Genomic DNA, 57,671 nt, shown 5'->3' on the forward strand with positions numbered 1-57,671 from the left:
ACTTTATGGGGTCACTTCAAATTTATAAAAAAATTTTGTTGGGTGTTTTTTTTGAGTATGAAAGAAAGTCTATTTTCTTATATACTGCTTAATAGTCTTCTAATATCTCGCTGATCGTTAGCAACAGACAGTGGTAAATAAATAAACCTGTAAGTAAGGTAGGGAAGCAGATTCGGTCTCCTTCGTCAGTTGGAACTAGCTTCCTTGTAAGTTCATAGTTAATAAATACATCAGCTAGTTCTGATAAACGATCTTCACCGTTTATAGAGGTAGAGACAATCACTAATCCAATATTTGATTCCGCTAATTTATTTGCAAGGAGAATGGCTTCTTGGTCATCAGTTTGTCTTGTGAATAACAGTACTCGATCTACTGGAGTTAGAGATTGAATTTCGCCGTTTTCAAATAAAGGTTTAAATGCTTCATTTTGCTCAGCACCATCAGTAACCTCTGAAACGATGCCGTAGAATTCTTTTGTGCCGTGGACATAAACATTTCCTTCACCAATAACGGCCTGTGCTAGAAAGCGTGAAGCATCTTCAAAAACTTCCTCTTGTTTAACTACTTTTTGAAAAACTCCATTCAATTGTGTCGAAAAAATTTTTAACATTAAATAATACTCCCTCTTATAAAAGTATGTTCTAACCATTATACTGTAATTTAGGTATATACAAAAAAATTATGAAAAGTAATTTTTTGTAAAGTTTATGAACAAAATGCAGGAAAATGGATTTTTAGGTAGAATGTAAAAATCTAGGGAAGTTTGTATTTTTTTAAGCACGTTATCTGGTTTAGAAAGGTGGTACTATTTTTGGGAAGTAAGTTACTTATTGTAGACGATCAGTACGGAATACGTTTACTTTTACATGAAATTTTCAAAAAAGAAGGCTATGAGGTTTTTCAGGCAGCTAATGGTTTTCAAGCGATTGATATTGTAGTGAAGGATTGTCCCGACTTAGTTATTCTTGATATGAAAATACCAGGTATGGACGGAGTAGAGATTTTAAAACGTATTAAAGAAATAAATAAAGATATTAAAGTCATTTTGATGACGGCTTATGGTGAGCTAGATATTATTGAAGAAGCTAAAAAATTAGGGGCACTACAATATTTTCCAAAACCATTTGATATTGATGAAATTAAGAAGGTTGTTCGAGAGTATACTTCACAACCACAATCTCAGCAGTAAAAAAGCAGATGGGTAGCGGACCATCTGCTTTTATTTTACATTCGCACTTTGAAAGCGTTTTCGGAAATTGGGGATAAAATAGGTAGAAATGTCATTTAATTGTCCAATATGTTACGATAATACGAACATTAGATGATATTTGTTGTGTTTTCATTTCATTTTTTGTATTCTTATGTTGTGATATAAATACCTATTAATTTACATAATAAAGATCGATTTGTAGCATTATATTCTTGTTAGTACAATTATAGGTGCAGATTAATTTTCATAAATGAGTATAAGGAGGGCTTAAAATGCCTTTAGTATCTATGACTGAAATGCTTAATAAAGCAAAAGAAGGTAAGTATGCAGTTGGTCAATACAATATTAATAACTTAGAGTGGACTTTTGCTATTCTTACTGCAGCTGAAAGAGAACAATCACCTGTAATCCTTGGTGTCTCTGAAGGTGCAGCTAAATACATGGGTGGATTTAACACTGTTGTAAAAATGGTTGAAGGTTTACTAATTGATTTAAAAGTGACTGTTCCTGTTGCAATTCATCTTGATCATGGTTCAAGCTATGAAGCTTGTAAAGCTGCAATTGATGCTGGATTTACTTCAGTTATGATTGACGCTTCTCATGATCCGTTTGAGCAAAATGTTGAAACAACTAAAAAAGTTGTAGACTATGCTCATTCTCATGGTGTGTCTGTTGAAGCTGAATTAGGAACTGTTGGTGGACAAGAAGATCACGTTGTTGGTGACATTATCTATGCTGACCCAGCAGAGTGTAAAGAACTTGTAGAGCGTACAGGCATTGACTGCTTAGCTCCAGCTTTAGGTTCTGTTCATGGACCATACAAAGGTGAACCTAAATTAGGTTTCGACGAAATGGAACAAGTTGGTAAAGAGACTAATGTACCATTAGTTTTACACGGTGGAACAGGAATCCCAACTGAACAAATTCAAAAAGCAATCGCTCGTGGAACTGCAAAAATCAACGTAAACACTGAGAACCAAATTGCTTTCAACAAAGCTGTTCGTGATTTCGTTGCAAATGATGCAAACCAATATGATCCACGTAAAGTACTTGGACCAGGTCGCGAAGCAATTATTGCAACAGTGGCTGGTAAAATCCGTGAGTTCGGTACTAGCAACAAAGCGTAATATTTTAAGTTTTTTAGCTTGAAATATGATATATTATAATAAATTAAGCCGTCTAAATTATGTTTAGACGGTTTTCTTGTTTAACCATGCTGTTAAACAAGAAATTTATATGTTTTTTCATTTACACTTGAAGATATTGGACAATAATGATTAGAATTAGTAGAGGACTAATTGATTTTTTTAAAAAATATCTTTACTAAATATCTATTTCTACTTATTCTACCAATTAAATTTTATTTAAAGGGATTGCTTAATATTTATGGAATTTGAAGATATTGTACTAAAAAACGTGCGAGATTTTCCTAAGCAAATGTCTTTACAATAGACTGTTCCTCTCGTATAAACTAAGATTAGGGAAGTAGAAATTTGGAGAAAATAGGTAGAAACTATTTAACAGTTGAGAAGCTGAAAGTTTTACTTCTCTACTATTTTCTTCTGCTCATTTTAGAAGGGAGTATACTATGGAAAAGCTTGTATTAGAAGGCGGTATACCTTTAAAAGGTACTATTCGTGTTAGCGGTGCCAAAAATAGTGCGGTTGCATTAATCCCAGCAACTATACTAGCTAGCTCACCGGTAACACTAGAAGGTGTTCCTAATATTTCAGATGTTCAAACGCTTTGTGACCTACTAGAAGAAATTGGAGGTCAAGTAGAAGTTTCTGATGAAAAAATAATGATTGATCCAACAAATATGGTTGCAATGCCACTTCCAAGTGGAAAAGTAAAAAAATTGCGCGCTTCTTATTATTTAATGGGTGCAATGTTAGGTAGATTTAAGCAAGCGGTTATAGGATTACCGGGTGGATGTTATCTTGGACCAAGACCTATTGATCAACATATAAAAGGTTTTGAAGCATTAGGTGCAAAAGTAACGAATGAGCAAGGTGCAATTTATTTAAGAGCAGAAGAATTAAAAGGTGCACGTATATACCTAGATGTAGTAAGTGTTGGGGCAACGATTAATATCATGTTAGCGGCAGTTTTAGCAAATGGTAGAACCGTTATTGAAAACGCTGCAAAAGAGCCTGAGATTGTTGATGTTGCGACTTTATTAACTAGTATGGGTGCTAAAATTAAAGGTGCTGGTACTGATGTCATTCGAATTGATGGTGTAGAATCTTTATCGGGCTGCACACATACAATTATTCCGGATCGCATTGAAGCAGGGACTTATACAATATTAGCAGCTGCAACTGTGCAAGAAGGGGACAAGGTTATTGTAGATAACGTTATTCCTCATCACTTAGAATCACTTATTGCGAAAATGAGAGAAATGAATATAGATATTGATACGAATGACGATCAAATAATCGTTACAGGATCGAATAGAGAACTGAAATCAGTTGATATTAAAACATTGGTTTATCCAGGTTTTCCGACGGATTTACAGCAGCCGTTTTCTGTATTGCTAACGAAAGCAAATGGGACAGCCGTTATAACTGACACTATTTATGGTGCAAGGTTTAAACATATTGATGAACTTAGAAGAATGAGTGCAACCATTAAAGTAGAGGGAAGTACGGCTATTATTTCTGGTCCATCTGAGTTACAAGGTGGTCGCGTAAAAGCAAGTGATTTACGTGCTGGCGCTGCACTTGTTATAGCAGGTCTAATTGCAGAAGGCAAAACAGAGCTAACTGGATTGGAGCATGTTGATCGAGGATACGAGGATTTAGTTGAAAAGCTTTTAGGCTTAGGAGCAAATGTTTGGCGTGTTCAGTTAACTAAACAAGAAGTTGAACAATTAAAAAATGCGTAAATTTGGATGTCTATATACTCCAGTTTAACATAAATAAGATAGTTTTCATTTACATCAAAGGGGGAGTTTTGAATGGAAAGAAGTTTATCAATGGAGTTAGTGCGTGTTACTGAGGCGGCAGCACTTGCATCAGCAAAATGGATGGGTTTAGGCAAAAAAGATGAAGCAGATGATGCTGCTACAACAGCAATGCGTGATGTGTTTGACACGATTCCTATGAAAGGGACAGTTGTAATTGGCGAAGGGGAAATGGATGAGGCTCCAATGCTTTATATCGGTGAGAAACTTGGAAATGGTTATGGTCCAAGAGTAGATGTAGCAGTTGATCCACTTGAGGGAACAAATATCGTAGCATCTGGTGGCTGGAATGCTTTAGCCGTTATTGCTATAGCTGACCATGGAAATTTATTACATGCGCCTGATATGTATATGGAGAAAATCGCAGTAGGACCTGAAGCTGTAGGTAAAGTTGATATAAATGCATCTGTTCTTGAAAACTTAACGGCTGTAGCAGAAGCAAAAGGGAAAAATATAAATGAAGTCGTTGCAACAGTGTTAAATAGAGAGCGTCACGCGAAATTAATTGAAGAAATTCGTTCTGCAGGTGCTCGAATTAAATTAATCAATGATGGTGATGTAGCTGGTGCAATTAACACAGCTTTTGATCACACAGGTGTTGATATTTTATTCGGTAGCGGTGGAGCACCAGAAGGAGTAATCGCTGCAGTAGCTTTAAAATGCTTAGGTGGCGAACTTCAAGGAAAGTTATTACCTCAAAACGAAGAAGAGATCGAACGTTGCAAACATATGGGCATCGAAGATCCAAACCGTGTATTATACATGGACGATTTAGTTAAAGGTGATGACGCAATTTTTGCTGCTACTGGAGTAACTGATGGAGAATTATTAAAAGGTGTTCAATACAAAGGCAATGTAGGAACTACACATTCATTAGTTATGCGTGCTAAATCAGGAACTGTTCGTTTTGTTGATGGACGTCACAGTTTAAACAAAAAACCTAACCTAGTAATTAAATAATAGAGCAAAAAAGTAGAAGATTCTTATGGTTAATGTTGCATTAACCGATCATCAGAAATCTTCGTCTACAGTCTAAAAAATTTAAATAATAGTGTATTAAAATAATGGCTCTTTCCTTTATTTCCCAAAGGGAAGAGTCATTAAATAGTTCAGTCGAAAAATAGTTGGCATAAAAAACTCTTTCGAATTATAATCTCAATAGATAGTAATCCTATTAATTCTAATTACTTAGAATATTTTTAGGGGAAAAGGTTACACTAAAGAGTAATACTTTATGTAAGTTTCCTTCTTAAAACCTTCTAAATAACCTTCCGAATTAAGAAAAACCCTAATTTGAACGAAAAAAAGTAAAGAGTGGTGTTATATGAGTTTAACAATCTCTGCATTAGAAAGCATGAAATTAAAAGATTTGTATGAACATGCAAAAGTAATGAAAATTTCGTACTACAGCAAATTAACGAAAAAAGAACTTATTTTTGCAATCTTAAAAGCGCAAGCTGAAAAAGATGGATTAATGTTCATGGAAGGTGTATTAGAAATTATCCCTTCAGAAGGATATGGATTCTTACGTCCAATCAATTATTCACCAAGCTCAGAGGATATTTACATTTCTGCATCTCAAATTCGTCGTTTTGATATGCGAAACGGAGATAAAGTTTCCGGTAAAGTACGTCCTCCAAAAGAGAATGAAAGATACTTTGGTCTACTTCAAGTAGAAGCAGTAAATGGAGATGACCCTGAGAATGCGAAAGAACGCGTTCACTTCCCAGGACTTACTGCATTGTATCCTAATCGACAAATGAAGCTTGAAACATCACCTGCTAAGTTTTCAACAAGAATCATCGATATGATTGCCCCAGTAGGATTTGGTCAACGTGGTTTAATTGTAGCCCCTCCAAAAGCAGGTAAAACAGAATTATTAAAAGAAGTTGCAAACAGCATAACAACAAATCACCCAGAAGCAGAACTAATTGTATTACTAATCGATGAGCGACCAGAAGAGGTAACGGATATCGAACGTTCTGTAAAAGGAGATGTTGTTAGTTCAACTTTCGATGAGACGCCAGATAGTCATATTAAAGTTGCTGAATTAGTATTAGAGCGCGCTATGAGACTAGTAGAGCATAAGAAAGATGTCATTATTTTAATGGATAGTATAACTAGACTTGCTCGTGCATACAATTTAGTTATTCCGCCGAGCGGTCGTACATTATCAGGTGGTATTGACCCTGCTGCGTTCCATAGACCAAAACGATTCTTTGGTGCTGCGCGAAACATTGAAGAAGGCGGAAGCTTAACGATTTTAGCTACAGCTTTAATCGATACAGGTTCTCGTATGGACGATGTTATTTATGAAGAATTCAAAGGAACTGGAAATATGGAGCTTCATCTTGATCGTTCGTTAGCTGAACGTCGTATTTTCCCTGCGATTGACATTCGTCGTTCTGGAACACGTAAGGAAGATTTATTAATACCAAAAGATCATCTGGACAAGCTATGGTTAATGAGAAAAACAATGTCAGATATTCCAGACTTTGTTGAACGTTATTTCAGAATGCTTCGTCAAACGAAAACAAATGAAGAATTCTTCAATACGATGACCGAAGAAAGTAGAAAGACACCTGTCTCTCATAAATAGTTGGAAGATATAAGCAACCTGTAAGAGAAAATAGTGGGTTGCAATCTCCCGGGTTAGTTGCTATAATTTCATTTGTATGTGAAATGTAAATTATGTGGTATACACATAGTTTCTTATAACTCTGATTTCAAGGATTTCAGGGCGGAAGGAGATGAAAAACATGAAAGCGAATATTCATCCTAATTACAAGAAAGTAGTGTTTATGGATATTAACACTGGTTTCAAATTCTTAAGCGGATCAACAAAATATTCTAACGAAACAATCGAGTGGGAAGATGGCGAAACTTACCCTTTAATCAAAGTTGAGGTTTCTTCTGATTCACACCCATTCTACACTGGTCGTCAGAAATTTGCTAACGCTGCAGGACGTGTTGAACGTTTCAACAAAAAATACGGCCTTAAGTAATATTGATGAAAAGCAGGCGAGTTATTGCTACTTTGCCTGCTTTTTTTACGCATTTATAGTCAAATATCATAGAAGTATAATTCAATATAATGAATTTTTATATAGATAGAAAAGATACTTACACAAACAATAATGCTGAATTTTCTAGCGTTTTATAATAGCTTAAAATAAATAAAATAGTCTTTGTACTGATATAGAAAGGTGAGACACATAATGTTCTTTATGATGAAAAAAAATGGTTGGATTGAAATGATTTGCGGAAGTATGTTTTCTGGAAAATCAGAGGAACTAATTCGCCGCGTTCGTCGTACACAATTTGCAAGGCAGAGTTGTGTTACATTCAAACCATCAATTGATAATCGATACAGTGAAGTAGAAGTGGTGTCTCACACGGGTATGAAAGTACCTGCTTACGCAGTAACACACTCATCACACATCCTAAAATACGTAACCGAAGAAGTTGAAGTAGTTGCAATAGACGAGATTCAATTCTTTGATGACGAAATCGTAAATATAGTTCAACAACTTGCGAACTCAGGAAAAAGAGTCATTTGCGCGGGATTAGATCAAGACTTCAGAGGATTACCTTTCGGAAGGGTACCTGAAATATTATCGATTGCCGAACATGTAACAAAACTAAACGCGGTTTGTGCTACGTGCGGCTCTCCAGCAAGTAGAACTCAAAGATTAATAAATGGTAAACCAGCTTTATTTGAAGACCCTATCATTTTAGTAGGTGCGTCTGAATCATACGAACCAAGATGTCGCCATTGCCACGAGGTACCAACTAAAACAATTCAACCAGCTCTTCAAAATCAAAATGATTAATTGACAGTAGGTTGAAAATTAGCAATTAAGACCATATACTAAGAGTTGTGGATAGACGGCGCAATAACGCATTTATCAGGCAATTAGAATTAAAGAAGCGATTTTGTATCGCTTCTTTCGATATATATTTAGTAAAAATTTAAGACGAAAATGTCGAGGTGAAAATTATGTTTGATCGATTACAAGCCGTAGAGGATCGCTATGATAGATTAAACGATTTACTTAGTGACCCTGAAATTTTAAATGACTCAAAAAAATTACGTGAATACTCAAAAGAACAATCTGATATTCAAGAAACGGTTGATGCTTACCGTCAATACAAATCAGTTAAAGAGCAAATCCAAGATGCAAAAGCTATGCTTGAAGAGAAGCTTGATGCTGATATGAAAGAAATGGTAAAAGAAGAATTAAACGAATTAGAAAACGAATCTAAAGAGCTAGAAGAGCAATTAAAAATTCTTTTAATTCCAAAGGATCCTAATGATGATAAAAACGTTATCGTTGAGATTCGTGGTGCAGCAGGAGGAGACGAGGCTGCATTATTCGCTTCTACACTTTACCGTATGTACAGCCGTTATGCTGAGGTAAATGGATGGAAAACAGAAATCATTGAAGGTAACTATACAGAGCTAGGTGGCTTTAAAGAGGTTATCTTTATGATAAACGGTAAAGGTGCTTACTCAAAATTAAAATTTGAAAATGGTGCTCACCGTGTTCAACGTGTTCCCGAAACAGAATCAGGTGGTAGAATTCATACTTCAACTGCAACAGTAGCTGTTTTACCAGAAGCTGAAGAAGTTGAAATTGAAATACATGACAAAGATATTCGTGTTGATACATTTGCTTCAAGTGGACCTGGTGGACAATCGGTAAATACAACGATGTCTGCTGTTCGTTTAACACATATTCCTACGAATACAGTTGTATCATGTCAGGACGAAAAATCACAGATTAAGAATAAAGAAAAAGCGATGAAGGTTCTTCGCGCTAGGGTTTATGATAAATTCCAAAGAGAAGTTCAAGCTGAATATGATCAAAACCGTAAGCAGGCTGTAGGGACGGGTGACCGCTCTGAACGTATCCGTACTTATAACTTCCCACAAAACCGTGTAACTGACCATCGAATTGGATTAACAATTCAAAAGCTTGATCAAATCGTTGAAGGTAAAATCGACGAAATTATTAATGCATTAATTATGGATGACCAAGCGAAACGAATGGAACAAAGTCAATAATGACGACAAAGATATATGAAGCCCTAAAATGGGCTTCTTCTTTTTTACAAGAACACGGTCGCGATGAAAATGTGGGTGAAATTGCATTAAAACATATATTAGACTGCAATCGAACGGAATTGCTGTTGAATATGAGAGAAGATTTAGAAGACAGTCAGTGGACACAATTTCAGGATTTTATTAATAAGCATATTGAAGGTCAGCCAATACAATATTTGATTGGATATGAGTATTTTTATGGTCGTAAATTCTTCGTTAATGAGGAAGTCCTAATTCCTCGACCGGAAACAGAAGAATTAGTAGAAGGGGTTCTACAACGTATTCAAAAACATTGGAACAATACAGATCGACTTGAACTAGTTGATGTAGGTACAGGTAGTGGAGCAATTGCAATCTCACTTGAGCTTGAAAGTAATCAACTTACAGTTCATACAGTCGATATAGCAGAAGAATCAATCCAAGTTGCTAAACGAAATGCACAAGAGCTACATGCGAAAGTTCATTTTATTCATAATGATTTACTTAATTACTTTATTGAAGAAAATAAGAAGGTTGATATTGTTGTATCAAATCCACCTTATATTCCTCATGAGGATTGGTTAGGATTAGATGATGTTGTTAAAAATCATGAGCCATACCGTGCTTTAGTGGGCGGTGAAGACGGTCTAGATTTTTACCGCCGTTTTGCAAATGACTTACCTAAAGTATTAAAAGAAAAGTCACTTGTTGCATTTGAGGTTGGTGTAAACCAAGGTGAGCCAGTTGCTGACATCTTAAGAAAAGCTTTTCCGGGTGCAGCTGTTGAAGTTGTTTTCGATATAAATGGAAAAGACCGAATGGTATATATGTTAAATAGCTAATAGTGAATCGTAGTACATTGAACTGTAAAAAATCAATGTATTGCGATTCTTTTTTAATATGATAAAGTTGAAAAAGATAAGGAATTTTAATCAAAAAAACTTAATGAAAGAAGATAGTAGAATGAAAAAGTTTAATGGTTGGATTGTGTTTAATGGTCATATTACAGCTACAAAATTTACCGAACTTTTCGAATGGTTACGAGATACTGCAACTGCTAAAGGCATTGATGTCACGTTAGTTAAACATTATGAACTCGTTCCAGTAATCGAAAAAGGTCAAGCAATTTTAAAAGGGAAATACGCGAACCAAAAGCCTGATTTTGTTATCTTTTGGGACAAGGATGTTCATTTAGCTAGGCATTTAGAAAATATGGGACTTAAATTATATAATTCCGCTAAGACCATCGAAGTCTGCGATGATAAAGCTTTAACTTTTCAGGAATTATCAAACTTCGATATCCCGATGCCAAAAACGATTACTGCACCACTCTTATTTCCGAATTGTGATTTAACAAATTTTGATTTTTATGAAGAAGTAATCAAGGAACTAGGTTTCCCATTAATAATAAAAGAATCATTTGGTTCATTTGGTAGACAAGTTTATTTAGTTGAGAACAGAGAAGATTTTTTCATAAAGGTAGAAGAGCTTAAACATGTACCTCATATTTACCAAGAATTCATAGAGTCAAGTAGAGGGACTGACATTCGTATTCAAGTAGTAGGAAATCAAGTAGTAACGTCTGTGCTAAGAAAATCAGAATCAGATTTCCGTGCGAACGTTACTAACGGTGGAAAAATGTACAAATATGAGCCGACAGAGGAGCAAATTAACCTAGCACTAAAATGCTCTGAAATTTTAAAAGCTGATTTTGCTGGAATTGACTTATTATTTGGCGAAGACGGAAAAACATATTTATGTGAAGTGAACTCAAATGCGCATTTTAAAAATATTTATTTATGTACAGATGTGGATACGACCAAATATATAATCGATTATATTATTGAAGACTTGGAGAAAAGTATATGATTGGCTGGTTAATCTATTCAGAAGCGGATGCAGATCGAAATAAATCGTATATCGACTGGTTAATAAGTGGAGCAATGGAAAATGGATTTGAACTAAAGTTACTTTATACGGAAGATCTTGTAATTGGTATTCGAAATGGTGTGAATGTACTTTTCTACCAAGGTAAAGAAATAAGTAAGCCGGCTTTTATTATAATGAGAGCAATATCACAAATACTATCCTCCCACTTTGAAGAAATGGGAATTAGAGTTTTTAATAACCATGCCATTTCATCAATGGCCAATCACAAGTTTTTAACTCATCAGAAGCTTGCTAACTTAGGAATTCCTATGCTAGACACTCTTTATTGTAAAAAAAGTACAATTGCAAAGGCAATCGACACAATTCAGTTCCCTTGTGTACTTAAAAATTGCACAGGAAGAGGCGGTAGTGAAGTATTTCTTATCAATGACCAAGAAGAACTTTTGGAGACAGTACAGAACTCAAATTTCGATGAATTATTAATTCAAAGTGTTGCAGAGCAATTAGGCAAGGATTTAAGAGTTTTTATTATCGGCAAAGAGATTATAGCAGCTGTTTTAAGATATTCAGAAAAGGACTTTCGAGCTAATTATTCATTAGGTGGAGGTGCGATACTATATGAACTTTCCCAAACTGAAAAAGAACTCATTCAAAAAATAGTAGACCACTTTGATTTCGACTTCGTTGGAATTGACTTCATGTTCGATGCAGATAATCAACTAATCTTAAATGAAATTGAAGATGTAGTAGGCAGTAGAACATTATATACAGTATCTGATATTGATATTGTTTCGCTCTATATGGATTATATAAAGAAAGCACTTGCTTAAAATACAATGACCGTAGCCATTCAAAGTCTTCTATTTTACGAAATGAGAGAGTTCTAGAAAAGACTTTCTTTAACAATCGAGTATAGTTCGACTCCTAAGAGAGATGCGCGAATGCTTAGTCCCATGGGAAGTGGCCATGCTGTAATGGAAATCGTCGGTATACTTATCAACAGAAAAAATAGAATACTAGTGTTTAAGAAACTTATAATTTGTCTACACTGTTCCTAGAGGGATGGTGGAGAGAATGAAAACTAAAAATAAAACAAAACTAACATATAGAATTATTTCTTTATTTATCATATTATTGATCAGCTCATCGGTATTAATGCCACTTCGAGATACAAATGCGAAAGGCAATGAAATGGTGGTAATTCCGAAGAAAGCTGTAAGATTAAGAATACTAGCAAATAGTGATTCTAGTGAAGACCAAGCTCTTAAGCGTAAAGTAAGAGACGAAGTTAATGCTCAAATTAGCACTTGGGTAAAAGATTTAACAAGCTTCGAAGAGGGACAAAAGGTTATTAAAAGCCATATTCCAGACTTACAAAAAACAGTTGCACGCGTTATTAAAGAAGAAGGCTCTAATCAATCATTTACAATTACTTTCTCTAAAAAAGTTAAATTCCCTACAAAATTATATGGAAGTTTCTTATATCCTGCTGGAGATTACGAAGCTGTACTAATTAAACTTGGTGCAGGTCAAGGAGCGAACTGGTGGTGCGTATTGTTCCCGCCTTTATGCTTTCTAGATTTTTCAAATGGTGATGCAACATTAAACAAAGATGCACTTCAAGCTCAACAAAAAGTTGATAAAGAAACGAAAATAGAAGATGAGCCTAAAAACGAACCTACAAAGAATGATGATATAACTCGTTTAGGTAATGATGATGGTTCGTTTAAACATAGCAATGATTTACAAATTGAAGATGATGCTGAATCTAATAGCAGTGAAGCAGTTGCAGCATCTACGCTACCTACTGATGAGCCAAACAGCGATATAAAAGTTGAAAGCTTCTTCGTACAAATGTTTAAAAACTTATTTTAGTTCTAGCAATCTCCCTATGTGCATAAAGTATTACAAGCATATTAGGGAGGTTTTTTTATGAAAATAAGATCAGCTATTCAAGAAGATTTCGAAACAATTTTTTCATTTCTAGGACAAGCAGGATTATCTACAAACGGGCTAGAGGAACAACAAGAATCTTTTTTCATAATGGAAGATGACTTCGGGAAAGCAGAAGCAGTTATTGGGTATGAACAAGATGGAGAAGAAGCATTATTAAGATCACTAGTAGTTGCGCCTACCATTTATTCACATCATATGGTACTCTTTTTACAAAGTGTTCTTGATAAACTAAAAGAGGAAATGATTAATAAAGTATATTTATTAACAAGGCAGCATGTTGTTCAAGACTTATTCCTTTTACTTGGTTTCGGGCAGGTGGACAGGGATGATGTGTCGGACAGTATTAAAGAAATGAATCATTATCAAACTACTATTACAAATGAAGAAGTGTTAGTTTACCAAAAAGAACTATACACAAAGTTATCCACAAATTAGCAAGTTTTGTCCACAATTTGTGGATAAAACTTGCTTTTCATTCTTTGGATCATGTCTAAATTTGTAAAATATACACTATTATTCACTCTAAAGAGAGGTGCTACGGATGGAAACTAAAATATGGTATGTGGATAATCCTGTGAATAAAGTAGAAGTTTACCCACAGATTGTGGATGCAGCTAAAAATTTACAGTTAGGTCAAGTTGTCGCATTTCCGACAGAAACAGTTTATGGACTAGGAGCGAATGCTCTATCAGATGAGGCAGTCCAACGAATTTTCGAGGCTAAAGGTAGACCAAGTGATAATCCACTTATTGTACACATTGCTAACGAAGAGCAATTAGACAGTCTAGTAGAAGAAATTCCAGCAGATGCAAAAAAATTAATGGATGCCTTTTGGCCAGGACCATTAACTTTAATATTAAAAAGCAAAAAAAATGTCTCAAAATATGTAACGGCAGGTTTATCCACAGTTGGTGTAAGAATGCCAGATCACCCAGTCGCTTTAGCGTTAATTGAATCATGTAATTTACCAATAGCTGCACCAAGTGCAAATACATCAGGAAAACCTAGTCCTACTTCTGCAAAACATGTATTTGAAGATTTAAACGGACGAATAGTAGGGATCGTCGATGGTGGTAGCACAGGAGTAGGGGTAGAATCAACTGTGATCGACTGCTCTCAAGAGATATTTACGATATTAAGACCAGGCAGCGTTACGCCAGAAATGATTAAAGAAATCATATCAACAGTAGAAGTAGATCCATCAACTATGAAAGAAAACGAAGCGCCAAAATCTCCTGGAATGAAATATAAGCACTATGCCCCAGACGCTCAAATGCATCTTGTAAATGGAAGCATTGAGTTTATGCACAAACTTATACACAATTCCAAAAAAGAAGGAAAAAGAGTCGGGATCTTAACAACGGAAGAAAACATAACACAATATGAAGCCGACGTTGTACTCGCGTGCGGAAAGCGTAATGATCTATCAACCGTAGCAGCATCACTATACGATTGCATTCGTAAATTTAACGATGAACATGTAGATATTATTTACTGTGAAACCTTCCCGTACGAAGGAATCGGAATTGCAATCATGAATCGATTGTGGAAAGCTTGTGGACACTCGGTAGTGCAGGAAAAATAATAGAAGCTCCTTGGGGCTTCTATTATTTTTTTTTGCTGTCAGAGGAAGTGCAAATAAAAAAGTCAAAACTGCAATGAAAATCAAGAAAACTACAAATAAGAGCAAGAATCATGAAGAAATTGAGTGAAAGAATAAAAGAATAGAAGAAAAACCAATAAAATTGATTGAAAAACAACCGAATGCCAAAATATAGTCTAGTAAAACCATAAATAACGCAAAAAAACCATCAGTGTTAAGTTCAGAGAAGGATTTCAACACTATATCAAAGGAGTTCGCTACGATATCAACGAGATTCAACAATATATCAACGAAGTTCGCTACGATATCAATGAGATTCAACAATATATCAATAAAGTTCGCTACGATATCAACGAGATTCATCAATATATCAATAAATTTAGTTACGATATCAACGAAATTTACCATTATATCAACAAAGTTCACAACTATATCAACAAAGTCCACATTTTGTTCGCCTTTTACGAAATTGAACCCCACTCTCCTATTATTAAAATTTATTAATTTCCCTCATATGAATTGTAGGACGTGCATATCTTTTAATAGCAAGTCCTAGGGGGGAAAGCATGAGTAGCTCATTAATCGATGAAATGATTACATTAACAATTATGGGATCTGCGCTAGGTTTAGATGCATTCTCAGTTGGATTAGGGATGGGTGTCATACAACTTAAATTTAAACAAATCATAAATATTGGTATTGTAATCGGGCTGTTTCATGTAATAATGCCCTTATTAGGAATGATCATAGGTTATGAGCTATCAGATAAATTTGGGCGGTACGCTGTATTACTCGGTGGAGTGTTATTACTAGGAATAGGCTTCCATATGATATATTCTACATTGTTTGGAAAAGAGGAAAATAAGTACTCACCTAGTGGATTCGGTTTATTAATTTTTGCGTTTAGTGTGAGTGTAGACAGTTTTTCAGTCGGAATTAGTTTAGGTACATTTGGTGCAAAAACTTGGCTAACGATTATTTTATTTGGTATTATTAGTACAATTTTAACTTGGGCTGGTTTATTTTTAGGACGAAGAGTAGAGCAAGAACTTGGTAAATTTGGGGAACTATTAGGTGGTTCATTCTTGCTAATTTTCGGTATTAAGCTACTATTTTTTTCTTAATAGATACATAAGTTATAAAACGTTAAGGATGGAGACAATTGCCCCATCCTTTTATTTTTTAGTAAAATGAATTAAATAAAACGTTCCGATCAATGAAGGTGAGGTATAGAAATGAAAAATATATTATTTGTTTGTACTGGAAACACATGTAGAAGCCCAATGGCAGAAGCGCTGCTAAGGCACCATGGTAATGAGTTGTTTCAAGTTAAATCTGCAGGTGTATTTGCAATGCCAGGTATTCCTGCGTCTCAAAATGCAATATTGGCGTTAAAGAATAAAGGGATTGATGCGAATCATTCGTCCCAGCAGGTAAATGAAGAACTATTAGAATGGTCTTCGAATGTCCTATCAATGACATCGAGCCATAAACAAATGCTAATTACTAACTTCCCTCAGTATAAGGATAAAATATTTACATTTTATGAATTTATAAATGGTCAGAGTATAGATATTTCTGATCCATACGGAGGATCATTACCAATTTATGAACATACATTGAACGAATTAGAAGAATTAGTAAAACAAATCGTTCAAAATGCAAACTAATCATAATTTATTTGATGAAAGGTTGTTAATTAGATTCCCTCAATATGAACATAATAGTGTAAGATAGAAAATGGAAGACAAGTCATACATAAAAAAATACACTATGATGTCAATATGGGGGTTATCTAATGAAAGTAGCAATAGCATCTGATCACGGTGGAGTAAACATACGTCAAGAAATTATGAATTTAATGGATGAAATGGGCATTCAATACGAAGATTATGGTTGCGAATGTGGTACATCTGTAGACTACCCAGATTACGCATTTCCAGTAGCTCAAAAAGTAGCAAGTGGAGAAGTGGATCGAGGAATTTTAATTTGTGGAACAGGCATTGGAATGTCAATTGCTGCGAATAAAGTAGAGGGAATTCGTTGCGCATTGGCACACGATACGTTTAGTGCAAAAGCAACTCGTCAGCATAACAATACAAATATTCTTGCAATGGGAGAACGAGTAATTGGACCTGGCCTAGCAAGAGACATTGCGAAAATTTGGTTATTGACTGAATTTGAAGGCGGACGTCATGAAAACCGAGTAAATAAAATTACAGAATACGAAAAAACTCATAAATTATAAAAAACAAAAAAAAGCCGTTAATCCAAAACCGATTGTGAAGATTATCGGTTTTTTTATAATTAAGTACTTATCAGATCTTGATATAAATGAAAGGAGGAAAAGAAATGAATGAAGAGCAAAATTTAGTAGCTAGGCAAATAAAGTCATTATTAAATGAACTGAATGATGAAGTAAATTTTACAAGTGAACATGTAATAGTAATTGGTTGTAGTACTAGTGAAGTAAGCGGACAAAGAATTGGCACTTCGGGGACAATTGAAGTAGCAGAGGTTTTATTTAGTGAAATTAAAGCTTTTCAAGATGAAACAGGCGTACAATTAGCATTTCAATGTTGTGAACATTTAAATAGAGCGCTAGTTGTTCAGAAAAAGACAGCAAAAAGCTTACATCTAGATGAGGTAACAGTTGTACCAGTCCGTACTGCAGGAGGTGCCCTTGCTTCGTACGCATTTAGACATTTAGAGAATGCTGTTATTGTTGAGCATATTAAAGCTGATGCAGGAATTGATATTGGAGACACATTGATCGGAATGCATTTAAAACATGTGGCTGTTCCTTTAAGAACGAGTATTAAACAAGTTGGACAAGCTCATATTACAGCGGCAAAAACACGTCCAAAGTTAATCGGTGGAGCACGTGCAGTTTATTCAATAGATGAAGACTTGAAATAATATTTTTTAATAGAATAGAATAGCTAAATGTTAGTAAATTGAAAGATATGTCTTTTATTTTTAATACAAAACATGGTAAAATAGAAAGGAATTCGTTCGTTTTATCGAATAATATAGTAAATTTATACTAATAATGTTCGTGTTTTACAATAAGGGGGATATAGCCGTGGAAAATTTAAAAAAGCAAGATCCATCATTGTATGAAGCAATGCAGTTAGAACTAGGTAGACAACGTACTAAAATCGAATTAATTGCTTCTGAAAACTTTGTAAGCGAAGCAGTAATGGAAGCCCAAGGTTCAGTATTAACAAATAAATATGCTGAAGGTTACCCAAGTAAACGATACTATGGTGGTTGTGAATATGTAGACATCGTAGAAAACATTGCAAGAGACCGTGCAAAAGAAATTTTCGGAGCGGAACATGTTAACGTTCAACCTCATTCAGGTGCTCAAGCGAATATGGCAGTTTATTTCACTATTTTAAAACATGGTGATACAGTATTAGGAATGAATTTATCACATGGTGGTCATTTAACTCACGGAAGTCCAGTAAACTTCAGTGGGGTTCAATATAACTTTGTTGAGTATGGTGTAGATCCAGAATCTCAAGTAATCAATTATGAGGATGTATTAGAAAAAGCTAAATTACACAAGCCAAAATTAATTGTAGCTGGTGCTAGTGCTTATCCAAGAGCAATTGACTTTAAAAAATTCAGAGAGATTGCAGATGAAGTTGGAGCATACTTAATGGTTGATATGGCTCATATTGCTGGTTTAGTAGCAACAGGTCATCACCAAAATCCAGTTCCATTCGCTGATTTCGTGACAACAACGACTCATAAAACTTTACGCGGCCCACGTGGTGGTATGATTTTATGTAAAGAAGAATACGCAAAAGCGATTGATAAATCAATCTTCCCTGGAATTCAAGGTGGACCATTAATGCACGTAATTGCAGCAAAAGCAGTTGCATTTGGTGAAGCTTTACAAGATGATTTTAAAAATTATGCTCAAGCAATCATTGATAACGCTGCGCGTTTAGCAGAAGGATTAAAATCTAACGGGTTAAATTTAGTATCTGGTGGTACGGACAATCATTTAATTCTAATTGACGTTCGTTCATTAGAGTTAACTGGTAAAGTTGCTGAACATGTGTTAGATGAAGTTGGAATTACATGTAACAAAAATACAATTCCATTCGATCCAGCAAGCCCATTTGTAACAAGTGGTATTCGTATCGGTACAGCGGCTGTAACTTCAAGAGGCTTTACTTTAGAAGATATGGAAGAAATCGCATCAATTATTGCTGATACTTTAAAAGATCACGAAAATGAAGAAGTATTAGAAACATCTCGCAAACGAGTTAATGCTTTATCTAGCAAATACGAATTATATCCTACATTTTAATTAATAAAGTAGCTATCTTTAGAACTGCTTATGAGCAGTACACTAAAGATAGCTTTATTTTTGAAAAGTTATGTGAAGGAGTTCATATAAAGTTCATTAAAATATGTGAAATAGCTCACAATAATTGGTTGGAATAGAGTACAATAACTCATGTAAACAACAAAAAATAAATTATACGGAGGCAAAAAAATTATGTTTATTAATTTTTTAAGAACTAATAAAATTGCATCTGGTTTCTTAGCTATTATTCGTCTTTATTTAGGATATGAGTGGATTCATGCAGGCTGGGGTAAATTATCAGCTGGTGGATTTGATGCTTCAGGATTTTTAGGATTTGCAGTAAAAAGCGCGACAGGGGAACATCCAGCAGTACAAGGCTGGTGGGCAGACTTCCTTACAAATTTTGCATTACCAAACATTGATCTATTTAACTTTTTAGTGCCAATCGGAGAATTTGCAATAGGACTTGGACTAATTCTTGGGTGCTTTACAAAATCAGCAATGTTCTTTGGCTTAATGATGAATTTTGCGTTCATGTTTAGTGGTACTACTAGCACAAACCCTCAAATGGTTTTATTAGGAATCTTTATTATCATCGCTGGTTCAAATGCAGGACGTTTAGGATTAGATCACTATATTAGCAAATTTATTAATCGAAAAATTTACTCTTCAAAAGTTTCAACAAATAATTTAAGCAAAGCATCTTAATCTTATAAAAAATAAAAACTTCCCTTCCGCTAGATTTTTCATAAAGAAGGGGAGTTTTTTCATGAAAATGGGTAAAAATAGCAACTAGATTAGTAAAAAAAGGAAAATTTTGAGTCGCAATAAAAAAAGATATAAATTAATTCACTTTGATTATAGATGTGGCTTGAATTATTTAACCGCTTTCGGTATTCTTTTTAAGAATAAGAAATTACTAAGTATTTGCAAGGAGCGATATAAGTGAGTAAAGTATACGTTTTTGATCATCCGTTAATTCAACATAAAGTTTCTTTAATTCGTAAGAAAGATACTGGAACAAAGGAATTTCGCGCACTAGTTGATGAAGTTGCAGGCTTAATGGCATTTGAAATTACACGCGATTTACCATTACAAGAAGTGGAAATTGAAACACCAGTTGCAATTGCAAAATCGAAAGTTATTGCTGGTAAAAAATTAGGGATTGTACCAATTTTACGTGCTGGTTTAGGAATGGTTGATGGTTTCCTTCAATTAGTTCCTGCAGCGAAAGTTGGACACGTTGGATTATACCGTGACCCTGAGACTTTAAAACCGGTTGAATATTATGTTAAACTTCCTACAGATGTTGAAGAACGTGACTTCATTGTGATTGATCCAATGCTAGCAACAGGTGGCTCAGCAGTTGAAGCAATTAATTCTTTAAAAACACGTGGTGCGAAAAATATTAAGTTTATGTGCTTAATTGCTGCTCCAGAAGGTGTTGAAGTCCTTCAAAAAGCACACCCTGATGTGGATATTTATATAGCTGCTCTTGATGAAAAATTAAACGATCATGGTTATATTGTACCGGGCCTTGGCGATGCTGGAGATCGTTTATTTGGTACGAAGTAATTGCATTTAAAAAGCTTTCCTAATCATAGGAGAGCTTTTTTTAATTAAAAGGGGTATAATAATTAAAATTTGAGCGCGAAAATTGGATCGGTAAGTTAAAGGGGATTAAAACAATGTCTTTGGAAAAACAAAGGTTAATAATAGATGCAGCAAGATTGTATTATGACTCTGATTTTAGTCAACAAGAGATCGCAACTAAGTTAGGAATCTCTCGTCCAACCGTATCAAGATTACTCCAACAAGCAAAAGAATTGGGATATGTACGAATTGAAATTATAGATCCTCTTGAAGGTAATCAGGATTTAGCAAGAGAATTAAAAAGAAAATATAATTTAGAGTCTGTTGACGTTTGTTATGCACCAATTGATGACCAGAACGAGGTATTGCAAACAATTACGAAAAAAGCTGCAGATGTATTAGTAAATATAGTACATGATGGTGATATTGTAGGAGTAACTTGGGGGACTACTATGTACCATATTGCAACGAAACTAAGCAACAAACCGGTAAAAGGTGTGGAGATTATTCAACTAAACGGTGGAGTAAGTTACTCTAAAACGAATACATATGCAACTGAAACAGTGAATTTATTTGCTGAAGCATTTAATACGGTTCCAAGATATTTACCATTGCCAGTTATATTTGATAATCCACAAGTAAAGCAAATGGTCGAAGGGGATCGTCATATTGGCCGTTTAATCGAATTAGGTAAACAATCTAATGTCGCTATTTTTACAGTAGGAACAGTAAAAAAAGATGCTTTATTATTTAGAGTTGGATACTTAAATGAAAAAGAAGAAAATGATTTGCAATCATTTGCTGTGGGAGATATTTGCTCTCGCTTTTTTGATAAAGAAGGAAATATTTATTCTAAACTGCTTGATAGCCGAACAATTGGTATAGAGTTAGATGAACTAAGAAGTAAAGAAAAATCGATATTAGTTGCGGGTGGAGAAAGAAAAATCCACGCAATTCACGGTGCATTGATGGGGAAATATGCAAACATATTGATAACCGATCAATTTACTGCAAAGCGATTATTAGAGCAAGGATAAAGTGAGAAAGAATTAGTAGAAAACAAAAGGAAGCCGAAAAAAGGCTTCTTTTTTTTCATATTAAGAAAGTAAAAATTGGAAATGGGGAAGGGAAAATGAACTAGTTTTCAATTATTAGGTAAAAATGGCTTGGAAAATCGGCTAATATCTTAATATTACAGGGAAAATTATCCTTGAACATAAGTTCAAAATGTATTTTACAAAATTTCACGTCGATGTTATAGTAAAGACATATTCTTAGTAAATAAATTTTAACAAATAAAAATTAATCATTAAGGGAGCGAATTTATATGAATTACGCAAGTTTAGTAGATCACACATTATTACGCGCAGATGCAAAAAAAGAAGAGATTACAACATTAGCTAAAGAAGCAAAAGAATTTAGCTTTGCGTCTATCTGTATTAATCCTACTTGGGTTTCATATGCAAGTGAATTATTAAAAGATTCTTCTGTGAAGGTTTGTACAGTAATTGGTTTCCCTCTAGGAGCAAATACTCCAGAAGTTAAAGCATTCGAAACTAAAAATGCAATTGAGAATGGTGCTGGAGAAGTTGATATGGTTATCAATATTTCTGCATTAAAAGAAAAAAATGATGAATTAGTTGAAAGAGATGTTCGTGCAGTTGTAGAAGCAGCTAATGGTAAAGCTTTAGTAAAAGTAATTATTGAAACTTGTCTTTTAACTGACGAAGAAAAAGTTAGAGCATGTGAATTATCAGTAAAAGCTGGTGCTGACTTTGTAAAAACTTCTACAGGATTTTCAACTGGTGGAGCAACAGTAGAAGATGTTGCATTAATGCGTAAAACTGTTGGAGCAAACGTAGGTGTTAAAGCTTCTGGTGGTGTTCGTAACTTAAAAGATGTAGAAAACGTAGTGGCTGCTGGTGCTAACCGAATCGGTACAAGTTCAGGTGTTAAAATCGTTCAAGGTGAAGAAGCAAACACAGCTTATTAATTTCTAAATAATTTTAATATAAAAAAAAGTGAGTGAGTTATTGCTCTTTAGCTCTTCCGTTGGTAATATGGTAAAGCGAAGACAAAACTCACACACTTTAATAAATGAATTACCTAACAATTGTTAAAGGGTGATAAATATGAATACACAAACATTAATTAGTGAAGCTTTAAAGGCTCGTGAAAACGCATACGCTCCTTACTCGAAATTTAAAGTAGGTGCAGCGATTTTATTGAATAACCAAACTATTTACACAGGTTGTAATGTTGAAAATGCCTCTTATGGACTAACAAATTGTGCAGAAAGAACGGCTATTTTTAGTGCAGTAGCTGCTGGAAACACCTCAGCAAAAATTGAAGCAATCGCGATCGTAGGAGACACTGAAGGTCCAATTTCACCGTGCGGTGCATGTAGACAAGTAATCGCAGAATTTAGCGATGAAAACACAAAAGTATTCTTAACTAACTTAAAAGGCGATGTTGCTGAAACAACGGTTAAGGAATTACTTCCAGGATCATTTAGTTCAAAAGATTTAGAAGGCTAATCCTTGTCTGACATCTAACTTCTAGATGATGTCTGACATCCAACAAATATAAAAGTTGTGTTCGTTTTGAAAGCGCTTATATTAAAAAATAAAATTTATTGGATTTTCGGGGGAGAAACATGAAATATATTATAGCTCTTATTGGACTACTAGTTGTTTTCGGTCTGGCTTTCGTTGCTAGTAGTGATCGTAAAAAGATTAAATATCGTCCATTAGTAATCATGGTCGTTATTCAAATCATTTTAGCTTTCGTACTATTAAATACTGAAGTAGGTTTATTCTTAATTAAAGGAATTTCAAACGGCTTTGGAAAGTTATTAGAATATGCTGCAGAAGGTGTGAATTTCGTATTCGGTGGAATGATCAATGCGAACGCTGCTCCTTTCTTCACAGGTGTATTATTACCGATCGTATTTATTTCTGCTTTAATTGGTATTTTACAATACACAAAAATTTTACCGTTCGTAATCAAATATATTGGTTTAATTTTAAGCAAAATCAATGGAATGGGTAAATTAGAATCTTACAATGCGGTAGCTTCTGCAATTTTAGGACAATCTGAAGTATTCATTTCAGTTAAAAAACAACTTGGTCTTTTACCAAAGAATCGTTTATATACACTTTGTGCATCGGCAATGTCAACTGTATCTATGTCAATCGTAGGTGCATATATGACAATGATTGAACCAAAATATGTAGTAACTGCAATTGTCTTAAACTTATTTGGTGGGTTTATTATTTCATCAATTATCAATCCTTACACTGTAACTCCTGAAGAAGATATCTTAACTGTACAAGAAGAGGAAAAACAAACATTCTTCGAAATGCTAGGCGAGTATATTTTAGATGGATTCAAAGTAGCGATTATCGTTGCAGCAATGTTAATTGGTTTTGTTGCATTAATTGGTGCAATCAATAATATTTTTGATATGATTTTTGGAATCTCATTCCAAGGTATTTTAGGATATGTTTTTGCTCCATTCGCATTTATTATGGGTGTACCATTTAAAGAAGCGGTTGATGCAGGTAGCATTATGGCGACTAAGCTTGTTTCAAATGAGTTCGTTGCGATGATGGATTTAGGGAAAGCAAGTAAACACTTCTCAGCTCGTACATTAGGAATTGTTTCAGTATTCCTTGTATCATTTGCTAACTTCTCATCTATCGGTATTATTGCTGGAGCAGTTAAAGGATTACATGAAAAACAAGGTAATGCTGTTGCTCGTTTCGGCTTAAAATTATTATTTGGTGCAACATTAGTAAGTGTTTTAACAGCTATTATCGTTGGTATCGTTTTAAATTAATTTAATTCAAGCGTTTGACTTCGATCAGGCGCTTGTATTTTTTTTCTAATCTTAATCTAGGAGGGTTGAGTTAAAAAGTTAATCTTGATCAATTTTCTTTTTAACATTTCACTATGGGAACTGTAGGTTTGCTTTTATCTGGCGCAACTCTATTTTTAAATAGTCTTGTTTTATTAAATAAAGCGAATGCCAAAAGTGCAGCTTTATTAAATTTATTTGTTGGTACAATACAGGTTGTTTTTCCTTTTTACCTTTTAATGCACTTAGGTGCTGGAAAATGGGAATTATTTAATACTGCGAGTATTTTCTTTTTTGGTATTACTTATTTATATGTTGGATTTACAAACCTAAAAGACTTTAACGGAACGGGATTAGGATGGTTTTCTCTTTGGGTTTCAATCATGTCTGTTCTGTGGGCATTTGTGAATTTCGTTATGATCCATGATGTTGTCAACGGTCTATTATGGGTTATGTGGGCATATTTATGGTACTTATTCTTTGCTGGATTAGTATTAGGAAAGAAAATTGAACGTTATACAGGAATCGTTGCAATGATTCAATCATGGACTACAATTACTCTTCCTGCATTTTTTATGCTTTTAGGAATTTGGCAAGATGCAATGATTTCAAAAGTTTGGATTGTAGTTTTAAGTGCTGCTATACTGTATTTTGTCATCCATGAAATTAAATCATTTGTGACAAATAAAAGATTTAACTTATTTAACCAACCTGAATTAAAAAATTAATGATAATTCATAAAGAAAAGACTAACTTTTGGTGAGCTAAATGCTACACCTAGAGTTAGTCTTTTTTTGGTTTTGAAAAATTTACAGATTCTAGAGAAAATTACCTTTATATACATGAATGGACGATTAGTGAGAAAGCTAAAAAGAAAAATATCTTTATAAAGGAGAACCAAACTTGAATGAAAAATTACTTTCTTAAAATAATGATTTGTTTAGTTTTTTTGCTAATACCATTTAAAAATTATGCTGTAAATGCACATGAAGAGCAAAAACAAATAGCCTTAATTTCAATTAAAGATGGCATGATCACACAAGCATTAAAATATATTGAGGAACGCTTCCCAAATGTGAAAATAAGACAACAATATACTGAAACTTATTATGGTCTTTCTGTGTCAGGTTCTCTTGAAGAGCTATCACAGCTAGCTAAATTGCCACTAGTACAAGATATGCATTTTGTAACCATTTATAGAGCTCATTTAGAAGATAGTATCCCTTTTATAGGAGCCGACGAAGCTCAGCTTTATAAGGACAAAAGGGGAAGAAAGATTACTGGAGAAGGAGTTAAAGTAGGGATCATTGATACTGGAGTTGATTACAAACATCCTGATTTGAGATCGAACTACGGTGGAGGATATGACACAATCGATTTAGATAAAGATCCGATGGAAACGAAGCTTGAAGAAAAGAGTACGTTTCACGGTACACATGTAGCCGGCGTAATAGCAGCAAATGGGAAAAGAAAAGGCGTCGCACCAAAAGCGACAATCTATGCTTATCGTGCACTAGGTCCTGGTGGTGTTGGTACTTCTGAGACTGTTATGGCAGCGATTGAGCGAGCAGTGAAGGATAAGGTAGATATTATAAATTTATCATTAGGAAATGATGTAAATGGACCGGATTGGCCTACGAGTATTGCTCTAGATAAAGCTGTAGAAAAAGGTGTACTAGCAATTACTGCTGCTGGTAACTCTGGACCAGGATTATGGACTGTTGGTTCACCCGCTACAGCATCAAAAGCTTTAACAGTTGGTGCGAGCTATCCACCTGTACTTTTCCCGTCAATCCATGTGAAAAATAAAGAAACGATTATTAGTCCTATGATTGGCTCGGTTAAATGGGGTAAAGGGTTAAATGGCCGATTCGTATTTAAAAAATATGGAGAAAAAAGTGAGCTTAAAAGAGTTAAAGATAAGATCGTCTTATTAGAAAGAGGTAAGCTTACGTTTACTGATAAAGTGAAAAATGCTCAAGATGCCGGAGCGAAGGCTGTAATTGTTTATAACAATGTTGATGGAAATTTCATCGGCCAAATCAAAGGAAAGCTTACGATTCCTTCAGCTACTATTTCAAGAAAAGATGGCTTAATGATTAAAAAAATCATCGAAAAAGGCAAGGTAGAGGCTAAAAGCGGAAGTGAAAAAAAGGTAGATGTTCTAGCAGATTTTAGCTCTAGAGGACCTGTAACTGGAACTTGGCAAATGAAGCCGGATTTGTTAGCACCGGGTGTACAAATAAAAAGTACAATTCCAGGCGGTTATTTAGCACTTCAAGGAACGAGTATGGCAAGTCCACATGTTGCTGGAGCAGCAGCTTTATTAAAACAATTGCATCCTGATTGGAGTATGGATGATTTAAAAAGTGTACTTGTTAATACGGCAACACCATTATATAAGAATAATAAAAAGATGTATCATGCGTACGAACAAGGAGCTGGAAGATTAGATATAGAAAAAGCTTTAGAGACAGAAACGACTTTGTTTCCAATGTCACTATCTTTCGGAGTAACTAAAAAAACAGATGGATTAGTAAAGAAAGATTTTGTCGTAAGAATTTCAAACAAATCAAATGCGCCAAAACAAATTACAACTATAAATAATCAACAGGCGACTGGAATACAATGGGTAATACCAAAGCCTTTTACAATACCAGCTCGCACAAGTAAAAAGATAACTTTAAGCGCTACAGTTAATACAAAGATTTTAAAGGATGGCTTTTACGATGGGGCGATTACGTTTAACACAAACGATGAAGAGAAGTTAAGAATGCCGTTTTTATTACTACAAGGAGAACCGAATTTTCCGTCAGTAATGGGATTTCACTTCGGAAGAGTTAAAGGTAAAAATCGTTACAAATATGAATTGTATTTACCAAGTAAGGTTGAGGAATACAAGATCGCTGTTTTCGAATCAGAAACATTTCGTTTATTAGGAGTAATTGATGAACAGAAAAATAGTAAGAGGGGGATTATCAAAAAGGAATTAGTTTTAAAGGAATTTCCTAAAAATGGGATTTATAAGTTTGTAATATTCTATAAACGTAAACAATATGAAAGTGCAACTGAATCATACGTTAATGTGGCGAAGATTTACGTAGAAGACTAAAAATTGGTAAGTAATTTTTAATAGTTTTTTAATTTAGGTAATTGACACTTTTTTGTAACATATTGTATGCTTAACATGAATGTTTAAAAGGGTTTTCATTACATGTAAATACTATGTTATTAAAATTTTTTGAACGTTTTGTGAACAATTTGTGAACGTTTTCAATGTTTAGAGATTTTAGGACACAATTGTTGTAGAATAAACCATGATAAGACTTTTGGCAATTTTTTGAGAATAAAAATTGACATGGAGGGATTTTGTATGAAAAAAAACAATCAACATCCTCTTAAAGCAATGACACTCATGTCTTCAATTTTAGCTCAACTTGTCGGTTCTATTCTCATCGGAATCTTTCTAGGAAGATGGATTGATTCATTTTTCAAATGGCCAGTACCAGTATTTATGATCATATTTTTATTGTTAGGTCTTTTTACTGGCATTTATGGCACGCTCAAAATAGTTAAACAATTTACACCAGGGGACTAGTTATGCAAAAAGAACAATTAAAACGCTTTGTACGAGATATGTTGTATATTATTGCTTTATCCGTTTTAGGTTGGGCTTTTACCGACTATAAAACGATTTTCACAGGTTATATTCTCGGAACCGTAACTAGCTTTTATTGTATATGGATTCTACACAGAAAGATAAATACCTTCTTTGACCGAGTTTTAAAGCAACAAAAAGTTCGATCTTTAGGTACTGTAATTTGTCTTTCAGCGGTGGCTCTAACAATGGTCATCGCGCTTCGGTATGAAAACTTTGTGAGCATACCGGCACTAACCGCGGGACTAATGACAGGACATCTTGTCATTATGATACATTTTGCAATACATCAAACGTCTTTTGCAAGGAAGAGAGGTGAATAAATTGGAACACGAAGCTAAAGGTTTTAATTTTATTGGTTTAGATTTTACGTATACAAATGTTCTAATGACAACCATTGCTGCAGTAATCGTCTTTATCATCGCAGTTACATGCTCTAGAAGTCTACAAATACGTCCGTCAGGAAAACAAAACTTTTTTGAGTGGATTATTGACTTCGTTAAAGGCCTTATCAACAGTACAATGGATTGGGAAACTGGTGGTCGCTTCCTTACACTAGGTGTGACATTACTTATGTACATATTTGTTTCAAATATGTTAGGTCTACCGTTCGATATCTCGATCGATGGAAGCTCAGTTTGGAAATCACCTACATCAGACCCAGTCATTACTTTATCATTAGCAATCTTTATAGTTGGTTTATCACATTATTATGGTATTAAAATGAGAGGCTTTAAGGCTTATGGAAAAGGGTTTTTCCAGCCGATGGGATTCTTGTTTCCATTAAAAATTATTGAGGAATTAGCGAACACATTAACGCTAGGTCTTCGACTTTACGGTAACATTTACGCAGGGGAAGTATTATTAGGTTTACTTGCAACAATGGGTACACATGCATATGCGGATAGTGTAGGTGCAGGTGTGATTTGGACAATCGCGGCAGCAATACCGATGATTGTTTGGCAAGGATTCTCTGTATTTGTTGGTTCAATCCAAGCGTTTATCTTCGTAATGTTAACGATGGTGTACTTGTCACATAAAGTGGCGGACGAGCATTAGGCAGCTCACTTGAATTTGGTAGTTAGATAAAAATTATTATAAAAAATATATTTCTTATGATTAAGAAGGAGGAAATTTAAAATGGCTTTAATAGCAGCGGCAATCGCAATTGGTTTAGGTGCACTAGGTGCAGGTATTGGTAACGGTTTAATTGTATCACGTACAGTAGAAGGTGTTGCTCGTCAACCAGAATTACGTTCAACTCTTCAAGCTTTAATGTTCATCGGGGTTGCATTAGTTGAGGCACTTCCAATCATCGCAGTAGTTATCGCATTCATGGCATTTGGTAAAGCTTAAGATTATACAAATTATTAAAAAAATGGCGAAGTTTGTGTTCACATTTACTTCGCCATTCCTTTATGACACTCAGTTTTGAAGGATTCCTTTTGAAAGTTAAGTCCAAGTCGGTAAGAGATGAGGGCTATGTTATAAAAAATAAATAAATACAACCCTTGAAGGGAGTGAAAGCTTGTGTTAAACGGATCACAATTCGTATTAGCTGAGGCAGGACATGGTGTACCTTGGGGCAATGTCGTGTTTCAATTAGTAATATTTCTAATTTTACTTGCTCTTCTGAAAAAGTATGCATTAGGACCTGTAATGGGAATTATGAAACAACGTGAAGATCACATCGCTAATCAATTAGATTCAGCTGAGAAAAACAACGCAGATGCAATGAAACTAGTTGAAGAGCAAAAGCAAGAGTTAGTTGCTGCTCGTACAGAAGCTCGCGAGCTTCTTGAGAAAGCTAGAAAGCAAGCTGATGTACAACGTGAAGAAATCGTTGCAGCAGCAAAAGCAGAAGCTGAAAACTTGAAAGAAAGCGCTAAACGTGAAATTACTCGTGAAAAAGAGCTTGCAGTACAATCAGTTCAACAACAAGTTGCTTCATTATCTGTATTAATTGCTTCTAAAGTACTTGAAAAAGAAGTGAAGTCTGAAGACCAATCTGCTATTTTTGATCAATATCTTAAAGAAGTAGGCGAAGCTAAATGAGTAACGAATTAGTTGCAAAACGCTACGCAAACGCTCTTTTTGAATTAGCTACTGAACAAAATTTAGTAGAAACTGTTGAACATGATTTACAAGTAGTGAAAAAGGAATACGTAGAAAACTTAGAATTAAATAAGTTTTTACAACATCCTGGAATCACAAAAGAAAGCAAAAAGTCTGTCTTAAATGACACATTTGCTTCAATTTCTGAAACGGTATTAAATCTAGTTTGTTTATTAGTTGATCGCCAACGCTTAAGCACTATTTCTAATTTAGTAACTGAGTATGTAAAAATTGCGAATGAAACTCGTAATATTGCAGATGCAACAGTTTACTCTGTAACGGCATTGTCTTCTGAAGAACTAGAGAAAATTGGAGCGTTATTCGCTTCTAAATTAGGTAAAAATTCAATACGTGTGAAAAACGAAATTGACCCATCATTAATCGGTGGTTACAAAGTGCGTGTTGGAAACCGTATTTTTGACGGCAGCTTAAAAAATAAACTTGTTCGAATCGAACGTGAATTAATCGCAAAATAGTTTGTAGATAGGGGTGAAATGCATGAGCATCAAAGCTGAAGAAATCAGTGCGCTGATTAAAAAGCAAATCGAAAATTACCAAACTGAAATAGAAGTTAGTGATGTTGGTACAGTTATCCAAGTTGGTGACGGTATCGCTCGTGCTCATGGTCTTGACCAATGTATGTCTGGAGAGCTAGTTGAGTTCTCTAACGGCGTTATGGGACTAGCACAAAACTTAGAAGAAAACAACGTAGGTATCATCATCTTAGGACCTTACACAGGCATTAAAGAAGGCGACGAAGTTCGTCGTACTGGACGCATCATGCAAGTTCCAGTTGGTGAAGCATTAGTAGGACGTGTTGTAAACTCATTAGGTCAACCAGTTGATGGTTTAGGCCCAATCGAAACAACAAAATCTCGTCCAATCGAAAACGCTGCTCCTGGCGTAATGGCACGTAAATCAGTACATGAGCCATTACAAACAGGTATCAAAGCGATCGACGCTCTTGTACCAATCGGACGTGGACAACGTGAGTTAATCATCGGTGACCGTCAAACTGGTAAAACAGCTGTTGCAATCGATACAATCCTTAACCAAGCTGACCAAAACATGATCTGTATCTATGTTGCAATCGGTCAAAAAGAATCAACAGTTCGTGGACTTGTTGAAACTTTACGTAAGCATGGCGCTTTAGATTACACAATCGTTGTAACTGCACCTGCTTCATCTCCAGCTCCAATGTTATACTTAGCTCCTTTCGCTGGTGTAACTATGGGTGAAGAGTTTATGTACAATGGTAAACACGTATTAGTAGTATACGATGATTTATCAAAACAAGCGGTAGCTTACCGTGAGCTTTCATTACTATTAAAACGTCCTCCAGGTCGTGAAGCATATCCAGGGGATGTATTCTACTTACACTCTCGCTTATTAGAGCGTGCAGCTAAGTTAAATGATGAGTTAGGTGGCGGTTCATTAACTGCATTACCATTCATCGAAACACAAGCTGGTGATATCTCAGCTTATATTCCAACAAACGTAATCTCAATTACTGACGGACAAATCTTCTTACAGTCTGACTTATTCTTCTCTGGCGTACGTCCAGCGATCAATGCAGGTCTTTCTGTATCACGTGTTGGTGGTTCAGCGCAAACTAAGGCGATGAAATCAGTAGCAGGTACGCTACGTCTTGACTTAGCGTCATTCCGTGAGCTTGAAGCATTTGCTGCGTTCGGTTCTGACTTAGATAAAGCAACTCAAGCTAAACTTAACCGTGGTGCTCGTACAGTTGAAATCCTTAAACAAGGTTTACACAAACCTTTAAAAGTAGAAAAACAAGTAACATCTTTATATGCACTAACACGTGGTCACTTAGACAGCGTAGCAGTTGAAGACATTACTCGTTTTGAAGAAGAAATGTTAGCTTGGATGGACGCTAATGCTAAAGGTCTTTTAGATGCTATTCGTGATACTGGTAAATTACCAAACGAAGCTGACCTTGACGCTGCAATCACAAGCTTTAAAAAGAACTTTATTGCTTCTAAATAAGAAGGCGATTTAAATATCTGGATTTGAAGGATCGGGCTCTAGCTCGTCCTTCATTTAACTGTTTACCAAAAGGTGGTGAAAACCTGTGGCATCATTACGCGATATAAAAACAAAAATTAATTCAACAAAAAAGACAAGCCAAATCACAAAAGCGATGGAGATGGTTTCTGCTGCGAAATTAAACCGTGCTGAACAAAACTCTAAGCAATTTGTTCCTTACATGGACAAAATGCAAGAGGTAGTTGGTAGCGTGGCAAAAGGTGTAAACAGTAGACATCCGATGCTAGTAACTCGTCCAGTTAAAAAGACTGGTTACATTGTCATCACTTCTGACCGTGGTTTAGCTGGTGCATTTAATAGTAACGTATTACGTGCGGTAACTAATACAATTAGAGATCGTCATAAATCGAATGATGAATTTGCAATTATTGTATTAGGTCGAGTTGGACGTGATTACTTTAAGCGTTTAGGTTACCCAATCGTTGAAGAGGTTCTTGGAATTCCAGATCAACCTTCATTCGATGATATTCAAAAATTTGCTAATCGTACAGTTCAAATGTATACTGACGGCATTTTTGATGAGCTTTACTTATCATATAACCATTTCATAAGTAAAATTTCTCAAGAGGTTACTGAGAAAAAGCTATTACCTTTAACTGATATTGACACAGGTAAGGCAACAACTAATTACGAATTTGAACCATCTGATGATGAAATCTTAGAAGTTTTACTGCCTCAATATGCAGAAAGCTTAATCTTTGGTGCATTATTAGACAGTAAAGCTAGTGAACACGCTTCACGTATGACAGCGATGAAAAGTGCAACTGATAACGCGAAAGAAGTTATTAGTAAGCTTACTCTTCACTATAACCGTGCGCGTCAAGCAGCAATTACACAAGAAATTACTGAAATCGTTGGTGGAGCAGCAGCACTTGGCTAATCTGCTTATAACGGCTATATAAATTGATCGGCTTTTAATGAAACAATGCTAGGAGGAAAAGCGATGAGCAATGGTATTATTACTCAGGTATTAGGACCGGTTGTAGACGTAAAGTTCGAAAACGGCCAATTACCACAAATATATAATGCGTTACGTGTTCGTAAAGAAGCGGGCAACGCAAACGAAGTAAACATTGATTTAACATTAGAAGTTGCTCTTCACTTAGGTGACGATACTGTTCGTACAGTTGCAATGGCTTCAACTGATGGATTAGTACGTGGAATGGAAGCAGTTAACACAGGTAAACCAATTTCGGTTCCAGTTGGTGACGCTACATTAGGACGCGTATTCAATGTATTAGGTGACAACATTGACTTAGACGAAGCACTTGGAGAAGACGTACGTCGTGACCCAATTCACCGTCAAGCACCTAAATTTGAAGAATTAACTACAAAAGTAGAGATCCTTGAAACTGGTATCAAAGTAGTAGACTTATTAGCTCCTTACATCAAAGGTGGTAAAATCGGTCTTTTCGGTGGTGCGGGTGTAGGTAAAACTGTATTAATTCAAGAATTAATTAACAACATCGCACAAGAGCACGGCGGTATCTCAGTATTCGCTGGTGTAGGTGAGCGTACTCGTGAAGGTAACGACTTATACCACGAAATGAGCGATTCTGGCGTTATCAAGAAAACAGCGATGGTATTCGGACAAATGAACGAACCACCTGGTGCACGTCAACGTGTTGCCTTAACTGGTTTAACAATGGCTGAATATTTCCGTGATGAGCAAGGACAAGACGTGTTATTCTTCATCGATAACATCTTCCGTTTCACTCAAGCAGGTTCTGAGGTTTCTGCCCTATTAGGTCGTATGCCTTCTGCGGTAGGTTACCAACCAACTCTTGCTACTGAAATGGGTCAATTACAAGAGCGTATCACTTCAACAAACAAAGGTTCTGTAACTTCGATTCAAGCGATTTACGTTCCTGCCGATGACTATACGGATCCAGCACCAGCTACAGCGTTCGCTCACTTAGATGCTACAACAAACTTAGAGCGTCGTTTATCTGAGATGGGTATTTACCCAGCGGTAGATCCATTAGCATCTACATCTCGTGCATTAAACCCTGAAATCGTTGGTGAAGAGCACTATGAAGTAGCTCGTCAAGTACAATCAACTTTACAACGTTATAGAGAACTTCAAGATATCATCGCAATCTTAGGTATGGATGAGTTATCAGAAGAAGATAAATTAGTCGTAGCTCGTGCTCGTCGTATTCAATTCTTCTTATCTCAAAACTTCCACGTTGCGGAGCAATTCACAGGACAAAAAGGTTCTTACGTACCAGTTAAAGAAACTGTTAGTGGATTCAAAGAGATCTTAGAAGGTAAATACGATACTCTTCCAGAAGATGCATTCCGTCTAGTTGGACGCATTGAAGAAGTAGTAGAAAAAGCAAAAACATTAGTATAATAATTGTCTAATCGAAAGCTTGTTCATCATTCTTAATTGAATGAACTTGATTAGCTCAGAAGCTAGACAGGAGGAGTTCACTATGAAGACAATGAAAGTCAGTATCGTCACTCCTAATGGACCGGCTTATGAAGGCGAAACAGAATTCGTTAGCACGAAAGCAACTAGCGGTGAGCTAGGTATCTTACCTGGACACATTTCAACTGTGGCACCGTTAGCAACAGCACCTGTTAAAATTAAATCACAAGCTGGAACAGACTATGTTGCAGTAAGTGGCGGATTCATTGAAATTCGACCTGAAGCCGTTACAATATTGGCTCAATCTGCTGAAGCATCAACTGAAATCGATGTTGAGCGTGCAGTAGAAGCAAAAAAACGTGCAGAAAAACGTCTACAAGACAGACGTCCTGACACAGACATCAAACGCGCTGAACTTGCTTTACACAAAGCAATGAACCGTTTAAACGTAGCACAATATAAGTAATTTTAAAAAGAGCCCTTTTGTGGCTCTTTTTTTGTTGGGTTGTTGTTTGAATGCTTGCGGTAAAGTAGTGTTAATTTTGTTGTAAGGAGGGGAAGTCGGGGATCGCAAATAAGATTGGCGAATCGCAAATAAAAAAGGCAAATCGTAATTAAGGATTTTAAAATTGCAAATAGGCATTTCAAAACTGCAAATAAACTGGAGAAAGGTGCAAATAAGTAAAGTAGATTCCGTTACTGTCAATAACTAGCTCATGTCTGTGCAAATAAGGGTGTTAAAACTGCAAATAAGAATTTCAAAACTGCAATTAAGCATTGGGAAGGTGCAAATAAGATTTATTAATCAGCAATACGAAGTTAGGTGCAAATAAAATTGGACAAAGTGCAATTGAAAATTGTAAAACTGCAATTAAAAATAGCGAAAGTGCAAATAAAATCAAGGTACTGCAAATAAAGTTTGGGAAACTGCAAATAAAATTGTGATAACTGCAATTAATTTTACTGAAACTGCAAATAAAACATGCAAATCAAACTAAATAATCATAATTGTGATCGAAATTAGTTTAAAATAGTTAGTTTTATTAAATAATAGTTCAACTCTAGATGAAATTTAGATGAATTACGGAAAATAAGAGATAAAATCGCTCGTTTTTTTCATTTTCAATTAGAAGGTATTCCAACAAAAAAACTTGAATAAAGAAAAGAAATCCAAGAGAGGTGATTTTTGATGATTTTAAAAGAACGAACTGTACCACTGATTATTAAAAAGTTAGAAGCGCTTTTAAGAAGGTTACCTAATGATCATCCACAATGGACAAGAATTGAGGAAGATCTCTTCAAGTACAAAGCAGGGTATCACGGTGAAAAGTCCTTAGACTATCATTTAAGTTTTTTTCCAAAAGAAAGTAGTATTATTTTGCACGATCTCAGACTAGTAGATGGTTTTAAACACTTTTTTCAAATTGATACGATTATTATCACACCGCGTTTGCTAATTATTATTGAAGTAAAGAATTTAATTGGTACATTGTATTTTGATCAAACCTTTAATCAATTTATTCGCATTATCGATGGAAAAGAAGAGTCTTTTACAAATCCTATTATTCAAGTTGAAAGGCAAAAAAGACAACTTTCTGAATGGCTTCGAAAGCATAATTTTAAAAATTTATGTGTCATACCGTATGTTGTTGTAAGCAATCCAAAAACGATAATAAAAGCGTCTATAAATCAAAGTGAAATTGCTAAAAAAGTTTTTCACTCAGAGTTACTTTATAAAAAGGTTGAAGAACTAGAGTTAAATTTTAAAACAGATCTTTATACTCAAAAAGAAATAAGGAAGTTAGCTAAACTATTAATAAAACAACACCAGCTTTTAGATCAAAATATATTAGACAAGTACAATATTAGTAGTGCTGAACTTCTTACTGGAGTACTTTGTTCTAATTGTAGTCAGTTTACTATGGAGCGTGATAAAGGAAATTGGATTTGCAACTATTGCCTACATGACTCAAAAGAAGCACATATAGGTGCATTGGTTGATTATCTTTTATTAATTGGAAACACGATAAAAAATAAACAAGCTAGAGACTTTCTTCATATTCCCTCTATCTATAACGCTTCAAGACTCCTATCAAAACTAAACCTCACAACCTCAGGAACAAAAAAGGACAAAACCCACTATTTAGACGAGTTATCTCAACAATCTTCTTATTAAATATTTTCCAGTCCTGCAGTCGGTAAGATTCCGTTTCTTGAGATTTTTAGTAAATACTCTGCCATGTGTTTTTTTGAGTAGGGCATGTCATTTTCAACCCAGAATGAGATTACGCTTAGAGTTGCGCCGGAAATATAACTTACTAGCAGGTCGCTAGGTACTTGGAATTTATTCTTTTTTGGTTGAATGAATTTGATGCCTGTTTCGAATGCTGTTGCTAGTACATCGTAAAGTCTTCTTCTAAATAGATTTGGTCCTTGTCTTCTAAGCAGGACTTTGTAGAAGTAGCTGTTTTTTTCGACATGTTCGAATAGATGGTAGTAAGATTGCAGGGTCATCTCTTCAAGATTATTCTGGTTTCCGTCATACATACTGAAATTAACATTTTTCATTGCTTTGTCTAAATCAATAAGTTTTTCTCTAACAATTTGTCGTACCATTTGGTATTTGTCTTCGTAATGGCTATAAAATGTTGCTCTGTTAACGTTTGCTTTTTTTGTGATATCTTGAACGCTGATTGATTCGAAGTCTTTATTATCAGCTAGTAGATTAATTAGTGCATCTTGTAAAAGTTGTCTAGTTCGAACGACGCGGGGGTCGAGATTATTTTTTATGGACATTTTAAAACTCCTTTATTAAATAACTTTAATAAAATAAACAATGAATTACTAAAGTGTTGTTTAAACAACAAAAATAAGATTATTAACGGTTGAGTACGTTTCTAAATCAATTATAATTAAAAACTATGAGAAGTAAAACGACAATGTGTTGTTTTACTTTTGTTACCTATATAGAGAGAAACGATTAAAAATTAGGAGGATTTTATTTATGGGGAACATGAAGAAAATGGTGTTTGTTAACATAATTACTTTAGTCATATTAGTTGCTGGTGGATTTGTCGGTTATTACTATTATGATCAATCTACGAGTTATATAAAAACGGATAATGCAAAAATAGATGGACAACAAATTGTTATTTCATCTCCTGCTGCCGGTAAGCTTGATTCATGGTCAGGTTCATTTGGTAAAACATTTTCACCAAACCAATCAATTGGTAAAGTTTTAACTGCACCTCAAGCTGCTGGTGACACAGCTCATGAAGTTTCGGTTTCAGTGCCAACGAACGCTACTATTGTTCAAACAAATGCAATTAAAGATCAATTAGTTGCTGCAGGTTCAACTCTTGGTTATGCATATAACTTAGATAATCTTTGGGTTACAGCAAATATTAAAGAGACTCAAGTAGAAGATGTGAAAAAAGGACAAGAAGTTGATGTGTATGTTGATGCATATCCGGATACTACATTAACAGGAACTGTAGAGTCTGTTGGTTTAACTACTGCTAATACATTTAGTTTACTACCTTCTGGAAATTCTAATGCAAATTATACGAAAGTGGAACAGGTTGTCCCAGTAAGAATTTCTTTAGATCATAACAAGTCATTTGAAATTGTTCCAGGAATGAATGCTTCTGTTCGTATCCATAAGTAAGGAGGAATTTCGATGTCTACTGGAATGATCATAGCATATGGAGGGTTTTGCTTAATTGTTTTCTTTATTATTAACCGAATTGCTTTAAGAAATAAAGAAAATAGTCCAAAAATAGATCAAAGAAAAGAAACAGTTCAAAAAGAAGAATTAACTAAAATAGAAAAATCTGAAGAAGTTAAAAAGAAACCAGCCCCAACTGAATCGAATGAAAAGCAAAGCTTTAGTATGGGGAAAGTTTTGACGGTGCTGTTACTAGGGATGTTCGTGTCTATTTTAAATCAAACATTAATAAATGTTGCTTTACCGAAGTTGATGGCTGATTTTAATGTTACAACTTCGACTGCACAATGGCTATCTACTGGATTTATGTTAGTAAATGGTATCTTAATTCCAGTTAGTGCCTATTTAGTTGAAACATTTACTTATCGAAAGTTATTTATCTTTTCGATGATTGCCTTTACGGTTGGTTCAATTATTTGTGCTCTTTCAGGTAATTTCCCAATTATGATGGTTGGGCGCGTAGTACAAGCGGTCGGAGCAGGTATATTAATGCCTCTTGGTATGAATATCTTTATGACGATTTTCCCACCTGAAAAGCGTGGAGCTGCAATGGGATTAATGGGGATCGCAATGATCCTGGCACCAGCTATTGGTCCAACAATAACTGGTTATGTTGTTCAAGATTATTCTTGGCATTTCTTATTCTATGGAATGGCTGTGTTTGGTGTCATTGCAATCATTCTAGCTAATGCTTGGTTCCGTATTTCACGTAAACGTTCATTCCCAACTTTAGATATTTTGGGAGTGCTAAGTTCGTCACTTGGATTTGGTAGTTTATTATATGGTTTCAGTGAAGCTGGTAATGAAGGCTGGGGTAGCACAGAGGTAGTCCTATCATTAGTGATTGCGTTTATAAGCTTAGGATTATTTGTGTGGAGAGAATTAACGGCAAAACAACCATTAATTAACTTAAAAGTATTTAAATCCTTTTCTTTTTCTTACACATTATTAATTAATTTAATCGTTACAACAGCTTTATATGGAGGGATGATTTTATTACCTCTATATTTACAAAACATCCGTGGTTTTACGCCAATTAAAGCAGGTTTATTATTGCTACCTGGTTCATTAATTATGGGTGCACTTGGACCTCTTACGGGTAAATTATTCGATAAATATGGAATCCGTCCTTTAGCGATTTTTGGACTGCTTATTATGACTTTTACAACTTATGAGTTCACAAAATTGTCTATTGATACACCATATTTAAAAATTATGTTTTTCTATACACTACGTTCATTTGGTATGTCATTTATTATGATGCCAATCATGACTGCTGGTTTAAATAAGTTGCCAGTTAAGATGATTACTCATGGTACTGCAACTCAAAATACTTTGCGACAAGTGGCTGGATCGGTAGGTACGGCAATCCTTGTTACAATTATGACGACTCAAACGACAAACCATTTGGCGGACTTTTCAAATGAAGTGACTTCAACGAATTCCTTCATTATGGATTGGGTTCATCACACAGGCGCGCAGTTAGCGGGCGCGGCTGGAGTAAGTTCTGCACAGGGTGGTGCGTTAGCAGTTACGTCACTTTATAGTCAGGCTTCTAAATTAGCATCAATTAACGGTATTAATGATGCATTTATTTTCGCAACTGCATTATCTGGTATTGCTTTAGTTCTTTCATTTTTTATGGGAAGTACAAAAAGTAGAAAGTTTGCACAACCTAAATCTAAAAATCAAAATAAGCAATCTTCAGAAACGATTGCATCTTAAAAATAAACCAACTCAATTTTTTGAGTTGGTTTATTTTTTTTCTTCGACAATTATCACTATTTTTTAATTTGTGGAAATTGTGAATAACTTTCTGTGGATTTGTGGATAACTCCTATACTGATATAAAGTTTTCGATATCAGAAACAGTGGCTAAAACATTAGAAATCTATTAGAACGGCGTACATTAATGATTATTAGAGAATAATGGAATTTATTTTCCAACTATATTATCAATTTTAGGATTAATGGCAATAAATATCGACACGTTTTTGTCACATTTGTTATAATGGATACGATTACAAAACTGAATAGTAAAAATTAATGAAAAATACATTATATTTATAATAAGTATATAATGTAGAGCTCTGTAGTTAGGGGAGGGACAAGTTTCGTGAATGCTTATTTAAATAATTACGTGATCGTAGTCGTGTTTCTAGTTATTGGGATAGCGCTTCCAGTTGTTGCACTTTCAGTGATAGGGAAAATTTTAAGACCAAACGTACCAACTGAAGCGAAGGCAACGACGTATGAAAGTGGTATTGAACCATTCCATGATGCGAAGGTTCGTTTCCACGCTGGGTATTACATATTTGCACTATTATTCGTTATTTTTGATGTTGAAACTGTTTTCTTATATCCGTGGGCTGTAGCATATGATCAATTAGGACTTTTTGCATTTGTGGAGATGATTATCTTTATCCTTATGTTACTGTTGGGACTTATTTATGCTTGGAAGAAGAAGGTGTTGAAATGGTTATGAAGCTAGATGGAATTTCTGTTGCTGAGATGGAGGAACTCCAAAAAAATATTTTCTTCACTACTTTGGAAGAAGTGAAGGCATGGGCAAGGAGTAACTCGTTATGGCCATTAACATTCGGGTTAGCTTGTTGTGCAATCGAAATGATGGGTGTAGGTTCATCACATTATGATTTAGACCGTTTTGGATCGTTTTTCCGTACTTCTCCTCGTCAATCTGACTGTATGATTGTTTCTGGAACTGTTACGAAAAAGATGGCTCCAATTGTGAAACGCTTATATGACCAAATGCCTGAGCCTAAATGGGTAATTGCAATGGGTTCATGTGCAACTGCTGGTGGACCATACGTTAACTCGTATGCAGTCGTTAAAGGGGTTGACCAAATCATTCCTGTAGACGTTTATATTCCTGGTTGTCCTCCGAATCCAGCTGCGTTAATTTACGGTATTAATAAATTAAAAGAGAAGATTCGTTACGAGGCTAAAACTGGAAAGCAGGTGACGAATAAATGAGTGAAGATAAGTCTAAAGAACAACTAAAGAAAGAAGCGGCTGAGAGGGCGAAAGAAGCAGCTAGACGAAAAATGGAACAGTTAAAGGCGGAAAAAGAAGGCGCTGATAACAATGGTGTCCAGAAAGAAGAAGCTTCTTTAGTTGAAAAGCCAGCCGATGAAAATCAAATAAAACAAGAAGAAACAACAACTGAAGATGAAAAAGCGAAAGCACTTGCACTAGCGAAAGCAAAAGCTGTTGCAGCAGCGAAGGCAAAGGCAGCAGCAATCGCAAAACAAAAAGCAGCAGAAGCAGGGGAGCAAGCAGAAGAACCAGCTTCAGAAGATGAAAAGGCAAAAGCTCTAGCATTGGCGAAAGCAAAAGCAGTAGCGGCAGCAAAGGCGAAGGCAGCAGCAATCGCAAAACAAAAAGCAGCAGAAGCAGGGGAGCAAGCAGAAGAACCAGCTTCAGAAGATGAAAAAGCAAAAGCTTTAGCATTGGCAAAAGCAAAAGCAGTAGCGGCGGCAAAGGCGAAGGCAGCGGCATTAGCTAAACAAAAAGCAGCTGAAGGTGGAGAAGCTCCATCAGACGGTGCAGATGATGAAAAAGCGAAAGCAATTGCAGCGGCGAAGGCAAAAGCAGTAGCAGCAGCAAAAGCGAAGGCAGCAGCATTGGCAAAACAAAAAGCAGCTGGCGGAGAAGACACAGCAAGTGCTGGTTCTGACGATGACGCGGCAAAAGCGAAAGCAAAGGCAATTGCAGTTGCGAAGGCGAAAGCAGCGGCAGCATTAAAAGCCAAAGCAAAATCAGGCGGTGCTACTGAGGCTCCAGCTGAAGAAGCAAAAGCTTCTCATAATCAACCATTATTGGATGAAGTAAAGGCATTAATTGAAAAAGAGTTTGGTGCTGAAGTGATTGAGGAAGCAACAATCAATACACTTTCTAAACATGATCCAACTTTTACAATCAAAAAAGATGTTTATTATAAAGTGGCAGAATACTTAAAAAATAATGACGAGCTTCAATTTACTTATTTATCTGGATTACATGGAACTGATTTTGTTGAGTACATGGAGGTTTACTCTTACATCTATTCATATAAACGTAAACATGGAATCGCTTTAAAAGTTAGAGCAGATCGCAATCAGCCGATTGTCGATAGTATTACTCCAATTTGGGAAGGGGCAAACTGGCCGGAGCGTGAGACATATGATCTACTAGGCATTCAGTTTGAAGGACATCCAAAATTGGAACGTATTTTACTGCCGGAAACTTGGGTTGGCTACCCACTTAGAAAAGATTATGTTCAATTTGACGAGGGGGTGTAGGATAAGCCATGATTCGTACTGAAGAAATGCTATTAAATGTCGGTCCTCAGCATCCTAGTACACACGGTGTATTTCGTCTTGTGTTAAAGATTGATGGAGAGATCATTAAAGAGGCGACGCCAGTCATCGGTTATCTACACCGAGGTACAGAAAAAATCGCTGAAAATCTTCAATATACACAGATTATTCCTTATACAGACCGTATGGACTATCTATCGGCAATGACAAATAACTATGTTCTCTGCCATGCTGTTGAAACAATGATGGATATTAAAGTTCCAGACCGCGCGGAATATTTACGTGTAATCTCAATGGAGCTAGGTCGAGTTGCTAGTCACTTAGTTTGGTGGGGTACAAATCTTCTAGATATTGGGGCAGTTAGTCCATTCCTTTATGCTTTCCGAGAGCGTGAAATGATTATCAATCTATTAAATGAATTATGTGGGGCGAGACTTACTTTTAACTATATGCGTGTTGGTGGAGTTAAGTGGGATGCTCCAGATGGATGGATTGAAAAAGTAAGAGAATTCATTCCTTATATGAGAGAGCAGCTAAAGGGTTATCATGATTTAGTTTCAGGTAATGAAATTTTTATTAATCGTGTAAAAGGCATCGGTGCATATTCACAAGAAGATGCGATTAACTTCTCACTAAGTGGTGCTAATCTACGTTGTACGGGCGTTAAATACGACCTACGAAAAGATGTTCCATATTCTATTTACGACCGTTTTGATTTCGATGTACCAGTAGGAACGGTTGGAGATGCATGGGATCGTTATATGTGCAGAATGCTAGAGATTGAAGAGTCATTAAAGATTTTAGAACAAGCTGTTGAACAATTCCCTGCTGAAGGTGATATTTTAGCAAAAGTTCCTAAAATCATTAAAGCTCCTAAAGGTGAAGGATACGTAAGAATCGAGTCACCACGTGGAGAAATTGGTTGCTATATTGCGAGTGATGGAAAAAAAGAGCCGTATCGTTTGAAGTTTAGACGACCATCTTTTTATAACCTGCAAATTCTTCCAAAGCTATTAAAAGGTGAAAACATCGCAAACTTAATTACTATTTTAGGTGGCATTGATATTGTACTTGGGGAGGTAGACGGATAATGATAGAAAATCTTCTACAAAGTACACCGTCTTGGATTAATTTTCTCATCTATTTAGGTTTAGGCGTTATTTTTCTATTTGTAGTTTTAGGTTTCGTTACGTTTGGTATTCTGTCAGAACGTAAAGTAATGGGATTCATGCAAGGACGTATTGGTCCGAACCAAGTTGGTGGACGATTTGGTTTACTACAAACTGTTGCTGACGTATTAAAACTTCTTTTAAAAGAAGATACTATTCCAAAAGCAGCAGATAAACCATTATTTATTTTAGCTCCAGTCATCGCATTTGCACCAGCGTTTATGGTATTAGCAACACTACCTTTTACAGAAAATTTGCAGTTTGCTGATATTGGTGTCGGGTTACTTTATTATATTGCCGTTTCAGGGTTAACAACTGTTGGTGTTGTTACAGCAGGTTGGGCATCGAATAACAAATACTCACTAATCGGTGGTATGCGTGCAGCAGCACAAATGATTTCATATGAAATTCCGTTAGTAATGAGTGTATTAGGTGTAATCCTATTAACAGGAAGCTTAAATTTAAATGATATTGTTAATGCTCAAGACAATGTATGGTTCATTGTAACTCAGCCGATTGCTTTTATCGTTTTCTTAATTGCAGCAGTTGCTGAATTAAATCGTACACCTTTTGACTTACCTGAAGCAGAATCAGAGTTAGTTGCAGGTTATCATACAGAGTTTTCAGGTTTCCGTTGGGCGTTCTTTATGCTTTCGGAATATGTATATTTCTTTGCAATGTGTTCATTAATTACAATTCTATTCTTAGGTGGATGGAAGCCGATTGCAGGTCTAGACTTTATTCCTGGAGCTGTTTGGTTCTCTTTAAAATTTAGTGTGATTTTATACTTATTAATTTGGTTCCGTGTAACGTTCCCACGTTTACGAGCTGACCAATTAATGGAGTTCGGTTGGAAAGTACTGTTACCAGTTTCATTAGCTAATATTTTAATAACTGCTTTAGTAAAAAGCTTATTCTTCTAAACAAATCGACCAATCTAAAGGGGTGTGAGTCATGATTGGGTTAGTAAAAGGATTAAAGTATACTCTTCAAAATTTAACGCGCGAGAAAGTAACATATGATTATCCAAATCAGCCGATTCCGTTACCAGATCGCTTTCGTGGTATTCAAAAGTTTTATCCAGAAAAATGTATTGTTTGTAACCAATGTTCGGCAATCTGTCCAACAGACTGTATTACATTAACTGGGAAAAAGCATCCTGATCCTGCGAAAAAAGGAAAAATTATCGACACATACGATATCAATTTCGAAATTTGTATTTTATGTGATTTATGTACAGAGGTTTGTCCTACAGAAGCGATTATTATGACGAATAACTTTGAGCTTGCAGAGTATTCACGTGATGAGTTGTTTAAAGACCTTCAATGGCTTGATGAAAATGATCAAAACATTCGAAAGGAGAATAAAGCATGAGTGGTTTTGTAGTTGCTTTCTTTCTTCTTTCTTTAGCAGCCATATTAGGCGGAGTAATGATGTTAAACTCAACGAAAGTAATGCACATGATGCTTTCACTTGTATTAACATTCATTAGTATTGCAGGGATTTATGTTCTCTTATCAGCGGAATTTGTGGCGGTTGTTCAAATTCTTATTTATTCAGGTGCAGTAACGATCTTAATGATTTTTGGAATCATGTTAACAAAGCATGATATTGAAAGTGAAAAGCCAAAAAGAAATTGGAGAAATATTGCTGCATTTGTTGGTATTGTTGCATTTGGAGTTGTTATGTTTTTAGGTGTAAACGGTCTTTCAATCGATGCATCAGATGTTGATTTAGCAACAAACAATACGAAAAATATTGGATTACAATTATTTTCAAATCACATCGTACCATTTGAAGTAATGTCTGTATTATTACTAATTGCTTTAGTAGGTGCGATTATTTTAGCAAAATCAGATGATTCAAAAGAGGAGGGTACGAAGGAATGACTTCAGTTCCAATTAATGCTTATCTTCTTTTAGCGCTTATATTATTTTGTATCGGTTTATATGGTGCACTAACAAAGCGAAACACAGTAATCGTGTTAATTTGTATCGAGTTAATGTTAAATGCTGCAAATATTAATTTAGTGGCATTCAGTAAACTTGGTGTGGCACCGTCTTTAACTGGACAAATTTTCTCATTATTTACGATCTCAGTTGCGGCTGCTGAAGCTGCAGTGGGCGTTGCAATTTTAATTGCATGGTATCGTCATCGTCAGACAGTCAATATCGATGAAGCTGATTCATTGAAAAGATAATTAGGAGGTGGAATTTGATGATGCAGTATGCTTGGCTTGTTCCGGTACTTCCGCTAATTTCGTTTCTAATCCTAATATTAGCTGGTACAAAAGGAAAGAAAGGTAGTGGGATTTTAGGGGCAACTTTAACAGGAATCTCATTCATCATCTCCTTGTTCGTCTTATTTGACCGTCTACAAGGGGATACAGTGCAGAAATTATACACTTGGTTAACAATTGGTAATGTCGATATTCACGTTGGATATGTAGTAAATGCACTAAATTCGTTAATGTTAGTAATTGTTACGTTTGTTAGTACATTAGTACATATTTATTCTACTGCTTATATGGAAGACGACGACCGTATTACGGTATTCTTTGCATATTTAGGTTTATTCACATTTGCGATGCTAGCACTTGTCATTTCACCTAGTATTCTACAACTTTATGTATTCTGGGAGTTAGTAGGTCTAGGATCATTTTTACTTGTTGGTTTCTACTTCTACAAAGAAGAAGCAAAAGCAGCAGCTAAAAAAGCGTTCATTATGACTAGAATAGGGGACGTTGGTTTATTTATTGGGATGGTCCTTTTATTTTGGAAAACAAAGAGCTTTGACTTCGATCAAATCTTCCATGTAATCCAAGGAGGACAAGTGAGTACTGGTATGTTAACACTTATTGCCATTTTAATATTCGTTGGGGCAATGGGGAAATCAGGTCAGTTCCCACTTCACACATGGCTTCCTGATGCGATGGAAGGTCCGACACCAGTTTCTGCATTAATCCACGCAGCAACGATGGTAGCAGCCGGTGTTTACTTAGTTGCGACTACTTATCCAATTTTTATCGCTAGTGGAACTGCTCTAACTGTTGTTGCGATTGTTGGAGGATTTACTGCTATTTTTGCAGCAAGTATTGGTCTAGTACAAAGAGATATAAAGCGAGTGCTTGCCTATTCTACAGTCAGCCAATTAGGTTATATGATGCTTTCATTAGGTGTTGGGGGATATACAGCAAGTATCTTCCACTTAACTACGCATGCATTCTTTAAAGCTTTATTATTCTTAGCTGCAGGTAGTGTAATTCACGCAGTACACACTCAAGACATCTTTAAAATGGGTGGATTACGTCACAAAATGAAGTGGACATCTGCACTATTTCTAATCGGTACTTTAGCGATTACAGGTGTACCGTTACTATCTGGTTTCTTTAGTAAGGATGAGATTATAGCAGCAACTTGGGAACATGGAAATTACGTTTTATTCGTTGTCGCTTTAGTTGCAGCATTCTTTACTTCTTTCTATATGTTCCGCTTATTCTTCTTAGTTTTCACTGGTGAAGAAAAAACAAAAGGTGCACACGAATCACCGAAGTCAATGGTTATTCCAATGTCACTATTAGGTATCCTTGCAATTTTTGCGGGTTATATTAATACACCATTCTTTGGACGCCACTTAAATGACTTTTTATTAGATGGTGTTCCATTTAAAATCACTGAACATAGTCATGAACCGGTTTGGATTATGATTGTAGCAACTCTTGTTTCTTTAGCGGGTATTACACTTGCTTACAATATGTATGGAAGAAAGCCTCAACAAACTAATCAAGAAGAAAACGGATTATTCCATGAAATTCTTCTTAATAAATATTATGTAGACGAATTATATAGCGTAACGATCGTAAAGGGTATGTTTGCAATCGGGCATGTAATGTTTGTAATTGAGCGTTTTGTAATTGAAGGGCTTGCAGTTTTAGTAAAAGGAATTGTAAGTAGTATCGGTGGAATTGGTTCAAGACTTCAAAGTGGTCAAGTTCAAACTTATGGATTTATTACACTACTTGGTCTAGCACTAATTTTACTAGCAATCGTTGTGACAGGGGGGTACAACTTATGATGTCGAGTTTCTTATTATGGGTTGTTTTCTCACCTTTATTAGGATTATTACTAGTTTCTTTCGCTCCAAAAAATTCTTATAAGCTTTGGGCATTAGCGACTTCAGTTTTATCATTCGCTATTACAATTCTTGCATATATAGCAGGTCATAATCATTCTAGTTTAAAAGACTGGAATATTTCATACGATTGGTTCTCGTTTGGAAAAATCTTTGCTGGTTCGACTAGATTGTTTCAAGTAAAATTTGAACTTGGCGTAGATGGTTTATCATTAGTTATGATTTTACTAACTGGTATAATCTCATTAATCGCTGTAATAGCAGGTTATTCAATTAATAAAGGCTCAAAAGGCTTTTACCAATTATTATTCATCCTACAAGTAGGGATGTTTGGGGTATTTACAGCTCAGAACTTAGTGTTATTCTTCTTATTCTTTGAATTAACGCTAGTTCCGATGTTCTTCTTAATTGGAAAATGGGGCCGATATGATAGTGAGCGTGCGGGTTACCAATTCTTAATTTACAACGGATTAGGTTCTGCGTTCTTATTATTTGTTATAGCTGTTCTGTTTGCTCGCACTGGCACAACTAATTATGCAGTGTTAGCAAATATTATTCCGTCGGGCCAACAGACACTTAGCCCAATTTCAGATCATTTAAAAATGGTTTTATTAGTTTGTTTATTAATCTCATTCGCAATTAAACTACCGTTATTCCCGTTCCATCGATGGATGGTGAATGTACATACTCAAGCAAATCCTGCTGTTGTAATCATTCACGCTGGGATCCTTTTAAAAATTGGAACTTACGGTTTAATTCGTTTTGCATTAGGTATTTTTCCAGAGCAATTTGACAAAATGTCGACTGCTCTTGCGATTATTGGTGTAATTAATTTACTTTATGGAGCTTATATTGCTTTAATTCAAAAGGAATTACGTTCTGTATTGGCTTACTCAAGTTTCTCGCATATGGGGATTGTAATAATTGGATTAGCGGCGATGAATAGTGCCGGAATTCAAGGAGCTATTTTGCAATCAGTATCTCACGGTTTAATTGCAGCATTACTATTCTTAATAGTTGGTATGCTAGAAAACCGAGGTGATTCTACTAGCTTTGATCGTATTTCTGGGTTATCAAAATTAACTCCTAGATTAGCTGGATTATTACTTTTTGGTGGTATGGCATCTCTAGGTTTACCTGGCCTATCAGGTTTCGTGGGGGAATGGTTGTCATTTGTTGGTCTATTCCAAAGTCATAAAGCAATTGCAACAGTTGGTACATTAGGTATCATTTTAACTGCAGCATATATTTTAAGAGCAATTTTACAATTATGCTTCGGTAAAAATAGTGACTTTATTTCATCATTCACTGATCTATCAAAACGCGAAGCAATCGCATCAGTTATTTTGGTCCTTGCGATTGTCCTGCTTGGTGTATACCCAGCATTCGTAAATAATATGATCGTGTCATCAGTGGATTTTATCATTCAAGGGATTAGAGGTGTATAGAAGATGACATGGAAAGCATTATCTGATTTTCAATGGGGAACTATGGGTCCTGAGATTATTCTAGTAGCTGCTGCGCTTCTTCTATTAATCCTTGAGCTTTTACTACCTAAAAATGTAAATCGTAAAATAGTCGGTTGGATTGGCTTACTTAGCGTTGTTGGTTCATTTGTATGGTTAATCACACTATATTCGCATAAACATACAAGTCTATTAGCCGGATCTTTCAAACTAGACTCGTTTGGGCTACTATTTAAATCTGTTTTATTAATTGGAGCAATCTTAGTCTTATTACTTGCTTTAGGAGATAAAACAATTGCAGAGCGATCAGAATACTATACGTTATTTATAACTGCCTTAATTGGCGCGATGTATATGGCTTCAAGTAGCGATTTAATTACATTATTTGTTGGACTGGAGCTACTTTCAATCTCATCTTACATTTTAGTTGGGATTCAAAAGAGAAGAGAAGGTTCTTCAGAGGCTGCACTCAAGTATGTAATTAACGGTGGTATTTCGACGGCAATCACATTATTCGGTTTAAGCTATACTTACGGCTTAACAGGTACGACTAACATTTCAGAAATGCATGCGTTGCTTTCTCAAGGAGTACCGAGTAGTAATGAATTTTTATTAATTCTAGCATTCGTTCTAGTGTTTGTTGGATTATCATTTAAACTTGCATCTGTACCATTCCATATGTGGGCACCAGATGTTTATGAGGGTGCTCCAACTCCAGTAACAGCATTTTTAGCTACTGTTTCAAAAACAGGTGGATTTATCATCGTACTACGCATTTTCTTAGTGATCTTTACAGGTGCGTTATTGACGAAGGAACATAAATCAGTATTTGAAGTAATGCAGCCGGTTATTGCTACGTTAGCCGCGCTATCAATGATAATAGGTAATACAATTGCTTTAAAACAAAGCAGTCTAAAACGAATACTTGCATACTCAGGTATTGCACATGGAGGATATGTTCTAGTTGCGTTTGTAAGTATTTCCCTATTCATGTTTGAGAGTATTTGGTTCTACTTATTGGCTTATACATTTATGACAATCGGAATTTTAACAATTGTTTATAATGTACAACAACAAAGAGGATCAGATTCACTTTCCTCATTTGCTGGTCTAGGTAAAACAAATCCATTTTTAGCGGTTATCATGTCAATTTTCGTTTTATCGTTAGCAGGGATACCATTAACTGCAGGATTTATTGGAAAGTTAAATATTTTCATGGGGGCTTTTGTCCTGGAAAAAGGATATTTCATATTAGGTGGAATTTTACTTTTAACTACAGTTGTATCTTACTTTTACTATTTTGGCATCCTTCAAAATATATTTTTTAGAAGTGGTGAAGAACGTAAAATAGTATTGCCAAAGACACATCTTTTCGTTGTTATAGTTTGTGCAGTCTTAACGATTGTATTAGGTATTAAACCATCTTTAGCTTTAGATTTATTTCATAAGCTAGACATTGTGAAAGATTTCTTTATGGCGTAAAATAAACTTAGATTAAAAAGTGTAGGATTATTCCTACACTTTTTAATTTGCAATTAAGAACAAAATTATTTAAAAGATCGAACGAAAAGAGGGCATAAAAATGGAAGCTTTAGTTGGGACAGAAGCGGCATTAGCAATTATTGTCCATTTACTTTTCATTATTTTAACTTGGTGGGCAATAACCGCAATTAAATGGGAAAGTATTATGAAAAAAGGTCATGTCGCCCAAATTCGACTTTTTATGGTGTTATTAACAATTACAATTTCTTCTACTGTAAGTAGTTTCTTCTTAGACTACCTTCAATATGCAAAAAACATTTCATATTTATTGAAATAATTTGTCAAAAAGTATGTTATAAAACACCGTATAAACCCCTCTTTACCTGTGAAAAATGGAGGTAAGAGAGAGGGGATTTTTTATGAAAAAAACGATCTATTTATTTATAATGATGATTACTTTTGCTACGGTATTATTTTTTAATTGGGGTAAAATCGGTATGGCTGACACGGGAGTAGGCCAATTGAACCGTTTTGCAGATGTATTAAATAAAAAAGACATTTCGGTTACAAGTTGGAATTTGTATGCACGAGAAGCTAAAATGAATACTTCAGTGACTAAAATAATCGGTGATTATAAAGAAAAATTTAAAAATTTTAAATGGACTTATACAGATAATGGTAATAAAATAATTGGTACATTTAACCATAAGTCAATCACAGAAAGAATTGTGGTAACATCTACTAGCAGTAATAGCAGCTATGTAATTTATGAACTGAGTGGGACTAAATGGGACCAACACGCTGAAAAAGAAACAAAAAGTCTTATAAAGAATTCAATGGAAAATATTTTTAGTAAGGAACCTACTATTTTTACTTGTATAAAGGGGACAATGGGTGGTAAACTTGAAGGTGTTTTGCAGGGTATAAAAAATGATTTTTTGGGGACTTTCAAAGCAACAGAAATTGAAGAAATAAAAGAAGGGGCATTCGTCTCTGTTTCAGCATATACTGAACAGTGGAATGACGCTTTGGTTGCAAATGGCAAAAAAATAAATTTACAAATTGCAATTCGTGAAAACAATGTTGATAAATCAACGACAATTATTCTTGGAACACCGATTATAACAGTAGAATATTGATAGATCTATTTTAGGACACGGAGGGGAAAAGTTTGGATAAAATCATTGTCCGTGGCGGGAAACAGCTTCAAGGCACAGTTCGTGTAGAAGGTGCAAAAAATGCTGTCTTACCAGTTCTTGCTGCAGCGCTACTAGCTAGTGAAGGAAAAAATATAATTCATGACGTACCAACTCTATCTGACGTTTATACGATTAACGAAGTTCTTCGTAATTTAAATACAGAGGTTGAGTTCGAAAATAATACAGTAACAGTTGACGCTTCAAAAGATTTATTTGTTGAAGCACCATTTGAATATGTTCGCAAAATGCGAGCATCAATTCTTGTAATGGGACCACTTTTAGCTAGAAATGGTCATGCGCGTGTTGCTTTACCAGGTGGATGTGCAATTGGATCTAGACCAATTGAACAACACTTAAAGGGCTTTGAAGCAATGGGAGCTCAAATTACGGTTGGTAATGGTTTTGTAGAGGCAAAATCAAACGGTCGTTTAAAAGGGGCAAAAATCTATTTAGATTTCCCAAGTGTGGGTGCAACAGAAAACATCATGTCTGCAGCAGCGCTTGCTGATGGAACGACAATTCTTGAAAATGCTGCAAAGGAACCTGAAATTGTTGACTTAGCAAACTTCATTAATTCAATGGGTGGTAAAGTTCGAGGTGCTGGAACAGGCACTATTCGAATTGAAGGTGTGCCAACACTATTTGGTACAACTCATCATATTATTCCAGACCGTATTGAAGCAGGAACTTTTATGGTAGCTGCGGCGATTACGAATGGAAATGTATTAATTGAAAATGCAGTTCCTGAACATTTAAGCTCAGTTGTAGCTAAAATGCGTGAAATGGGTGTAACGATTATCGAAGAAGAAGAAGGTCTTCGTGTAATTGGTACTGACAATTTAAAACCTGTAGACATCAAAACGATGCCTCATCCAGGCTTCCCAACAGATATGCAATCACAAATGATGGCACTTCTATTAAAAGCTACTGGAACAGGCATGATTACTGAAACAGTATTCGAAAATCGTTTCATGCACGTTGAAGAATTCCGTCGCATGAATGCAAATATTAAAATTGAAGGTCGATCAACGATTATTCATGGACCAAATGATCTACAAGGCGCAGAAGTAGCTGCTACCGATTTACGTGCTGCTGCATCACTAATCCTTGCTGGTCTTGTTGTAGATGGATATACTCGCGTTACTGAATTAAAACATTTAGATCGTGGATATGTTAATTTCCATGAAAAGCTTGCTGCACTTGGAGCGGACATTGAACGTGTAAACGAACCAAGCACAGCGGTAGAGGAAGAAACACTTAAAGACTTACAAGCGTAAACTAAAAAACAATTCAAATGCCTGGCACTTTGTGTTACCCCACATAGAGTCGGGCATTTTTGCATTCTCATGCAACTTTCTACTATCAGTTATAGACGGAAACCGTATAAAATATTCTAAAAATAAGAAAAAAATAATATATTTAATTAGAATAATTTAATTTGAAAACAGATCGATATTGTTCTAAATGCTTGTCCATCTGCATAAATTATCTTTAGAAAGGGCAATTAGTTGAAAATTGTCATATAAAGTTGTTTAGGAATGGATAGGAGGAAAATATGAAGTCATTTAAAACATTGGTCACTGCAGGATTAACTACTTGCTCAGTCGTTATTATTATCCCAACATTACTTGTTCTACCATTTCATAGCCATACAGACGGTAGGTTGGTTGATCAGCTACAGAAAAAAGCAAATCAAGTTGCAGCAGCGAACAAAGATGATAATTTAAGTATCTCTGTTTTTAGAACGAAAACACAAAAAGTTGAAAAATTACCAATCGAGGAATATGTTTTAGGTGTTGTGGCTTCAGAAATGCCTGCAAAATTTGAACCAGAAGCATTAAAAGCACAAAGCTTAAGTGCAAGAACATTTATTATCAAGAGATTAAAAGAAGGTAAGCCGCTTGAAGAAGGTGGAATAGTAGATGATACTGTTCAATTCCAAGTCTTTCAGGACCGTGATGATTTAAAGAAAAGATTTGGATCTAATTACGATGTAAGCATAGCAAAAATAGAAAAAGCAGTAAAAGCCACTGAAGGACAAATATTAACATACGATGGACAACCTATTACAGCATCATTCTTCTCTTCAAGTAATGGCTACACAGAAAACTCAGAAGAATATTGGAGCAGTAGTGTACCATACTTAAAAAGCGTACCAAGCCCATGGGATTCTATTGCACCTGACTATATTTCTACAGTAGCATTCTCCATAAGCGACTTCGAAAATAAACTTAATGTTAAAATTAATAAGTCCGACATAGGGAAAGTAACATCAAGAACACAAAGTAAACGTGTGGCAAAAGTAATGTTTGGAAATAAAACGCTAACTGGTAAAGAAATCCGAGAAAAGCTGAACCTACGTTCAACAGACTTTACATGGGAGCGTAAGGGCGACGAAATCATCATCACAACAAAAGGCTTTGGACACGGAGTTGGCATGAGTCAATACGGAGCAAATGAACTCGCAAAACAAGGTAAAACATATGATGAGATTGTTAAGTACTATTACAAGGGAATAGCTATTCAGAAGCTGAGTAAGAACGATTACGAAGCATTAGGGAAGCTTTGACGGATAGATAAATAGGCAGGATTAAAAATGGACTCTTTGGGTCCGTTTTTTTTGCATTTAATTAAAAACCCCTCTAATTAAACTAAAATTAGTCTAATTAGAGGGGGATATGGTATAAGATTGTTCTTGCAGAGTCATTTAATTTAATGAAGTCTACGAATGGAATTGTAGTAATTCAGGTCTAACCGTAGCGGTCTTCGTAATTTTTATCCTTGCTTGTTTGCATACTTATAATAAAAATAGCCTACAAATGGACGAACTTTTATATTTGTTACGTTAGGCTTTTGCAAGTAAACATATCCTGCTTGATAGACAGGAGCAATAGCAGCGTCATTTAGTAAAGTGTCTTCTGCTTTATGAAGAAGCTGGGTTCTTTCAGTTTCATTTTGTAGACTTACTGTGTTAGCTTTCTGTAAGAATTCATCATATTGTTTGTTTTTATAGTTTAATACATTTAAAGCTGATTTAGATGTGAATAACTCTAAATAAGTTGTAGGATCTGGATAGTCAGCACCCCATGTATCTAATGATAGATCATAGTTTCCTTGTTGGCGTAATTCGAATTTTTGCTGTGCAGGCATAACAGTAATATTAACTGTTAAACCTTTTAAGTTTGTTTCTAATTGTGCTTTAAGATATTCACCGATTTTGCGTGAAGTATTACTATCGCTAACTAGTAATGAAATACTAGCTTTTGATTTACCACTCTCTTTTAATGCCTCTTTAAAAAGTGACTTTGCTTTTTCTAAATTAACTGTAGATGGGTGAGATGTTGTGCTAACGAAATCTACACCTTTTGAGCTTTTTACTAAACCTTTAGGGATGATTCGGTCTGTAGGAATTGAACCATCATTTAATAGTGTTGTACTAATATCCTCTTTATTAAAGCCGTTAGCAATAGCTTTACGCATTTTTTGATTTGCTAGTAATGGATTCTTCTGATTAAAGCTAATATAAGACACGATTGGCATTGCTAGTTTATTTAACTCTTTATTACCTTTATAACGATCGATTACGCTAGAATCAATAATTGCTTGATCGAGTTCGCCAGTTTCATATAGATTAACAGCTGTCGAAGTTTCTTTCATAATCTTAACGTCAATTTTATCCACAGATACGTTCTTTTTATCATAGTATTGAGGGTTTTTAGTCATTGTAAATCCAACTTCATGATTCCATTTACTTACAACGTAAGGGCCATTATATAAAGTGGTATTTGCTTCTAGACCATATTTACTACCTTGCTCTTTAACGAATTTTTCATTAAGTGGGAAGTACATTGGTAAACTGGTTAATTGAATGAAATAAGGAATAGGGCGATCTAGTTTAATTTGTAATGTTTTTTTATCTATTGCAGTTACCCCAAGGTTATCCACAGGCAGTTTTCCTTGGTTAATTTCTTTTGCATTTTCAATATCATATAAATCGTATGCAAATTGAGCTTTTGTATTTGGGTCAACTGCACGCTTCATTGCAAAAACAAAATCTTGTGCAGTTACAGGATCACCATTCGAATATTTAGCATCTCTTAAAGTGAAAGTATAAACTTTTCCATCCGCACTAACTTTATAAGACGAAGCTGCTGCTGGAACATATTCTCCTTTTTCATTTGGCATATAAAGACCTTCCATAACACTATTAAGTGCATTTAACGATGGACCGTCTAAGGCTAATGAACTATCAAGGCTAACGATATCTGAAGTATCCATTAGGTGTAATGTATGATCATTTGATTTGCTGGCAGTCTGATTTGACTGTTGTCCACAGCCTGCTAGTGCCAATGTAAGTAATAAAGTAATTGATGCGAAGCTTTTCTTAGTAAATTTCATTTTATCTTCTCTCCTTAATTTTTGGGTACAAAAAAAGAGTCCCCGCCTTATAAAAAGGACGAGGACTCCCGTGGTGCCACCTTAATTAGCCTAAAACCGTTTTTAGACTCACTTTGCAGTATCAAAACAAATGCAATGAACTACCTTGTGACAAAAAGCAGTATCGAAACATGTGTTTGAATACCCGTCCCTTTTATCGGTGAGACGTCCGCCAAAGCCTACTGCACAATTAAGGGTTCGGTTTGGGTGCTCAGAAGCCCATTCAAAAATATGTCCGTACTGACTTGCACCAACCGTCAGCTCTCTGAAACATCCATATAATCTACTCTTCTTCATCAACGCAAAAATATATAATGACTGAATTAATTTTTAAGTTTAAGTTTTTAATACATCGTACAAGCTTGTAGTGTGATTATATTTTGTAAAAAAGAAAAATGCAAGAAAAATATTTTTTCATATTCATAATTGAATTTATTAACTTATCCACAATTATTGTGTATAACCGTTGTGGAATTGTGGATAAATCGCTTTCATTTGTTAATATTTTTATAATAAATTGTGGATTGTTTTCAAATTGTGTGGAAAAATAAGAATTTTGTCGAACTAAAATTTTCTAAATTGCGTATATAATTTCTGGAATCTGTTGACAATGATTGCAGAGGTGATAAGGATGAGAGAGGAACAAAACAAAAAAACTTCTCAAAAGGTTGTTAAGATGTTAAGAAAGCGTTGGGTAGTACCAGCAATTTATTTAGTAAGTGCAGCAGTAATTTTAACGGGTGCGTTATGGTACCAATACAGTAATGCTCCAACTCCAACAAAAACTGGAACTACTGTTGATACAAGAGAGCCAGATGCAATTCCAACTTCACAGCCAGAGGAAAAATTAACTTACCCAGTTGCGAAGGATAAAGAAGTTCAAGTTAAAAGTCACTACTATGATGACTCAGCGTCAAAAGATGAGCAACAAGCATCTTTAATTCAAATGGATAGTAATACTTTTACGATCAATACTGGTATGGATTTAGTTGCAAATGATGGAAAAGAATTTGATGTAACTGCAGCTCTTAGCGGTAC

General features: G+C 35.2%; 60 protein-coding genes and 1 other annotated feature (1 of these 61 running past the window's edge). Of the genes, 56 read left to right on the forward strand and 4 right to left on the reverse strand.

Translation table 11 applies throughout. From position 1 onward, the window contains the following. Positions 1–88 precede the first annotated feature (88 nt). Positions 89–610, reverse strand: a complete 522-nt coding sequence (locus tag CN601_RS06320; RefSeq protein ID WP_179865460.1) for a DUF2529 family protein — start codon at positions 608–610, stop codon at positions 89–91. 201 nt (positions 611–811) lie between these two features. Here CN601_RS06320 and CN601_RS06325 point away from each other — a divergent pair, with 201 nt between their 5' ends. The 14 genes from CN601_RS06325 to CN601_RS06390 all read left to right on the forward strand — a co-directional run bounded on the left by CN601_RS06325 (position 812) and on the right by CN601_RS06390 (position 14,692). Next, positions 812–1,189 carry a response regulator gene (locus CN601_RS06325; RefSeq protein WP_088070284.1) on the forward strand — a complete coding sequence of 126 codons (378 nt, stop codon included), beginning with the start codon at positions 812–814 and terminating at the stop codon, positions 1,187–1,189. A gap of 293 nt (positions 1,190–1,482) precedes the next feature. Continuing rightward, positions 1,483–2,337: a class II fructose-bisphosphate aldolase gene (locus tag CN601_RS06330; protein ID WP_098118959.1), complete on the forward strand. Its 855-nt coding sequence runs from the start codon at positions 1,483–1,485 to the stop codon at positions 2,335–2,337. A gap of 461 nt (positions 2,338–2,798) precedes the next feature. Next, the gene (locus tag CN601_RS06335) at positions 2,799–4,097 is read left to right on the forward strand and encodes a UDP-N-acetylglucosamine 1-carboxyvinyltransferase (RefSeq protein ID WP_098118958.1); all 1,299 of its coding nucleotides are present in this window, start codon (positions 2,799–2,801) and stop codon (positions 4,095–4,097) included. A 72-nt stretch (positions 4,098–4,169) separates the two neighbouring features. Then, entirely contained in the window at positions 4,170–5,135 is a 966-nt protein-coding gene (gene glpX / locus CN601_RS06340) for a class II fructose-bisphosphatase (RefSeq protein ID WP_098118957.1), read from the forward strand. A 364-nt stretch (positions 5,136–5,499) separates the two neighbouring features. Further along, the gene (rho, locus tag CN601_RS06345; RefSeq protein ID WP_098118956.1) at positions 5,500–6,774 is read left to right on the forward strand and encodes a transcription termination factor Rho; all 1,275 of its coding nucleotides are present in this window, start codon (positions 5,500–5,502) and stop codon (positions 6,772–6,774) included. Between the two features lie 160 nt (positions 6,775–6,934). Beyond that, the gene (locus CN601_RS06350) at positions 6,935–7,180 is read left to right on the forward strand and encodes a type B 50S ribosomal protein L31 (protein ID WP_025671035.1); all 246 of its coding nucleotides are present in this window, start codon (positions 6,935–6,937) and stop codon (positions 7,178–7,180) included. A 213-nt stretch (positions 7,181–7,393) separates the two neighbouring features. Continuing rightward, positions 7,394–8,008 (forward strand): thymidine kinase, encoded by a 615-nt coding sequence (locus CN601_RS06355; protein WP_098118955.1) that lies wholly within the window; start codon positions 7,394–7,396, stop codon positions 8,006–8,008. A gap of 167 nt (positions 8,009–8,175) precedes the next feature. Then, positions 8,176–9,243: a peptide chain release factor 1 gene (gene prfA, locus CN601_RS06360; RefSeq protein ID WP_142317313.1), complete on the forward strand. Its 1,068-nt coding sequence runs from the start codon at positions 8,176–8,178 to the stop codon at positions 9,241–9,243. Then, positions 9,243–10,103, forward strand: a complete 861-nt coding sequence (prmC, locus tag CN601_RS06365; RefSeq protein ID WP_098170515.1) for a peptide chain release factor N(5)-glutamine methyltransferase — start codon at positions 9,243–9,245, stop codon at positions 10,101–10,103. Before prfA ends, prmC begins: the two co-directional genes overlap by 1 nt. Positions 10,104–10,224: 121 nt before the next feature. Beyond that, positions 10,225–11,130, forward strand: coding sequence for an ATP-grasp domain-containing protein (locus tag CN601_RS06370; protein ID WP_098170516.1), 906 nt, complete (start codon positions 10,225–10,227; stop codon positions 11,128–11,130). Continuing rightward, complete coding sequence (locus CN601_RS06375) at positions 11,127–11,981, forward strand: ATP-grasp domain-containing protein (protein WP_098170517.1); 855 nt, start codon at positions 11,127–11,129, stop codon at positions 11,979–11,981. Before CN601_RS06370 ends, CN601_RS06375 begins: the two co-directional genes overlap by 4 nt. A 325-nt stretch (positions 11,982–12,306) precedes the next feature. After that, positions 12,307–13,026, forward strand: coding sequence for a stage II sporulation protein R (gene spoIIR / locus CN601_RS28250; RefSeq protein WP_483861202.1), 720 nt, complete (start codon positions 12,307–12,309; stop codon positions 13,024–13,026). Positions 13,027–13,083: 57 nt separating this feature from the next. After that, positions 13,084–13,542: a GNAT family N-acetyltransferase gene (locus CN601_RS06385; RefSeq protein WP_098170519.1), complete on the forward strand. Its 459-nt coding sequence runs from the start codon at positions 13,084–13,086 to the stop codon at positions 13,540–13,542. Positions 13,543–13,648: 106 nt separating this feature from the next. Beyond that, the gene (locus CN601_RS06390) at positions 13,649–14,692 is read left to right on the forward strand and encodes an L-threonylcarbamoyladenylate synthase (RefSeq protein ID WP_098170520.1); all 1,044 of its coding nucleotides are present in this window, start codon (positions 13,649–13,651) and stop codon (positions 14,690–14,692) included. A 108-nt stretch (positions 14,693–14,800) separates the two neighbouring features. Here CN601_RS06390 and CN601_RS06395 read toward each other — a convergent pair whose 3' ends face one another. After that, positions 14,801–15,190 (reverse strand): hypothetical protein, encoded by a 390-nt coding sequence (locus CN601_RS06395; RefSeq protein ID WP_098170521.1) that lies wholly within the window; start codon positions 15,188–15,190, stop codon positions 14,801–14,803. Positions 15,191–15,276: 86 nt separating this feature from the next. Between CN601_RS06395 and CN601_RS06400 the strand changes: the two genes are divergently transcribed. The 24 genes from CN601_RS06400 to CN601_RS06515 all read left to right on the forward strand — a co-directional run bounded on the left by CN601_RS06400 (position 15,277) and on the right by CN601_RS06515 (position 36,879). Further along, a complete protein-coding gene (locus CN601_RS06400) occupies positions 15,277–15,834 on the forward strand; it encodes a manganese efflux pump MntP (protein WP_098118946.1) in 558 nt (185 codons plus the stop codon). A gap of 111 nt (positions 15,835–15,945) precedes the next feature. Beyond that, positions 15,946–16,380 carry a low molecular weight protein arginine phosphatase gene (locus CN601_RS06405; RefSeq protein ID WP_098170522.1) on the forward strand — a complete coding sequence of 145 codons (435 nt, stop codon included), beginning with the start codon at positions 15,946–15,948 and terminating at the stop codon, positions 16,378–16,380. Positions 16,381–16,508: 128 nt separating this feature from the next. Then, a complete protein-coding gene (rpiB, locus tag CN601_RS06410; RefSeq protein WP_098170523.1) occupies positions 16,509–16,958 on the forward strand; it encodes a ribose 5-phosphate isomerase B in 450 nt (149 codons plus the stop codon). An 86-nt stretch (positions 16,959–17,044) separates the two neighbouring features. Next, complete coding sequence (locus tag CN601_RS06415; RefSeq protein ID WP_373604958.1) at positions 17,045–17,629, forward strand: TIGR01440 family protein; 585 nt, start codon at positions 17,045–17,047, stop codon at positions 17,627–17,629. A 166-nt stretch (positions 17,630–17,795) separates the two neighbouring features. Next, positions 17,796–19,037, forward strand: coding sequence for a serine hydroxymethyltransferase (locus CN601_RS06420; RefSeq protein ID WP_142317315.1), 1,242 nt, complete (start codon positions 17,796–17,798; stop codon positions 19,035–19,037). Positions 19,038–19,229: 192 nt separating this feature from the next. After that, positions 19,230–19,745, forward strand: coding sequence for a DoxX family protein (locus CN601_RS06425; RefSeq protein ID WP_098170526.1), 516 nt, complete (start codon positions 19,230–19,232; stop codon positions 19,743–19,745). 237 nt (positions 19,746–19,982) lie between these two features. Next, positions 19,983–20,612, forward strand: coding sequence for a uracil phosphoribosyltransferase (upp, locus tag CN601_RS06430; RefSeq protein WP_025568588.1), 630 nt, complete (start codon positions 19,983–19,985; stop codon positions 20,610–20,612). Between the two features lie 113 nt (positions 20,613–20,725). Then, entirely contained in the window at positions 20,726–21,667 is a 942-nt protein-coding gene (locus CN601_RS06435; protein WP_098170527.1) for a DNA-binding transcriptional repressor DeoR, read from the forward strand. Positions 21,668–21,957: 290 nt separating this feature from the next. Further along, positions 21,958–22,623 (forward strand): deoxyribose-phosphate aldolase, encoded by a 666-nt coding sequence (deoC, locus tag CN601_RS06440; protein ID WP_098170528.1) that lies wholly within the window; start codon positions 21,958–21,960, stop codon positions 22,621–22,623. 139 nt (positions 22,624–22,762) lie between these two features. Then, positions 22,763–23,167 (forward strand): cytidine deaminase, encoded by a 405-nt coding sequence (locus CN601_RS06445; protein ID WP_098170529.1) that lies wholly within the window; start codon positions 22,763–22,765, stop codon positions 23,165–23,167. 119 nt (positions 23,168–23,286) lie between these two features. Next, complete coding sequence (locus tag CN601_RS06450) at positions 23,287–24,471, forward strand: NupC/NupG family nucleoside CNT transporter (RefSeq protein ID WP_098118937.1); 1,185 nt, start codon at positions 23,287–23,289, stop codon at positions 24,469–24,471. A 113-nt stretch (positions 24,472–24,584) separates the two neighbouring features. Continuing rightward, positions 24,585–25,217, forward strand: coding sequence for an AmiS/UreI family transporter (locus CN601_RS06455; protein ID WP_098118936.1), 633 nt, complete (start codon positions 24,585–24,587; stop codon positions 25,215–25,217). Positions 25,218–25,396: 179 nt separating this feature from the next. Beyond that, positions 25,397–27,601, forward strand: a complete 2,205-nt coding sequence (locus CN601_RS27850) for a S8 family serine peptidase (protein WP_098118935.1) — start codon at positions 25,397–25,399, stop codon at positions 27,599–27,601. A gap of 261 nt (positions 27,602–27,862) precedes the next feature. Continuing rightward, a complete protein-coding gene (locus tag CN601_RS06465) occupies positions 27,863–28,087 on the forward strand; it encodes an AtpZ/AtpI family protein (protein ID WP_098118934.1) in 225 nt (74 codons plus the stop codon). A 2-nt stretch (positions 28,088–28,089) separates the two neighbouring features. Continuing rightward, positions 28,090–28,470: an ATP synthase subunit I gene (locus CN601_RS06470; protein WP_098118933.1), complete on the forward strand. Its 381-nt coding sequence runs from the start codon at positions 28,090–28,092 to the stop codon at positions 28,468–28,470. Position 28,471: 1 nt separating this feature from the next. Next, positions 28,472–29,206 carry a F0F1 ATP synthase subunit A gene (gene atpB, locus CN601_RS06475; RefSeq protein WP_098118932.1) on the forward strand — a complete coding sequence of 245 codons (735 nt, stop codon included), beginning with the start codon at positions 28,472–28,474 and terminating at the stop codon, positions 29,204–29,206. 81 nt (positions 29,207–29,287) lie between these two features. Next, the gene (gene atpE, locus CN601_RS06480) at positions 29,288–29,503 is read left to right on the forward strand and encodes a F0F1 ATP synthase subunit C (protein WP_098118931.1); all 216 of its coding nucleotides are present in this window, start codon (positions 29,288–29,290) and stop codon (positions 29,501–29,503) included. Positions 29,504–29,677: 174 nt separating this feature from the next. After that, complete coding sequence (atpF, locus tag CN601_RS06485) at positions 29,678–30,202, forward strand: F0F1 ATP synthase subunit B (RefSeq protein WP_098170530.1); 525 nt, start codon at positions 29,678–29,680, stop codon at positions 30,200–30,202. Then, a complete protein-coding gene (locus CN601_RS06490; protein WP_098118929.1) occupies positions 30,199–30,738 on the forward strand; it encodes a F0F1 ATP synthase subunit delta in 540 nt (179 codons plus the stop codon). Before atpF ends, CN601_RS06490 begins: the two co-directional genes overlap by 4 nt. A 22-nt stretch (positions 30,739–30,760) precedes the next feature. Continuing rightward, complete coding sequence (gene atpA, locus CN601_RS06495; RefSeq protein WP_056469307.1) at positions 30,761–32,269, forward strand: F0F1 ATP synthase subunit alpha; 1,509 nt, start codon at positions 30,761–30,763, stop codon at positions 32,267–32,269. Between the two features lie 85 nt (positions 32,270–32,354). Continuing rightward, positions 32,355–33,209 (forward strand): F0F1 ATP synthase subunit gamma, encoded by an 855-nt coding sequence (locus tag CN601_RS06500; RefSeq protein ID WP_098118928.1) that lies wholly within the window; start codon positions 32,355–32,357, stop codon positions 33,207–33,209. 63 nt (positions 33,210–33,272) lie between these two features. Further along, the gene (gene atpD / locus CN601_RS06505) at positions 33,273–34,685 is read left to right on the forward strand and encodes a F0F1 ATP synthase subunit beta (RefSeq protein WP_098118927.1); all 1,413 of its coding nucleotides are present in this window, start codon (positions 33,273–33,275) and stop codon (positions 34,683–34,685) included. 82 nt (positions 34,686–34,767) lie between these two features. Then, complete coding sequence (locus CN601_RS06510) at positions 34,768–35,169, forward strand: F0F1 ATP synthase subunit epsilon (RefSeq protein WP_098118926.1); 402 nt, start codon at positions 34,768–34,770, stop codon at positions 35,167–35,169. 723 nt (positions 35,170–35,892) lie between these two features. Beyond that, positions 35,893–36,879 carry a nuclease-related domain-containing protein gene (locus CN601_RS06515; RefSeq protein WP_098170531.1) on the forward strand — a complete coding sequence of 329 codons (987 nt, stop codon included), beginning with the start codon at positions 35,893–35,895 and terminating at the stop codon, positions 36,877–36,879. Here CN601_RS06515 and CN601_RS06520 read toward each other — a convergent pair. Continuing rightward, positions 36,876–37,499, reverse strand: coding sequence for a TetR/AcrR family transcriptional regulator (locus CN601_RS06520; protein ID WP_098170532.1), 624 nt, complete (start codon positions 37,497–37,499; stop codon positions 36,876–36,878). The two genes, CN601_RS06515 and CN601_RS06520, sit on opposite strands and share 4 nt — an antisense overlap. Positions 37,500–37,725: 226 nt before the next feature. Between CN601_RS06520 and CN601_RS06525 the strand changes: the two genes are divergently transcribed. The 17 genes from CN601_RS06525 (at position 37,726) to spoIID (ending at position 54,765) form a co-directional block, all read left to right on the forward strand. Next, positions 37,726–38,370, forward strand: coding sequence for an HlyD family secretion protein (locus tag CN601_RS06525; RefSeq protein WP_373604959.1), 645 nt, complete (start codon positions 37,726–37,728; stop codon positions 38,368–38,370). Positions 38,371–38,382: 12 nt separating this feature from the next. Continuing rightward, positions 38,383–40,155: a DHA2 family efflux MFS transporter permease subunit gene (locus CN601_RS06530; RefSeq protein WP_098170534.1), complete on the forward strand. Its 1,773-nt coding sequence runs from the start codon at positions 38,383–38,385 to the stop codon at positions 40,153–40,155. Between the two features lie 391 nt (positions 40,156–40,546). Beyond that, a complete protein-coding gene (locus CN601_RS06535; RefSeq protein ID WP_056469320.1) occupies positions 40,547–40,915 on the forward strand; it encodes an NADH-quinone oxidoreductase subunit A in 369 nt (122 codons plus the stop codon). Then, the gene (locus CN601_RS06540) at positions 40,906–41,424 is read left to right on the forward strand and encodes a NuoB/complex I 20 kDa subunit family protein (RefSeq protein WP_088041662.1); all 519 of its coding nucleotides are present in this window, start codon (positions 40,906–40,908) and stop codon (positions 41,422–41,424) included. The genes CN601_RS06535 and CN601_RS06540 overlap by 10 nt, the downstream gene beginning before the upstream one ends. Continuing rightward, entirely contained in the window at positions 41,421–42,731 is a 1,311-nt protein-coding gene (locus tag CN601_RS06545; RefSeq protein WP_098170535.1) for an NADH-quinone oxidoreductase subunit C, read from the forward strand. Before CN601_RS06540 ends, CN601_RS06545 begins: the two co-directional genes overlap by 4 nt. Before the next feature lie 8 nt (positions 42,732–42,739). After that, the gene (locus CN601_RS06550; protein ID WP_098170536.1) at positions 42,740–43,840 is read left to right on the forward strand and encodes an NADH-quinone oxidoreductase subunit D; all 1,101 of its coding nucleotides are present in this window, start codon (positions 42,740–42,742) and stop codon (positions 43,838–43,840) included. Beyond that, on the forward strand, positions 43,840–44,841 hold the full coding sequence (gene nuoH / locus CN601_RS06555; protein ID WP_098118919.1) for an NADH-quinone oxidoreductase subunit NuoH: 1,002 nt from the start codon (positions 43,840–43,842) through the stop codon (positions 44,839–44,841). Before CN601_RS06550 ends, nuoH begins: the two co-directional genes overlap by 1 nt. Before the next feature lie 31 nt (positions 44,842–44,872). After that, positions 44,873–45,292: an NADH-quinone oxidoreductase subunit NuoI gene (nuoI, locus tag CN601_RS06560; RefSeq protein WP_098118918.1), complete on the forward strand. Its 420-nt coding sequence runs from the start codon at positions 44,873–44,875 to the stop codon at positions 45,290–45,292. After that, entirely contained in the window at positions 45,289–45,807 is a 519-nt protein-coding gene (locus CN601_RS06565; protein ID WP_098118917.1) for an NADH-quinone oxidoreductase subunit J, read from the forward strand. Before nuoI ends, CN601_RS06565 begins: the two co-directional genes overlap by 4 nt. Next, positions 45,804–46,118 (forward strand): NADH-quinone oxidoreductase subunit NuoK, encoded by a 315-nt coding sequence (nuoK, locus tag CN601_RS06570; RefSeq protein WP_098118916.1) that lies wholly within the window; start codon positions 45,804–45,806, stop codon positions 46,116–46,118. Before CN601_RS06565 ends, nuoK begins: the two co-directional genes overlap by 4 nt. Positions 46,119–46,135: 17 nt before the next feature. Beyond that, on the forward strand, positions 46,136–47,992 hold the full coding sequence (gene nuoL, locus CN601_RS06575) for an NADH-quinone oxidoreductase subunit L (RefSeq protein WP_098170537.1): 1,857 nt from the start codon (positions 46,136–46,138) through the stop codon (positions 47,990–47,992). Further along, on the forward strand, positions 47,989–49,497 hold the full coding sequence (locus CN601_RS06580; RefSeq protein WP_098170538.1) for a complex I subunit 4 family protein: 1,509 nt from the start codon (positions 47,989–47,991) through the stop codon (positions 49,495–49,497). The genes nuoL and CN601_RS06580 overlap by 4 nt, the downstream gene beginning before the upstream one ends. A gap of 3 nt (positions 49,498–49,500) precedes the next feature. Continuing rightward, a complete protein-coding gene (gene nuoN, locus CN601_RS06585; RefSeq protein ID WP_098170539.1) occupies positions 49,501–50,997 on the forward strand; it encodes an NADH-quinone oxidoreductase subunit NuoN in 1,497 nt (498 codons plus the stop codon). A gap of 100 nt (positions 50,998–51,097) precedes the next feature. Further along, on the forward strand, positions 51,098–51,334 hold the full coding sequence (locus CN601_RS06590; RefSeq protein WP_098170540.1) for a DUF1146 family protein: 237 nt from the start codon (positions 51,098–51,100) through the stop codon (positions 51,332–51,334). An 82-nt stretch (positions 51,335–51,416) separates the two neighbouring features. Then, complete coding sequence (locus CN601_RS06595; protein ID WP_179865461.1) at positions 51,417–52,136, forward strand: YwmB family TATA-box binding protein; 720 nt, start codon at positions 51,417–51,419, stop codon at positions 52,134–52,136. Positions 52,137–52,168: 32 nt separating this feature from the next. Continuing rightward, a complete protein-coding gene (murA, locus tag CN601_RS06600) occupies positions 52,169–53,473 on the forward strand; it encodes a UDP-N-acetylglucosamine 1-carboxyvinyltransferase (RefSeq protein ID WP_098118910.1) in 1,305 nt (434 codons plus the stop codon). A gap of 278 nt (positions 53,474–53,751) precedes the next feature. Continuing rightward, on the forward strand, positions 53,752–54,765 hold the full coding sequence (gene spoIID / locus CN601_RS06605; RefSeq protein WP_098118909.1) for a stage II sporulation protein D: 1,014 nt from the start codon (positions 53,752–53,754) through the stop codon (positions 54,763–54,765). Positions 54,766–54,971: 206 nt separating this feature from the next. Here the strand turns inward: spoIID and CN601_RS06610 are convergent, their stop codons facing one another. Next, on the reverse strand, positions 54,972–56,594 hold the full coding sequence (locus CN601_RS06610) for a peptide ABC transporter substrate-binding protein (protein ID WP_098170541.1): 1,623 nt from the start codon (positions 56,592–56,594) through the stop codon (positions 54,972–54,974). Positions 56,595–56,645: 51 nt separating this feature from the next. Next, positions 56,646–56,942, reverse strand: a binding site (T-box leader). Between the two features lie 322 nt (positions 56,943–57,264). Here CN601_RS06610 and spoIIQ point away from each other — a divergent pair. Beyond that, on the forward strand, positions 57,265–57,671 hold the 5' portion of the coding sequence (spoIIQ, locus tag CN601_RS06615; protein ID WP_179865462.1) for a stage II sporulation protein SpoIIQ. Its footprint extends 388 nt past the window's final position; 407 of the gene's 795 nt are visible here — the first part of the coding sequence; it begins with the start codon at positions 57,265–57,267; the stop codon falls past the right edge of the window.

The sequence above is a fragment of the Bacillus sp. AFS017336 genome, from assembly GCF_002555445.1.
Taxonomy (GTDB): Bacteria; Bacillota; Bacilli; order Bacillales; family Bacillaceae_G; genus Gottfriedia.

Coding starts and splice junctions, on each gene's coding strand:
- CN601_RS06320 (WP_179865460.1), bottom strand. CDS start 610: ATGTTAAAAATTTTTTCGACACAATTGAATGGAGTTTTTCAAAAAGTA.
- CN601_RS06330 (WP_098118959.1), top strand. CDS start 1,483: ATGCCTTTAGTATCTATGACTGAAATGCTTAATAAAGCAAAAGAAGGT.
- CN601_RS06335 (WP_098118958.1), top strand. CDS start 2,799: ATGGAAAAGCTTGTATTAGAAGGCGGTATACCTTTAAAAGGTACTATT.
- glpX (WP_098118957.1), top strand. CDS start 4,170: ATGGAAAGAAGTTTATCAATGGAGTTAGTGCGTGTTACTGAGGCGGCA.
- rho (WP_098118956.1), top strand. CDS start 5,500: ATGAGTTTAACAATCTCTGCATTAGAAAGCATGAAATTAAAAGATTTG.
- CN601_RS06350 (WP_025671035.1), top strand. CDS start 6,935: ATGAAAGCGAATATTCATCCTAATTACAAGAAAGTAGTGTTTATGGAT.
- CN601_RS06355 (WP_098118955.1), top strand. CDS start 7,394: ATGTTCTTTATGATGAAAAAAAATGGTTGGATTGAAATGATTTGCGGA.
- prfA (WP_142317313.1), top strand. CDS start 8,176: ATGTTTGATCGATTACAAGCCGTAGAGGATCGCTATGATAGATTAAAC.
- prmC (WP_098170515.1), top strand. CDS start 9,243: ATGACGACAAAGATATATGAAGCCCTAAAATGGGCTTCTTCTTTTTTA.
- CN601_RS06370 (WP_098170516.1), top strand. CDS start 10,225: ATGAAAAAGTTTAATGGTTGGATTGTGTTTAATGGTCATATTACAGCT.
- CN601_RS06375 (WP_098170517.1), top strand. CDS start 11,127: ATGATTGGCTGGTTAATCTATTCAGAAGCGGATGCAGATCGAAATAAA.
- spoIIR (WP_483861202.1), top strand. CDS start 12,307: ATGCCACTTCGAGATACAAATGCGAAAGGCAATGAAATGGTGGTAATT.
- CN601_RS06385 (WP_098170519.1), top strand. CDS start 13,084: ATGAAAATAAGATCAGCTATTCAAGAAGATTTCGAAACAATTTTTTCA.
- CN601_RS06390 (WP_098170520.1), top strand. CDS start 13,649: ATGGAAACTAAAATATGGTATGTGGATAATCCTGTGAATAAAGTAGAA.
- CN601_RS06400 (WP_098118946.1), top strand. CDS start 15,277: ATGAGTAGCTCATTAATCGATGAAATGATTACATTAACAATTATGGGA.
- CN601_RS06405 (WP_098170522.1), top strand. CDS start 15,946: ATGAAAAATATATTATTTGTTTGTACTGGAAACACATGTAGAAGCCCA.
- rpiB (WP_098170523.1), top strand. CDS start 16,509: ATGAAAGTAGCAATAGCATCTGATCACGGTGGAGTAAACATACGTCAA.
- CN601_RS06415 (WP_373604958.1), top strand. CDS start 17,045: ATGAAAGGAGGAAAAGAAATGAATGAAGAGCAAAATTTAGTAGCTAGG.
- CN601_RS06425 (WP_098170526.1), top strand. CDS start 19,230: ATGTTTATTAATTTTTTAAGAACTAATAAAATTGCATCTGGTTTCTTA.
- CN601_RS06435 (WP_098170527.1), top strand. CDS start 20,726: ATGTCTTTGGAAAAACAAAGGTTAATAATAGATGCAGCAAGATTGTAT.
- deoC (WP_098170528.1), top strand. CDS start 21,958: ATGAATTACGCAAGTTTAGTAGATCACACATTATTACGCGCAGATGCA.
- CN601_RS06445 (WP_098170529.1), top strand. CDS start 22,763: ATGAATACACAAACATTAATTAGTGAAGCTTTAAAGGCTCGTGAAAAC.
- CN601_RS06450 (WP_098118937.1), top strand. CDS start 23,287: ATGAAATATATTATAGCTCTTATTGGACTACTAGTTGTTTTCGGTCTG.
- CN601_RS06455 (WP_098118936.1), top strand. CDS start 24,585: ATGGGAACTGTAGGTTTGCTTTTATCTGGCGCAACTCTATTTTTAAAT.
- CN601_RS27850 (WP_098118935.1), top strand. CDS start 25,397: ATGAAAAATTACTTTCTTAAAATAATGATTTGTTTAGTTTTTTTGCTA.
- CN601_RS06465 (WP_098118934.1), top strand. CDS start 27,863: ATGAAAAAAAACAATCAACATCCTCTTAAAGCAATGACACTCATGTCT.
- CN601_RS06470 (WP_098118933.1), top strand. CDS start 28,090: ATGCAAAAAGAACAATTAAAACGCTTTGTACGAGATATGTTGTATATT.
- atpE (WP_098118931.1), top strand. CDS start 29,288: ATGGCTTTAATAGCAGCGGCAATCGCAATTGGTTTAGGTGCACTAGGT.
- CN601_RS06490 (WP_098118929.1), top strand. CDS start 30,199: ATGAGTAACGAATTAGTTGCAAAACGCTACGCAAACGCTCTTTTTGAA.
- atpA (WP_056469307.1), top strand. CDS start 30,761: ATGAGCATCAAAGCTGAAGAAATCAGTGCGCTGATTAAAAAGCAAATC.
- atpD (WP_098118927.1), top strand. CDS start 33,273: ATGAGCAATGGTATTATTACTCAGGTATTAGGACCGGTTGTAGACGTA.
- CN601_RS06510 (WP_098118926.1), top strand. CDS start 34,768: ATGAAGACAATGAAAGTCAGTATCGTCACTCCTAATGGACCGGCTTAT.
- CN601_RS06515 (WP_098170531.1), top strand. CDS start 35,893: ATGATTTTAAAAGAACGAACTGTACCACTGATTATTAAAAAGTTAGAA.
- CN601_RS06520 (WP_098170532.1), bottom strand. CDS start 37,499: ATGTCCATAAAAAATAATCTCGACCCCCGCGTCGTTCGAACTAGACAA.
- CN601_RS06525 (WP_373604959.1), top strand. CDS start 37,726: ATGGTGTTTGTTAACATAATTACTTTAGTCATATTAGTTGCTGGTGGA.
- CN601_RS06530 (WP_098170534.1), top strand. CDS start 38,383: ATGTCTACTGGAATGATCATAGCATATGGAGGGTTTTGCTTAATTGTT.
- CN601_RS06540 (WP_088041662.1), top strand. CDS start 40,906: ATGGTTATGAAGCTAGATGGAATTTCTGTTGCTGAGATGGAGGAACTC.
- CN601_RS06545 (WP_098170535.1), top strand. CDS start 41,421: ATGAGTGAAGATAAGTCTAAAGAACAACTAAAGAAAGAAGCGGCTGAG.
- CN601_RS06550 (WP_098170536.1), top strand. CDS start 42,740: ATGATTCGTACTGAAGAAATGCTATTAAATGTCGGTCCTCAGCATCCT.
- nuoH (WP_098118919.1), top strand. CDS start 43,840: ATGATAGAAAATCTTCTACAAAGTACACCGTCTTGGATTAATTTTCTC.
- nuoI (WP_098118918.1), top strand. CDS start 44,873: ATGATTGGGTTAGTAAAAGGATTAAAGTATACTCTTCAAAATTTAACG.
- CN601_RS06565 (WP_098118917.1), top strand. CDS start 45,289: ATGAGTGGTTTTGTAGTTGCTTTCTTTCTTCTTTCTTTAGCAGCCATA.
- nuoK (WP_098118916.1), top strand. CDS start 45,804: ATGACTTCAGTTCCAATTAATGCTTATCTTCTTTTAGCGCTTATATTA.
- nuoL (WP_098170537.1), top strand. CDS start 46,136: ATGATGCAGTATGCTTGGCTTGTTCCGGTACTTCCGCTAATTTCGTTT.
- CN601_RS06580 (WP_098170538.1), top strand. CDS start 47,989: ATGATGTCGAGTTTCTTATTATGGGTTGTTTTCTCACCTTTATTAGGA.
- nuoN (WP_098170539.1), top strand. CDS start 49,501: ATGACATGGAAAGCATTATCTGATTTTCAATGGGGAACTATGGGTCCT.
- CN601_RS06590 (WP_098170540.1), top strand. CDS start 51,098: ATGGAAGCTTTAGTTGGGACAGAAGCGGCATTAGCAATTATTGTCCAT.
- CN601_RS06595 (WP_179865461.1), top strand. CDS start 51,417: ATGAAAAAAACGATCTATTTATTTATAATGATGATTACTTTTGCTACG.
- spoIID (WP_098118909.1), top strand. CDS start 53,752: ATGAAGTCATTTAAAACATTGGTCACTGCAGGATTAACTACTTGCTCA.
- CN601_RS06610 (WP_098170541.1), bottom strand. CDS start 56,594: ATGAAATTTACTAAGAAAAGCTTCGCATCAATTACTTTATTACTTACA.